At 67.0% G+C, this 55,875-nt stretch carries 55 protein-coding genes and 1 riboswitch (1 of these 56 running past the window's edge); of the genes, 23 read left to right on the top strand and 32 right to left on the bottom strand.

What is annotated here, in order from left to right; translation table 11 throughout:
- Positions 1–84: 84 nt before the first annotated feature.
- On the bottom strand, positions 85–450 hold the full coding sequence (locus ODR01_RS12185) for a hypothetical protein (protein WP_316977935.1): 366 nt from the start codon (positions 448–450) through the stop codon (positions 85–87).
- Positions 451–600: 150 nt separating this feature from the next.
- Positions 601–1,248 carry an alpha/beta hydrolase gene (locus tag ODR01_RS12180; protein WP_316977934.1) on the bottom strand — a complete coding sequence of 216 codons (648 nt, stop codon included), beginning with the start codon at positions 1,246–1,248 and terminating at the stop codon, positions 601–603.
- Positions 1,249–1,476: 228 nt separating this feature from the next.
- On the opposite strand from ODR01_RS12180, the gene cysE reads away from it, so the two are divergent.
- Genes cysE through ODR01_RS12155 form a run of 5 tightly spaced genes read left to right on the top strand, consistent with a single transcriptional unit; the run spans position 1,477 to position 5,437 of the window.
- Complete coding sequence (gene cysE, locus ODR01_RS12175) at positions 1,477–2,259, top strand: serine O-acetyltransferase (protein ID WP_316977933.1); 783 nt, start codon at positions 1,477–1,479, stop codon at positions 2,257–2,259.
- A gap of 30 nt (positions 2,260–2,289) precedes the next feature.
- The gene (locus ODR01_RS12170) at positions 2,290–2,760 is read left to right on the top strand and encodes an Rrf2 family transcriptional regulator (RefSeq protein WP_316977932.1); all 471 of its coding nucleotides are present in this window, start codon (positions 2,290–2,292) and stop codon (positions 2,758–2,760) included.
- A gap of 21 nt (positions 2,761–2,781) precedes the next feature.
- Entirely contained in the window at positions 2,782–3,912 is a 1,131-nt protein-coding gene (locus ODR01_RS12165) for a cysteine desulfurase family protein (RefSeq protein ID WP_316977931.1), read from the top strand.
- Positions 3,909–5,105 (top strand): IscS subfamily cysteine desulfurase, encoded by a 1,197-nt coding sequence (locus ODR01_RS12160; protein WP_316977930.1) that lies wholly within the window; start codon positions 3,909–3,911, stop codon positions 5,103–5,105. The genes ODR01_RS12165 and ODR01_RS12160 overlap by 4 nt, the downstream gene beginning before the upstream one ends.
- A complete protein-coding gene (locus ODR01_RS12155; RefSeq protein ID WP_316977929.1) occupies positions 5,105–5,437 on the top strand; it encodes a ferredoxin family 2Fe-2S iron-sulfur cluster binding protein in 333 nt (110 codons plus the stop codon). Before ODR01_RS12160 ends, ODR01_RS12155 begins: the two co-directional genes overlap by 1 nt.
- A gap of 173 nt (positions 5,438–5,610) precedes the next feature.
- On the opposite strand, the gene rquA is transcribed toward ODR01_RS12155, so the two are convergent.
- The 3 genes from rquA to ODR01_RS12140 form a co-directional block, all read right to left on the bottom strand.
- On the bottom strand, positions 5,611–6,351 hold the full coding sequence (gene rquA / locus ODR01_RS12150) for a rhodoquinone biosynthesis methyltransferase RquA (RefSeq protein WP_316977928.1): 741 nt from the start codon (positions 6,349–6,351) through the stop codon (positions 5,611–5,613).
- Between the two features lie 234 nt (positions 6,352–6,585).
- Entirely contained in the window at positions 6,586–7,293 is a 708-nt protein-coding gene (locus ODR01_RS12145; RefSeq protein WP_316977927.1) for a glutamine amidotransferase, read from the bottom strand.
- On the bottom strand, positions 7,290–8,063 hold the full coding sequence (locus ODR01_RS12140; RefSeq protein WP_316977926.1) for an NAD(P)-binding domain-containing protein: 774 nt from the start codon (positions 8,061–8,063) through the stop codon (positions 7,290–7,292). Before ODR01_RS12140 ends, ODR01_RS12145 begins: the two co-directional genes overlap by 4 nt.
- A gap of 164 nt (positions 8,064–8,227) precedes the next feature.
- Positions 8,228–8,461, top strand: a riboswitch (cobalamin riboswitch).
- 207 nt (positions 8,462–8,668) lie between these two features.
- On the opposite strand from ODR01_RS12140, the gene metE reads away from it, so the two are divergent.
- The 3 genes from metE to ODR01_RS12125 all read left to right on the top strand — a co-directional run bounded on the left by metE (position 8,669) and on the right by ODR01_RS12125 (position 12,827).
- Positions 8,669–10,966: a 5-methyltetrahydropteroyltriglutamate--homocysteine S-methyltransferase gene (gene metE, locus ODR01_RS12135; RefSeq protein WP_316977925.1), complete on the top strand. Its 2,298-nt coding sequence runs from the start codon at positions 8,669–8,671 to the stop codon at positions 10,964–10,966.
- 138 nt (positions 10,967–11,104) lie between these two features.
- Entirely contained in the window at positions 11,105–12,019 is a 915-nt protein-coding gene (locus ODR01_RS12130) for a PepSY-associated TM helix domain-containing protein (protein WP_316977924.1), read from the top strand.
- A 112-nt stretch (positions 12,020–12,131) separates the two neighbouring features.
- A complete protein-coding gene (locus tag ODR01_RS12125) occupies positions 12,132–12,827 on the top strand; it encodes an antibiotic biosynthesis monooxygenase family protein (protein WP_316977923.1) in 696 nt (231 codons plus the stop codon).
- A 40-nt stretch (positions 12,828–12,867) separates the two neighbouring features.
- Here ODR01_RS12125 and ODR01_RS12120 read toward each other — a convergent pair whose 3' ends face one another.
- From ODR01_RS12120 to ODR01_RS12110, 3 genes are read right to left on the bottom strand one after another with little or no spacing between them, the layout of a single operon-like run.
- Complete coding sequence (locus ODR01_RS12120; protein WP_316977922.1) at positions 12,868–13,689, bottom strand: substrate-binding domain-containing protein; 822 nt, start codon at positions 13,687–13,689, stop codon at positions 12,868–12,870.
- A gap of 32 nt (positions 13,690–13,721) precedes the next feature.
- Positions 13,722–14,447 carry an ATP-binding cassette domain-containing protein gene (locus ODR01_RS12115; RefSeq protein ID WP_316977921.1) on the bottom strand — a complete coding sequence of 242 codons (726 nt, stop codon included), beginning with the start codon at positions 14,445–14,447 and terminating at the stop codon, positions 13,722–13,724.
- 1 nt (position 14,448) lies between these two features.
- Positions 14,449–15,156: an ABC transporter permease gene (locus ODR01_RS12110; RefSeq protein ID WP_316977920.1), complete on the bottom strand. Its 708-nt coding sequence runs from the start codon at positions 15,154–15,156 to the stop codon at positions 14,449–14,451.
- Positions 15,157–15,324: 168 nt separating this feature from the next.
- Between ODR01_RS12110 and mobA the strand changes: the two genes are divergently transcribed.
- Both mobA and ODR01_RS12100 read left to right on the top strand, forming a co-directional pair.
- A complete protein-coding gene (mobA, locus tag ODR01_RS12105) occupies positions 15,325–15,963 on the top strand; it encodes a molybdenum cofactor guanylyltransferase MobA (RefSeq protein WP_316977919.1) in 639 nt (212 codons plus the stop codon).
- A 144-nt stretch (positions 15,964–16,107) separates the two neighbouring features.
- Positions 16,108–17,586 carry an alanine/glycine:cation symporter family protein gene (locus tag ODR01_RS12100; RefSeq protein ID WP_316977918.1) on the top strand — a complete coding sequence of 493 codons (1,479 nt, stop codon included), beginning with the start codon at positions 16,108–16,110 and terminating at the stop codon, positions 17,584–17,586.
- 215 nt (positions 17,587–17,801) lie between these two features.
- Here ODR01_RS12100 and ODR01_RS12095 read toward each other — a convergent pair whose 3' ends face one another.
- Positions 17,802–19,037, bottom strand: a complete 1,236-nt coding sequence (locus ODR01_RS12095; protein WP_316977917.1) for a DUF2478 domain-containing protein — start codon at positions 19,035–19,037, stop codon at positions 17,802–17,804.
- Between the two features lie 133 nt (positions 19,038–19,170).
- Here ODR01_RS12095 and ODR01_RS12090 point away from each other — a divergent pair, with 133 nt between their 5' ends.
- From ODR01_RS12090 to ODR01_RS12080, 3 genes are read left to right on the top strand one after another with little or no spacing between them, the layout of a single operon-like run.
- Positions 19,171–19,539 carry a hypothetical protein gene (locus tag ODR01_RS12090; protein ID WP_316977916.1) on the top strand — a complete coding sequence of 123 codons (369 nt, stop codon included), beginning with the start codon at positions 19,171–19,173 and terminating at the stop codon, positions 19,537–19,539.
- A 45-nt stretch (positions 19,540–19,584) separates the two neighbouring features.
- The gene (locus ODR01_RS12085) at positions 19,585–20,238 is read left to right on the top strand and encodes a histidine phosphotransferase family protein (RefSeq protein WP_316977915.1); all 654 of its coding nucleotides are present in this window, start codon (positions 19,585–19,587) and stop codon (positions 20,236–20,238) included.
- 10 nt (positions 20,239–20,248) lie between these two features.
- Positions 20,249–21,097, top strand: a complete 849-nt coding sequence (locus ODR01_RS12080) for a hypothetical protein (RefSeq protein WP_316977914.1) — start codon at positions 20,249–20,251, stop codon at positions 21,095–21,097.
- A 21-nt stretch (positions 21,098–21,118) separates the two neighbouring features.
- On the opposite strand, the gene ODR01_RS12075 is transcribed toward ODR01_RS12080, so the two are convergent.
- Positions 21,119–21,544: a hypothetical protein gene (locus ODR01_RS12075; RefSeq protein WP_316977913.1), complete on the bottom strand. Its 426-nt coding sequence runs from the start codon at positions 21,542–21,544 to the stop codon at positions 21,119–21,121.
- Positions 21,545–21,644: 100 nt separating this feature from the next.
- A complete protein-coding gene (ctrA, locus tag ODR01_RS12070; RefSeq protein WP_316977912.1) occupies positions 21,645–22,349 on the bottom strand; it encodes a response regulator transcription factor CtrA in 705 nt (234 codons plus the stop codon).
- 292 nt (positions 22,350–22,641) lie between these two features.
- On the opposite strand from ctrA, the gene fliI reads away from it, so the two are divergent.
- Complete coding sequence (gene fliI / locus ODR01_RS12065) at positions 22,642–24,003, top strand: flagellar protein export ATPase FliI (protein ID WP_316977911.1); 1,362 nt, start codon at positions 22,642–22,644, stop codon at positions 24,001–24,003.
- A gap of 14 nt (positions 24,004–24,017) precedes the next feature.
- On the top strand, positions 24,018–24,446 hold the full coding sequence (locus ODR01_RS12060; protein WP_316977910.1) for a flagellar FliJ family protein: 429 nt from the start codon (positions 24,018–24,020) through the stop codon (positions 24,444–24,446).
- 74 nt (positions 24,447–24,520) lie between these two features.
- Here the strand turns inward: ODR01_RS12060 and ODR01_RS12055 are convergent, their stop codons facing one another.
- The 14 genes from ODR01_RS12055 to ODR01_RS11990 all read right to left on the bottom strand — a co-directional run bounded on the left by ODR01_RS12055 (position 24,521) and on the right by ODR01_RS11990 (position 41,273).
- On the bottom strand, positions 24,521–24,910 hold the full coding sequence (locus ODR01_RS12055) for a hypothetical protein (RefSeq protein WP_316977909.1): 390 nt from the start codon (positions 24,908–24,910) through the stop codon (positions 24,521–24,523).
- Between the two features lie 53 nt (positions 24,911–24,963).
- Entirely contained in the window at positions 24,964–26,646 is a 1,683-nt protein-coding gene (locus tag ODR01_RS12050) for a hypothetical protein (protein ID WP_316977908.1), read from the bottom strand.
- A 25-nt stretch (positions 26,647–26,671) separates the two neighbouring features.
- Entirely contained in the window at positions 26,672–27,460 is a 789-nt protein-coding gene (locus ODR01_RS12045) for a MinD/ParA family protein (RefSeq protein WP_316977907.1), read from the bottom strand.
- Positions 27,461–27,526: 66 nt separating this feature from the next.
- On the bottom strand, positions 27,527–29,650 hold the full coding sequence (gene flhA / locus ODR01_RS12040) for a flagellar biosynthesis protein FlhA (protein ID WP_316977906.1): 2,124 nt from the start codon (positions 29,648–29,650) through the stop codon (positions 27,527–27,529).
- A gap of 28 nt (positions 29,651–29,678) precedes the next feature.
- Positions 29,679–31,043: a sigma-54-dependent transcriptional regulator gene (locus ODR01_RS12035; RefSeq protein ID WP_316977905.1), complete on the bottom strand. Its 1,365-nt coding sequence runs from the start codon at positions 31,041–31,043 to the stop codon at positions 29,679–29,681.
- 23 nt (positions 31,044–31,066) lie between these two features.
- Positions 31,067–31,882, bottom strand: coding sequence for a motility protein A (locus ODR01_RS12030; RefSeq protein WP_316977904.1), 816 nt, complete (start codon positions 31,880–31,882; stop codon positions 31,067–31,069).
- 11 nt (positions 31,883–31,893) lie between these two features.
- Positions 31,894–32,241: a flagellar motor switch protein FliN gene (gene fliN / locus ODR01_RS12025; protein ID WP_316977903.1), complete on the bottom strand. Its 348-nt coding sequence runs from the start codon at positions 32,239–32,241 to the stop codon at positions 31,894–31,896.
- A gap of 16 nt (positions 32,242–32,257) precedes the next feature.
- Positions 32,258–32,986 (bottom strand): FliH/SctL family protein, encoded by a 729-nt coding sequence (locus tag ODR01_RS12020; RefSeq protein WP_316977902.1) that lies wholly within the window; start codon positions 32,984–32,986, stop codon positions 32,258–32,260.
- 3 nt (positions 32,987–32,989) lie between these two features.
- Positions 32,990–34,009 (bottom strand): flagellar motor switch protein FliG, encoded by a 1,020-nt coding sequence (gene fliG / locus ODR01_RS12015; protein ID WP_316977901.1) that lies wholly within the window; start codon positions 34,007–34,009, stop codon positions 32,990–32,992.
- A gap of 12 nt (positions 34,010–34,021) precedes the next feature.
- Complete coding sequence (gene fliF / locus ODR01_RS12010) at positions 34,022–35,653, bottom strand: flagellar basal-body MS-ring/collar protein FliF (RefSeq protein ID WP_316977900.1); 1,632 nt, start codon at positions 35,651–35,653, stop codon at positions 34,022–34,024.
- Between the two features lie 136 nt (positions 35,654–35,789).
- Entirely contained in the window at positions 35,790–36,086 is a 297-nt protein-coding gene (gene sciP / locus ODR01_RS12005) for a CtrA inhibitor SciP (RefSeq protein ID WP_316977899.1), read from the bottom strand.
- 489 nt (positions 36,087–36,575) lie between these two features.
- Positions 36,576–38,681 carry a flagellar hook-basal body complex protein gene (locus ODR01_RS12000; RefSeq protein ID WP_316977898.1) on the bottom strand — a complete coding sequence of 702 codons (2,106 nt, stop codon included), beginning with the start codon at positions 38,679–38,681 and terminating at the stop codon, positions 36,576–36,578.
- Between the two features lie 82 nt (positions 38,682–38,763).
- Positions 38,764–39,450 carry a flagellar hook assembly protein FlgD gene (locus ODR01_RS11995; protein ID WP_316977897.1) on the bottom strand — a complete coding sequence of 229 codons (687 nt, stop codon included), beginning with the start codon at positions 39,448–39,450 and terminating at the stop codon, positions 38,764–38,766.
- A gap of 11 nt (positions 39,451–39,461) precedes the next feature.
- The gene (locus ODR01_RS11990; RefSeq protein WP_316977896.1) at positions 39,462–41,273 is read right to left on the bottom strand and encodes a flagellar hook-length control protein FliK; all 1,812 of its coding nucleotides are present in this window, start codon (positions 41,271–41,273) and stop codon (positions 39,462–39,464) included.
- Between ODR01_RS11990 and ODR01_RS11985 the strand changes: the two genes are divergently transcribed.
- From ODR01_RS11985 to ODR01_RS11975, 3 genes are all read left to right on the top strand, one after another.
- Positions 41,273–41,497 (top strand): hypothetical protein, encoded by a 225-nt coding sequence (locus ODR01_RS11985; RefSeq protein ID WP_316977895.1) that lies wholly within the window; start codon positions 41,273–41,275, stop codon positions 41,495–41,497. The two genes, ODR01_RS11990 and ODR01_RS11985, sit on opposite strands and share 1 nt — an antisense overlap.
- A gap of 36 nt (positions 41,498–41,533) precedes the next feature.
- Positions 41,534–42,505 carry a hypothetical protein gene (locus tag ODR01_RS11980; RefSeq protein WP_316977894.1) on the top strand — a complete coding sequence of 324 codons (972 nt, stop codon included), beginning with the start codon at positions 41,534–41,536 and terminating at the stop codon, positions 42,503–42,505.
- Positions 42,506–42,600: 95 nt separating this feature from the next.
- Entirely contained in the window at positions 42,601–43,245 is a 645-nt protein-coding gene (locus ODR01_RS11975) for a LysE family translocator (protein ID WP_316977893.1), read from the top strand.
- A gap of 201 nt (positions 43,246–43,446) precedes the next feature.
- Here ODR01_RS11975 and ODR01_RS11970 read toward each other — a convergent pair whose 3' ends face one another.
- Positions 43,447–44,196 carry a GntR family transcriptional regulator gene (locus tag ODR01_RS11970; RefSeq protein WP_316977892.1) on the bottom strand — a complete coding sequence of 250 codons (750 nt, stop codon included), beginning with the start codon at positions 44,194–44,196 and terminating at the stop codon, positions 43,447–43,449.
- 646 nt (positions 44,197–44,842) lie between these two features.
- Here ODR01_RS11970 and ODR01_RS11965 point away from each other — a divergent pair.
- A complete protein-coding gene (locus ODR01_RS11965) occupies positions 44,843–46,162 on the top strand; it encodes an MFS transporter (protein ID WP_316977891.1) in 1,320 nt (439 codons plus the stop codon).
- 104 nt (positions 46,163–46,266) lie between these two features.
- Positions 46,267–47,469: a M24 family metallopeptidase gene (locus tag ODR01_RS11960; protein WP_316977890.1), complete on the top strand. Its 1,203-nt coding sequence runs from the start codon at positions 46,267–46,269 to the stop codon at positions 47,467–47,469.
- Positions 47,470–47,916: 447 nt separating this feature from the next.
- Here the strand turns inward: ODR01_RS11960 and ODR01_RS11955 are convergent, their stop codons facing one another.
- The 6 genes from ODR01_RS11955 to ODR01_RS11930 form a co-directional block, all read right to left on the bottom strand.
- The gene (locus ODR01_RS11955) at positions 47,917–48,264 is read right to left on the bottom strand and encodes a YdbL family protein (RefSeq protein ID WP_316977889.1); all 348 of its coding nucleotides are present in this window, start codon (positions 48,262–48,264) and stop codon (positions 47,917–47,919) included.
- A gap of 10 nt (positions 48,265–48,274) precedes the next feature.
- Positions 48,275–48,529: a YnbE family lipoprotein gene (locus tag ODR01_RS11950; RefSeq protein ID WP_316978060.1), complete on the bottom strand. Its 255-nt coding sequence runs from the start codon at positions 48,527–48,529 to the stop codon at positions 48,275–48,277.
- A gap of 5 nt (positions 48,530–48,534) precedes the next feature.
- Positions 48,535–50,823: an intermembrane phospholipid transport protein YdbH family protein gene (locus ODR01_RS11945; RefSeq protein ID WP_316977888.1), complete on the bottom strand. Its 2,289-nt coding sequence runs from the start codon at positions 50,821–50,823 to the stop codon at positions 48,535–48,537.
- A 61-nt stretch (positions 50,824–50,884) separates the two neighbouring features.
- On the bottom strand, positions 50,885–52,513 hold the full coding sequence (gene groL, locus ODR01_RS11940; RefSeq protein WP_316977887.1) for a chaperonin GroEL: 1,629 nt from the start codon (positions 52,511–52,513) through the stop codon (positions 50,885–50,887).
- A 65-nt stretch (positions 52,514–52,578) separates the two neighbouring features.
- On the bottom strand, positions 52,579–53,064 hold the full coding sequence (locus tag ODR01_RS11935; RefSeq protein ID WP_316977886.1) for a hypothetical protein: 486 nt from the start codon (positions 53,062–53,064) through the stop codon (positions 52,579–52,581).
- 377 nt (positions 53,065–53,441) lie between these two features.
- Positions 53,442–53,738, bottom strand: a complete 297-nt coding sequence (locus ODR01_RS11930) for a hypothetical protein (RefSeq protein ID WP_316977885.1) — start codon at positions 53,736–53,738, stop codon at positions 53,442–53,444.
- A 321-nt stretch (positions 53,739–54,059) separates the two neighbouring features.
- On the opposite strand from ODR01_RS11930, the gene ODR01_RS11925 reads away from it, so the two are divergent.
- The 3 genes from ODR01_RS11925 to ODR01_RS11915 all read left to right on the top strand — a co-directional run.
- Positions 54,060–54,272 (top strand): cold-shock protein, encoded by a 213-nt coding sequence (locus ODR01_RS11925; protein WP_316977884.1) that lies wholly within the window; start codon positions 54,060–54,062, stop codon positions 54,270–54,272.
- 223 nt (positions 54,273–54,495) lie between these two features.
- Positions 54,496–54,642 (top strand): hypothetical protein, encoded by a 147-nt coding sequence (locus ODR01_RS11920; RefSeq protein ID WP_316977883.1) that lies wholly within the window; start codon positions 54,496–54,498, stop codon positions 54,640–54,642.
- A 171-nt stretch (positions 54,643–54,813) separates the two neighbouring features.
- Positions 54,814–55,875: the 5' portion of a nucleotidyltransferase family protein gene (locus ODR01_RS11915; protein WP_316977882.1), read on the top strand. The gene runs 42 nt beyond the window's last position; only the first 1,062 of its 1,104 coding nucleotides appear in the window; its start codon is at positions 54,814–54,816; its stop codon lies off the right edge, out of view.

Below are 55,875 nucleotides of genomic sequence, written 5' to 3'. Positions count from 1 at the left end.
TTGTTCAACTAGATCGAAACTGTGGAAAATCGCCGGGCGGCATTTAGCACAATCGTCCGGGGCGTACAACGGCGGCGGGTTCGGCTATACCCCGGCGGACGGGCCCTGACGGGGTTTGCGGCTGAGCATCGCCAGCATGAGCAGGGCGATGACGATGAAGCCGATGGCGCCGGCCACGTACAGATGCAGCGCTTCGTCGGCGGGCGGGGCCAGCAGCAGGTTCCGCCGCTCCGCCTCGACGGCGTCTTGCGCAGAGCGAGGTTCCGCCTGTCTGAGCAGGGCGTTGACCGGCTTGCCCGTCGTCGAGAACTGCTCGGCGGGCGGCATCGGAACGGAGGCCATCTCCAGGCGCACGTCGGAAGACGGCTGAAGGGCGGCGTAAGCCGGCGATTCGGCGGCCAGCATCGCGACGGCCAGGGCGGCCGTCATCTGCATTGTGAATGGGGTCATGATCGTGGGGTCGCGTTTTTTTTTGCTTATGAAGTTGAAAGCCAACGCATTATGGCGCAACCGAATCGGGAAATACATGAAAATCGGTCGCCTCCGGCGCGGAAATCGTCGGCGTCGGCGCGAAGGATTTGGTGGGAGACGAGGTCGCGATCAAGCGGTTTCCGTCAACGCCTTGTCGAGGTAGCTTTCGATATGCCCGTTGAGCTCGTCGAGGTGGCCGCCGAAGAAGTGGTCGGCCCCGTCGATGACGCGATAGTCGATCTTGATGTTCTTCTGGTTCGACAGCTTGTGGGCCAGTTTGTCGACCGAGGCGACGGGAATGATGTCGTCGACGTTGCCATGGACGATCATGCCTGACGACGGGCAGGGTGCCAGGAACGAGAAGTCGTGTATGCTGGCCGGCGGCGAAATGGCGATGAACCCGGAAATCTCGGGCCGGCGCATCATCAGCTGCATGCCGATCCAGGCGCCGAACGAATAGCCGCCGATCCAGCAGCCGGCGGCGTTGGGGTTGTGCCCCTGCATCCAGTCGAGCGCGGCGGCGGCGTCGCTGAGTTCGCCCTGCCCGTTGTCGAACTCGGCTTGCGAGCGGCCGACCCCGCGGAAGTTGAACCGCAGGGCGGAAAACCCACGCCGCACGAACGCCTGGTACATGCCGTAGACCAGCCTGTTGTTCATGGTCCCCCCGTGCTGCGGGTGGGGATGAAGCAACAGCGCGATCGGCGCATTGGTGCTTTTCGAGTGATGGTAACGGCCTTCGAGCCGGCCATCGGGGCCATTCAGGGTGACTTCAGGCATCGTCCTTCGCGAACGTTATCCCTAGCGGATTTCGAAAAATTCATGATGGTGAAAGGCAGGGAATCCCCGCAATTCACCAGACTGTCCGCCGACAAATCTTGATTAAATTTGTCGGATTTCCTATATAACCGGTGGTTTTGTGGGGGATTGACCCAGTAACACTGTCCCCAAAATTGAAACATCGTCGGTCGGACCACCGGAAAGCGCGCGTAGGATATAGAAGAGTCCATGTTTTTCAAGAGGCTTCGCAGCGACATCGACGCCATCATGGAACGCGATCCGGCGGCGCGCTCCCGGGCCGAGGTGGTGTTGTGCTATCCGGGCTTCCAGGCTCTGCTCATTTATCGCCTCGCCCACGGGCTGTGGTGCCGCGATTGGCTGCTGGCTGGCCGCTTCGTTTCCCATATCGGGAGGATCCTGACCAATATCGAAATCCATCCCGGGGCTTTCATTGGCAATCGCCTGGTCATCGACCATGGCTCGGGCGTGGTCATCGGCGAAACCTCGGTGATCGGCGATGACGTGACGCTCTATCAGGGCGTGACGCTGGGCGGCACCTCGCCGGCCGTCGACTCCCGCTCCCAGGCCAACCAGAAACGCCATCCGACGCTCGAAGACGGCGTCATCATTGGCTCGGGGGCCCAGGTTCTGGGGCCGATCGTCATCGGGGAAGGTGCCAGGGTCGGCGCCAACGCCGTGGTGACACGCGACATTCCGCGCGGCGTGACCGCCGCCGGCATTCCGGCCCGGGTCATCATGCCGCGCGACAAGCAGAAGGCCAAAGCCAAGGAATTCGTGGCCTACGGGACGCCGGTCGACGAACTGTTCGACCCGGTCCTTCGCAACATCGACACCATGCGTGGCCAGATGGGCCGGCTGGCCGAAAAGATCGAGGAATTGGAAGAGCGCCTTAGCGCCTATGAAGGTGCCGGGGCTGCCGTGAAAGGGTCGGATGACGATGACGAAGAATCGAAAGTCGTGGCGCGCGGCGGCAGCCGCGATGTCGCTTGAGGACGAACGGCGAACCAGGGGGACAGCGCGGTGAGACTAAGCACAAAAGGACGATACGCGGTGATGGCGATGGTCGACCTGGCCAGCCATAGCGGGGGTAAACCGGTGGCGCTGGCGGATATCGCCGACCGCCAGGAAATCTCGCTATCCTACCTCGAGCAGCTTTTCGGCAAGCTGCGCAAGGGCGGGCTGGTGAAAAGCGTGCGCGGCCCGGGGGGCGGCTATCTGCTGGCCCGCGAAGCCGGCGAAACGCGGGTTTCCGACATCATCATGGCGGTCGACGAACTGATCAAGGCGACCCGCTGTACGCCCGGCTCGCCGTCCGGCTGCCATCTCAACAAAAGCCGCTGCATGACCCACGACCTGTGGGAGGAGCTGGGCAACCAGATCTACCTGTACCTCAGTTCCGTCACCGTTTCCGACATCGTCGAGCGGCGCGTGCTGGGCAGCAGCGGCCTGATCTTCCAGGAATTGGAACAGAGCAGCGTCGCCGCCCGCTAGGCCCGGTTCCGGCAGGCGCTCATGAAGCCCATGAAGCCCCCGGTCTATCTCGATCACAACGCCACCACCCCCGTCCGGCCCGAGGCGGCCGAGGCGGTGGCGGCCGCGCTTTCGACGGTGGGCAACCCGTCCTCGGTCCATGCCTTTGGACGGGCGGCGCGCCGCCTGTTGGAAGAGGCCCGCGAAGCGGTCGCCGCGCTGGCCGGCGCGCCGGCCGCCGGCGTCGTCTTCACCGGCTGCGGTACCGAGGCCAATACCCTGGCGCTTTTGGGATGCAGCCGCCCGGCGGTCGTGGTGTCGGCCGTCGAGCACGATTCGGTCATCGGCGCCGCGCCGTCCGCCGCCGTGGTTCCGGTCGACGTCGACGGCCTGGTGGACCTCGACCACTTGGCGACGATGCTGGTGGGCATCGGGGAACTGGCGGTCGTTTCGGTGATGCTGGCCAACAACGAAACCGGGGTCATCCAGCCGGTGGCGCGGGTGGCCGAAATCGCCCGCCGGCACGGTGCCCTGGTCCATTGCGACGCCGTCCAGGCGGCCGGCCGCCTGCCTCTCGACATGAAATCGCTCGGCGTTCACATGATGACGCTGTCGGCCCACAAGATCGGCGGCCCACAGGGCATCGGCGCGCTTCTCGTCGAAGAGGGGGTTTCCATCGAGCCCCTGCTGAGGGGCGGCGGCCAGGAAGGCCGGCGGCGGGCCGGCACCCAGAACCTGCCCGGCGCCGCCGGATTTGGTGCCGCCGCGCGGGTGGCCATGGCCCAATTGGCGGCGGGCGGCGTGCCGGCCGCTTGGCGCGACCGCCTGGAAGCCGCCTTGAAAGGCGTCGAGCCCGATCTCAGGATCTTCGGCGAAGGGGCGCCCCGGCTGGCCAACACCAGCTGCCTGGCCGCTCCCGGCATGCCGAGCGAGACGCAGGTGATGGCGCTCGACCTGGCGGGGATCGCCGTCAGCGCCGGGGCCGCCTGTTCGTCGGGCAAGGTAGGGCCCAGCCGCGTGCTTACCGCCATGGGCGGCGGCGAGCTGGCGAATGCCGCCATCCGGGTCAGTTTCGGCTGGACCAGCCGGGACGCCGATGTCGACGCCTTCGTGGCGGCCTGGACGGCCCTGCGCGCCCGCATCCGGGGCCGCAGCGGGGCGGCCGTGTCATGAGCAAGCCCGCCACCGCCGCCGTCGGCGTCGCCCCGCAGCGGCGCCCGGTCTATCTGGACTATCAGGCGACGACGCCGACCGATCCCCGGGTGGTCGCCGAAATGCTGCCCTTCTTCACCGAGAAATTCGGCAATCCTCATTCCGAAGGGCACGCCTTCGGGCGGGAGGCCGAGGAGGCGGTGGAAACCGCCCGCCGCCAGGTCGCCGACCTGATCGGCGCCGAGGCGCGCGAGATCGTCTTCACTTCGGGGGCCACCGAGTCCAACAACCTGGCGCTGAAGGGCCTGGCCGGCTTTTACGGCGAGGGCAGGGACCACATCGTCACCGTGGCGACCGAGCACAAATGCGTGCTGGAAACCGTGCGCCAGCTTGAACGCGAGGGCTTTTCCGCCACCTTCCTGCCGGTGGCCGCCGACGGCCTGATCGATCCGGCGGCAGTGGCGGCGACTCTTACCGGGCGTACCCTGGCGGTTTCGGTCATGGCCGCCAACAACGAGATCGGGGTCGTCCAGCCGCTCGCCGAGATCGGGCGCATCTGTCGCGAGCGCCAGGTCTTCTTCCATACCGACGCCGCCCAGGCGGCGGGCGAAATTCCGCTTAACGTCGGCGCCATGAACGTCGATCTGATGAGCCTGACTGCGCACAAGATGTACGGGCCGATGGGCATCGGCGCCCTTTACGTGCGCCGCCGGCCGCGGGTGCGCTTGGCGCCCCAGATGTCGGGCGGCGGGCAGGAGCGCGGCATGCGCTCGGGCACCCTGCCGGCGCCGCTGTGCGTCGGCTTCGGCGCCGCCTGCTCGCTCGCCGCCGCCGGCATGGAGGCCGAGAGCCGCAGGCTCGGCCGTCTGCGCGATCGCTTCCTCGACCGGCTGCGCGCGCGGCTGGACGGCGTCTCGGTCAACGGCAGCCTGACGGCGCGCCTGCCCGGCAACCTCAATCTCGGCTTCGCCGGCATCGGCGGCGAAAACCCGATCGGGCGATTGCCCGACCTCGCGCTTTCCACCGGCTCGGCCTGCACGTCGGCCTCCCTCGAACCCTCCCACGTGCTCACGGCCATCGGGGTCGAGGAGCCGCTGATCCGTACCGCCATCCGCTTCAGCGTCGGGCGCACCACCACCGAGGAGGAGGTGGACTACGCGGCCGGCCGCGTCGCCGAGGAGGTCGAGGCGCTGAGACGGCGGAGCCCCGCGTGATGCCGACCATGACCTTCGTGCTGCCGGATGGAAGCCGCCGGCCCGTCAAGGCCGCCGAGGGTCGGTCGATCCTCGAAATCGCCCATGCCGTCGGCATCGCCATCGAGGGCGCCTGCGACGGCTCGATGGCCTGTTCCACCTGCCACGTCATCGTCGATCGGGCGTGGTGGCCCCGCCTGCCGCCGGCGGCGGAGGAGGAGTTGGACATGCTGGATTTCGCGGTGGGGGCGACGGCAACTTCTCGGCTGGGCTGCCAGGTGCGCCTGACCGGCGACCTCGACGGTCTCGTGGTGAGGCTGCCGGCGGAAGTGCGCAACGCCCTGCTGGGTTAGTCTTTTACGATCAATTGAAGCACGCGGCACACCCCCTCCCCAACTCTCCCCCATCAAGGGGGATGGGAGAAGAGAGCGAGGTGGTACGGAAACATCCCTCCCCCCTTTGTGGGGGAGGGTAGGGAGGGGGGGCTGGCTTCCGGCGCGAAGCGCTTCCGTTGGAGCCGCCACCGTCAGGTACGGCGGCGGACGACGACTTTCTGGTAGATCCCGCCGAAGTATTTCCGCTTGTCCCACGACCAGGAGTCGCCATCCGATGCGAAGACCGAAATGGCGTGGCGCCACAGAGACAGCGCGAACGGTTCCAGGCAGGTGTTGACCACCTGCAAAAGATAGCGCAGCGGATGCAGCCGGTGGGGGTTGCCGTAGTCGACGAACACCGCCTTGCCGCCCGGCGCCACGCTGTTCAGCAGGGCGTCGACGATGGCGCGTTTCTTGCCGTCGGGCACCTCGTGCAGCAGGAAGAAGCAGAGCACCACGTCATAGGGGCCGCCGCCCGGCGCCGCGGCGTCGGCGTGGCGCACGTTGACGTGCGCCAAGTGGCCGATCTTGCGCCGGCAATGTTCGACCTGGATGGGCGCCACGTCGATGACGTCGAGGCTGCCGTGCGGGCCCACCCGCTCGGCCAGCCGCTTGACGAAATCGCCGTAGACATGGGCGGCCATCAGCACCTTCTGGCCGGGCTGGATTTCCTTGAGCGCGCCGCGCATGAGCCGCCGGGCGTTGCCGAACAGCAGAACGTCGACGACGATGGACCGGTCGAGCAGCTCGACGTTGGTCGGGGCCAGATAGGCCCAGGTGTACACCTCACTCAGATAAGCGGGCACGGCAACACCCTGGCTGGTGGATCGGTTGGGAATATCGACGAAGGTGTCGGAACGCGGGATATCTTTGGCCGCAACGGGGAAATTCACGCGGATCTCCATTCTTCTTGTTGGGCTTCTGTTTGGACCACCGTTGGCTCGGGGCCGCTTCCGAAAACCACCGGGGCGAACGGGGCGTGGTGATGTCCCGCGGCGGAAAAAACACTCGTCCATCCTCCCTGGATGGGCTGAACATTTCGTTAATCCACATAGCATGAACGGGGGCCGGCGCAAACCCCTATGGAAGCATGGGTATTATGCCGCCCGGTTATGCCTGTCCGGCCCTTAAAGGCCGGCGTCGTTCAACCATCGGCCGAAAATCGCCCCGGCCCGCGTGGCCAGCCCTGCCGCGAAGCGCTGGCTGTCGGTCCTGAGCGCGCCCACCGAAACTCCCGGCGTCGCCGCGATCTCGGCGGTATGGCCGACGTACCAGCTTTCCAGCCCCGCCGCCGTCGCCTCCACGTGGAACTGCAGGGCCAGGGCGTGGGCTCCCAGGCTGAAGGCCTGGTTGCGGCAGGCATCCGTTTCCGCCAGATGGACGGCGCCGGCCGGCAGGTCGAAGGTGTCGCCGTGCCAGTGCAAAACCTTAGCCTCCGCCTCGGCCAACGGCGCCAGACAGGATTGCCGCCCGGCCCCGGTCAGGCGAACGGGCGCCCAGCCGATCTCCTTCAGCCCTGAGGGAAAGACCCGGGCGCCGAGCGCGCGGGCCATCAACTGGCAACCCAGACAGATGCCCAGCGTCGGACGGCCCGCCGCCAGCCGGCGGGCGATCAGTTGGATCTCCGGCTCCAGGAAGGGATAGTCGGCGGTGTCGTAGACGCCGATGGGGCCGCCCAGGACCACCAGCAGGTCGGCGTCCACGGTATCCAGCGCGGCGAAATCGGCGGTCGGCGCCTCGGCGTAGGTAACGCCGAACCGGCGCCCAAGCAGCACGGGCTCCAGGCTGCCCAGGTCCTCGAACGCCACGTGGCGGAGGATGAGCGCCCGTTTCATGACGGCCTCTTGTAACGGGCCAGGATGGCGTCGAGCGCGCCATCGATGGGATCGAAACCGCCGCCTTCGCTCATCATGCGCAGGATCTGCTCGTTCATGCCGCCGGGCGTCGAGACCTCGTTGATGAGGGCGGGAAAGCCGTGCCTCTCGGCCTTGTCGGCATCGGTGGCGATGGTCTGGGCGATGGCGGTGGTGAAGCGGATGGCGGCCTTGGGTTCCACACCCTCCCTGGCCAGCCAGTCGGCGACCCGTCCCAGGAAGGCGAATTGCGAGGCGGCGATGGCGGTCACCGTGCACAAGGCGTCGAACTGGTGCTCGTCGTCGACCGGAACGACGTTGCCGATCCGCCCCAGCAGGGCGACGGCTTCGGCGTCGGAGGGATACACGGCGATGGGCCCGGTATGGCGGGCCACCGTCGGCTGCGGCACGGCGCGCACGATGCGCCCGGCCGGCTTGACCAGCCGCGCAAGGGTGGCGAGGGGGATGGCGGCGGCCAGGCTGATGACCTTGTGGTCGGGGCGGAAGCTGAGTGGCGAAATCACGGGTTCAACCTGCGGCGGACGCACCGCGATGAAGACCCAGTCGCTGCCGTCGATGACCGCCTGGTTGTCGGGGGCGACCTCGACTTGGGCAAATTCGGCGGCCAGCGCCGCCGCCTTCTCGGCATTGCGGGGCGAGATCAGCACCCGTTCGGGGGCCGGCGCGGCCGTGCACAATCCCCTGACCGTCGCCGCGGCGATGTTGCCGGTGCCGATGAAGCCGATGTGCATGAACGCCTCCCCCAATGCAGTCGCCGCGATCGATCATCGGCGCACATTAAGGTTGCGACGGACCCAATTCAACCGCTGCCGGCCGCATCGTCGGTTCGCAATTGAGAGTGAAAATCACATAAAGATATCTTTATATGAAGATTGACAAAGCGGGCTGATTTCGGATTAACTGAGGCCGTCGTGGTTCTCCGGGTTCTTTCGGGAATTTGGAGTGAAGAGGGAATTCGGTGCGCCGTCCGGTCCGCTCGTTGGATCGCATGGCAAAGCCGGGGCTGCCCCCGCAACTGTAAGCGGCGAGCCGCTGTCGAGACGTGTCACTGGCGCCATAAGGTGCCGGGAAGGCCAGACAGCGACGTTGACCCGTAAGCCAGGAAACCTGCCGCGACCTGTGAACGTCCTCGGGCGGGGTGTCCCGGTTGGCCGCTTGCGAAAGATGGCCCGGCGCCATCTGGGTGTCCTGCATGCGTCCGCTCGGTCCATGCCCCCATTGATGATGGGGTATTGAGACGATGTCGCCCTCTTCCCGGCGTGCCGAATCCGGTTCCCCGCCCGCTCACCCAGCTTCGCGTCCGATGTCGGGCGCGTGAACGCGAAAGGCAACGTCCATGTCCATCGTTACCAGCACCCTGGGGTTTCCGCGCATCGGCCCCCGCCGCGAACTGAAGACAGCCCTTGAAAGCCACTGGGCCGGAAAGAGCGGCGCCCGGGCGCTCCTCGATGACGCCGCCGGCTTGCGGGCGGCGGCCTGGGCGCGCCAGCTGGGAACGGGTGTCACCCACATCCCCAGCAACGACTTCTCGCTCTATGACCATGTGTTGGACACCAGCGTCATGCTCGGCGTCATTCCCTCCCTCTACGAATGGTGCGGCGGGCCGGTTTCGCCCGAGATCTATTTCGCGATGGCGCGCGGGACGCGCGGCCGGGCCGGCGGCGATCTTCCGGCCCTGGAGATGACCAAATGGTTCGACACCAACTACCACTACATGGTCCCGGAGTTCGCGCGCGGTCAGGCCTTCGCGCTGGCGTCGACCAAGGCGATCGACGAGTTTCTGGAGGCGAAGGCACTGGGCATCCATACGCGGCCAGTCCTGCTCGGCCCGGTCACCTATCTGCTGCTCGGCAAGAGCAAGGACGAAGGGCCCGACCCGCTTTCCTTGCTGCCCGGCCTGCTGCCGGTCTATGCCGAGGTGCTGAAGTGCCTCGCCGGGGCGGGGGCCGAGTGGGTACAGATCGACGAGCCATGCCTGGTACTCGATCTGGCCGACGCCCAGCGGGATGCCCTGGCCCATGCCTACAAGGTTCTGGCGGCGGCGGCGCCAGACCTGAAGCTTCTGCTCACCACCTATTTTGGTGGACTGGGCGACAATCTTGATACCGCGCTCGGGCTTCCCGTGGCCGGCCTTCATCTCGACCTGGTGCGGGCGCCCGCCCAGCTCGACGATGTCCTCTCCCGGGCGCCGGCCGGTCTCGTCCTGTCGCTCGGCGTCGTCGACGGCCGCAACGTCTGGCGGGCCAATCTGCCGGCAATCCTCGATCGCATCGAGCCCGTTGCCGCGCGACTGGGCACCGATCGCCTGATGGTCGGTCCGTCCTGCTCGCTGCTGCACGTGCCGATCGACCTCGACCTCGAAACCGCTCTCGATCCCGATCTCAGAAGCTGGCTGGCCTTCGCGGTTCAGAAAGTGGGCGAGATCGCGATCCTCGGGCGCGCCATCGACCGGGGGCGCAACGCGGTGGCCGACGAACTGGAGGCCTCGGCCGCGGCGGCGATGACGCGCCAGGCCTCGTCCAAAATCCACGACCGAAAGGTCAAGGCGCGCCTCGATGCGGTGACGCCGGACATGACGCGCCGCCAGAAGCCCTTTCCCGCTCGCCGGCCGCTGCAACGGGATCGCCTGGCATTGCCGGCCTTCCCGACCACGACGATCGGCTCCTTCCCGCAGACCGAGGAGGTGCGCAAGGCCAGGGCCGCCCATGCCAAGGGGACGCTCGGCGATTCCGACTACCGGGCCTTTCTGCGCAAGGAGACCGAGACGGCGGTGCGCTGGCAGGAAGACGTCGGCATCGACGTCCTCGTCCATGGCGAATTCGAGCGCAACGACATGGTGCAGTATTTCGGCGAACAGCTTTCCGGTTACGCCTTCACCCGGCACGGCTGGGTGCAGAGCTATGGATCGCGCTATGTCCGCCCGCCGATCATCTTCGGCGACGTCTCGCGGCCGCGGCCGATGACCGTGGAATGGTCGGCCTATGCGCAATCGCTGACGGCCAAGCCCATGAAGGGCATGCTGACCGGGCCGGTCACCATGCTGCAATGGTCGTTCGTGCGCGACGACCAGCCCCGCGAGCGGACCTGCCGCCAGATCGCCCTGGCGTTGCGTGACGAGGTGATCGACATCGAGAAGGCCGGCATCCCTATCGTTCAGATCGACGAGCCCGCCATCCGCGAGGGGCTGCCGCTGCGCCGCGCCGATTGGCGGGCCTATCTCGACTGGGCGGTGGCGTGTTTCCGCCTTACGGCGTGCGGCGTCGCCGATGCCACCCAGATCCACACCCACATGTGCTACTCGGAGTTCAACGACATCATCGATTCCATCGGCGCCATGGACGCCGACGTCATTTCCATCGAGACCGCGCGCTCGAAGATGGAGCTTTTGGAGGCGTTCGCGACCTACCGCTACCCGAACGACATCGGGCCGGGCGTCTACGACATCCACACCCCGCGCTGTCCGTCTATCGACGAGATGACAGCTTTGCTCGCCAAGGCCGCCGAGCGTCTGGCGCCCGATCAGATCTGGGTCAATCCCGACTGCGGCCTGAAAACCCGCAAGTGGGAGGAAGTCCGTCCCGCCCTGGTCAACATGGTCGAGGCGGCGCGCCGGATGAGGCTTGCTTCGCGGTAAGCTCCGAGCAGGGCGACGGCTTCGGCGTCGGAGGGGGTAGTCCGTCGGATACATTCGGTTACAAACCGGACATCATCCGGAAACGAATGAAAGCTATTCCTATCTCGACGCGACCCCAAGTCCTTGGGAGGGAGACTCATGAAGGCGTGGTTCTTGAAGCTTCATCGTTGGCTGGCGCTCATCTTCACGGCCCCGCTGGCCGTGGTGATCGTCACCGGGCTGGTTCTGTCGTTCGAGCCGTGGCTGGTGACCGGCGCCATCGTGCCGGACTCGCTCTCCGCCGAACGGGTTCAGACCCTTCTGGCCCAGCACGATCCCAACGGCCAGGCGCGCGCTCTCGTCTATCGCAGCTATGACGGCACGCTGACGATGGGCGCCGGGCGCAGCGGCGGCGTCACGGTCGATGCCGCCAGCGGCGAGGCCAAGCCCGGGCCCTCGACGCTGGCCGCCGTCATGGGCACCATGCGCGGCCTGCACGAGCGGCTGCTCATCGATGCCGGCTGGCTGGTCATCGCTTCGACGGCGGCGATGCTCGTCCTCGTCCTCCTCGGCGGGCTGATGGGGTGGCCGCGCTTCGCCAATACGCTCGGCGGCTGGCACAAGGCGATGGCCTGGGGGTTGCTGCCGCTCACCGTGCTCTCGCCCCTGACCGCGCTCTTGATGGCGGCGGGCGTCACCTTCGCGACGCCGCCGGCGGCTCCCGCGGCCCAGGGTGCGCCGCTCAAGCTGGCCCAGGCCGTCGACATCGTCGGTCGCGACCACGATCTTTCCTCGCTGGTTTGGCTGCGGCCGCAGGGCGGTCGCGTCATGGCCCGCCTGGTCGAGGACGGCGAGTACCGCCTCTATGCGGTGACGCCGCAGGGCATCCAGCCGATGGAGCGCAACTGGCCGCGCCTGTGGCACGAAGGAAACTTCGCGGGCGCGTGGTCGGCGGCGATGAACGTCATCCTCTCGGTGGTCATGACCGGCCTGCTCGCCACGGGCGCCTGGATCTGGCTGCGCCGCCAGTTCCGACGGCGCGCCCGCCGCCCGCTGCCGACCGCCCCGGCATGACCCGCCGCGCCGTCTCTTCGTTCCCGCCGCCGTCACGTCTCGACTCCGGGGTCCGCGTTCCCCACATCTCCGGCAAGGGTCTGGACGTCGGCGGTCAACGGGGAGGTGGGGCATGTTCGCGGTTGTCTTCGAAGTCAGGCCCAAGCCTGAGCGCCGGGAGGAATATCTGGCGCTCGCCCGCTTCCTGAAGCCTCGGCTGGAGGTCGTCGACGGCTTCATCGACAACGAGCGTTTCGCCAGCCGGCGGCGTCCCGGCCTGGTGCTTTCCCTCTCCACCTGGCGGGACGAGAAGGCGCTGATCCGCTGGCGTACCCAGTCCGACCACCACGCCGTGCAGGAAAAGGGCCGCTTCGAGGTCTTCGAGGACTATCGCCTGCGGGTCGGCGAAGTGACCACCGACACCGCGCCCCCGGTCGGCCACGCCGTGTGCCCGACGCGGGCCGACGAGACCGAGACGGGCGAGGCCCGGGCCCTCTCGCTCACCGAGGTGGCTCTCGCCGGCCCGCCGCCGGCCGATGGCGATGCCGAGGCGGCCGGCCTGGCGGCGCGCCTCGGGCTCGACCCCGGCCGGGCCGGGCTGATCGGCCACGACGTGTTCGAGAGCATCTATTCCCCCGGCCGGATCCTGCTGCTCGCCCTGTGGCGCGATGCCGAGGCAGCCGGCGGCTGGACGCCCGCCGAGGCCGCCGACTGTACCCCGCTGCGCCACCGGCGGGTGTGCGTCATCCGCGATTACGGCATGATGGACCGCCGCGAAGCCCCCCAGTTCTATCCGCCCGTCAACGCCTGGGCGGTCACGCCACCTTAGATCTCGCGCGACGGAGCCTCGGCCTGAGCGCCCGCAGGGCCTACTTGGCGTCGGGAATGAACAGCGATTCGCCGCCGATCTTATAGCCGGCGATGGCCTGCTGGCCATCCTTGCCGACGATCCAATCGATGAAGGCCTGGCCCAGGTCGGCCTTCGCATGCGGGAACTTCTTGGGGTTGACCAGGATGATGCCGTAGGGATTGAACAGCTTCTTGTCGCCCTCGACCGCCACCGCCAGATCGGCGCGGTTCTTGAAGCTGAGCCAGGTGCCGCGGTCGGACAGCGCATAGGCGTTCATGGCCGCCGCCGTGTTCAGGGTCGCCCCCATGCCCGAGCCGGTTTCCCGGTACCAGGTGCCCGACGCCGCCTTGACGTCGATGGCGCCTTCCTTCCACAAGGAAAGCTCCATCTTGTGGGTGCCGCTGTCGTCGGCCCGCGAGGCGAAGGGCGCCTTGGCGGCGGCGATCTTCTTCAACGCGCCGACCACGTCCTTGCTGCCCATGACCTTGGCCGGGTCGCTCTTGGGGCCGACCACGACGTAGTCGTTGTACATGACGTCGTAGCGCTTCACGCCGAAGCCGTCGGCGACGAATTTGTCCTCGGACGGCCGGTGATGGACGAACAGCACGTCGGCGTCGCCCTTCTCGCCGATCTTGATGGCCTGGCCGGTGCCGACCGCCACCACGCGCACCTGGATGCCGGTCTTTTGCTGGAAGATCGGCAGGATGTGGTCGAACAGGCCCGAGGCCTGCGTCGAGGTGGTCGAGGCGACGGTGATGAACTTCTCCTGCGCCGCGGCCGGGCCCATGCCCAGCGCCGCGGCGAGGACGAGGGCGAAAAGCCCGTGGATCGATCGAGTCATGGTGTCTCCCCTTTCTGTCTTTTCAAATCCGCTCACCACAGCAGCTCGCCCTGAATGAAGGCGCGGCTGAGGGGGCTTTGCGGGTGCTCGAAGAAATCGGCGGTGGGCGCCCGCTCGACGATCCTTCCCTTGTGAAGAAGGATGATCTCGTCGCCGAGCCGGCGGGCCTGGCCCAGGTCGTGGGTGGTCATGACGATTTTGGTGCCGCCGGCGTTAATTGCCTCGATGATGGCCTCCACGGCCCGGGTGGCCGCCGGGTCGAGGCTGGCGGTCGGCTCGTCCAGCCACAGCACCTGCGGCTCCAGCGCCCAGGCCCGCGCCAGGGCCAGACGCTGCTGCTCGCCGAAGGACAGCACGCGGGCTGGCCGCCCGGCGACGTCGGCCAGGCCGGTCTTGGCCAGCGCCGCCGCGATCCTCTCCCGGCGCTGATCCTTCGGGATACGGCGCAGCTTGAGCGCGAATTCGACGTTGGCGGCCGCCGAGCGGCGCAGCATGACCGGGCGCTGGAACACCATGGCCTGCTGGCGGGAAGCTGCCGGGCCGGCGCCGTCGCTCCAGCGGATGGTGCCGGCAGTGGGCGTCAGCAGCCCGTGGCACAGGCGCAGAAGCAGGCTCTTGCCGGCGCCGTTCGGCCCGACGATGACCGTGCGCGGCCCGGCCTCCAGGGCAAACGTGAGATTGTCGAGCAGGCGGGCGGCCCCGGCCGTATAGGTCAGGCCCTCGACGGCCAGGGGCAGGATGGCGGGGGCTTTCTCCATGTCAGCCGGCATGGGTGCGGCGGGCGGATTCGCGCAGCACGAAAGCCGCCCCGGTGATGCCGACGGAAAGGACGATCAGAATGAGGCCGAGCCCGAGGGCTAGCGCCAGGTCGCCCTTGCTGACCTCGAGCGCGATGGCGGTGGTCATGACGCGCGTCACGTGGTCGATGTTGCCGCCCACGATCATCACCGCGCCGACCTCGGCGCTGGCCCGGCCGAAGCCGGCCAGCACGGCGGTGAACAGCGAGAACCGGCCGTCCCACAGCAGCGCCCGCACCGCCTGGCGCGGGCCGGCCCCCAGCGAGCGCAGCTGCTCGGAATATTCCTCCCACAGATCCTCGATCACCTGGCGCGCCAGCGAGGCGATGATCGGTGTGATGAGGACGACCTGGGCGGCGATCATGGCCGTCGGCGTGAACAGCAGGCCCAGCACGCCGAACGGCCCGGCCCTGGACAGCATCAGATAGACGATCAGCCCGACCACCACCGGCGGCAGGCCCATCAGGGCGTTGAGCACGACCACCACGGCGCCGCGCCCCGGGAAGCGGAACAGCGCCACGGCGGCGCCCAGCGGCAGGCTGATGACAGCGGCGATGAAAACTGCGCTCAGGCTGACCCGGAGCGACAGCCCGACGATCTCGACCAAGCCGGCATCGAGGGTGGCGATCAACGAGATGGCGGCGGCGAAGGCGGCTCCAAAGTCGGTCATCGCGGGCCCGGGTGTGACGAGGGAATATGCTTGCGCTTCATATAACCGCGTATTTCCGTAAGAAAAAACAGAAAACATACATCGAATGCAGGGTGGGGCGCCGAACCGCCAACCCCTCGCCATCGTCATGCCCTTGCGGCCGGGTGGTCCTCCGGGGATAGTGGGCGGATGGTGGTATCGGGAACATCAGCGCCGGCCGGGAACGTCGCCGGCCTCATCCTGGCCGGCGGCCGCGGCCGGCGGATGGGCAGCATCGACAAGCCGTTCGCCCCGTTGGGCGGCCGGCGGATGATCGAACACGTCATCGGGCGGGCCGGGCGGCAGGTCGGTCCCCTTGCGATCAGCGCGGCGGGCGACGCAGCGCGCTTTGGCGTCTTCGGCCTGCCGGTCCTGGCCGATCCGGTCGGGCTGGAAGCTTATTCCGGGCCGCTGGCCGGCATCCTGGCCGGCCTTGAGTGGGCGGCGGCGCGGGCGGCACCCGGCGCCGAGGCGCTGGCGGTCTTTCCCACCGACACCCCCTTTTTTCCCGAGGATTTCGTCGAACGCGCCCGGGCAGCGCTCGCCGATGGCGCCGAGGTGGCGATGGCGGCCTCGGGCGGCCGGCTGCATCCGACGGCGGCGGTGTGGAGCGCCGGCCTGGGCGACCGATTGCGCCGGCTCCTCGTCGAGGAGGGCCTCCGGCGGGCCGACCGCGTGGCAGACCATTTCCGCGCGGCCCGCGTCGACTACGCGGCGCAGCCCTTCGATCCCTTCTTCAACATCAACACGCCGGAAGACCTGGCCGCCGCCGAGCGCCTATTTCGGTGACAGATGGAGTGATTGGGGCTCCCGGTCCGAAGAAGGTGGCTGCCAACCATCTTTTTTGCCAGGGAAAGTCGAATCCAATTGGGGTTTCCCGCCTTTTTAAGTACGATTTCCATCCTCACACAACCGGATGTCGGCGAGGGGACCATGGCATACCTGGAATCGTTCTTCGGCGTGATCGGCGACCTGACCTGGGGATGGTCGCTCGTGCCCATCCTCGTCATCCTGGGCATCTTCATCACCGCCCTGACCGGCTTTGTGCAATTCGAATACTTCGGACGCATGTTCCGGGTGCTGTCTCCCAAGAGCCAGACGGGCGATCCGAACGCCATCTCGGCCCGCGCCGCGCTCCTGGTGTCGGTCGGCGGCCGGGTCGGCGGCGGTAACATCGCCGGCGTTGCGGTGGCGATCACCCTCGGCGGGCCCGGGGCCGTCTTCTGGATGTGGATGATCGCCCTGCTCGGCATGGCGACCAGCCTCGTCGAATGCTCGCTGGCGCAGATCTACAAGCGGCGGCAGCCGGACGGCCTGTTTCGCGGCGGGCCGGCCAGCGCGATCATCCACGGGCTCGGCCAGGAGTACCGGTGGCTGGCCGTTCTCTACGCGGTCTGCCTGATCGCCGCCTTCTCTATCGGCTTCAATGCCTTCCAGGGGAACACCGTGGCCGGTGCGGCGCAGGACAGCCTGGGCATCGATCGCATCTGGACGGCCGGGCTGCTCACGATCCTCGCCGGGTTCGTCGTCTTCGGCGGCATTCGTCGCATCGCACTGGCCTCCGACGTGGTGGTGCCGGTCATGGCCGTCGCCTACATCCTGATGGCGATCGTCATCATCGTGATCAACATCGGGTCCGTCCCGGGCGTCCTGCTGACGATCGTCTCGAATGCCTTCGGCCTCGAGGAAGCGGTCGGCGGCGGCATGGGGGCGGCCATCATGCACGGCATGCGCCGTGGGCTGTTCTCGAACGAGGCCGGTCTCGGCTCGGCACCGAACGTCGCGGCGACGGCGGACGTGCGCCATCCCATCAGCCAGGGCATCACGCAGTCGTTCTCGGTGTTCATCGACACCATCCTCATCTGCTCCTGCACGGCTTTCATCATCCTGCTTGGGGACGTCTACGTACCCGGCCAGGAAGAGATCGACGGCGTCGTCCTGACCCAGCAGTCGCTGGTGTCGCATCTGGGCGACTGGACCCAGTATTTCCTGACCTTCATCATCCTGCTCTTCGCGTTCAGTTCGATCATCTACAACTACTATCTCGGCGAGAACGCCCTGGCGGTCTTTACGGACAACCCGGCCGCGCTGCTGGTCCTGCGCCTCCTGGTGATGGCGATCGTCTTCGTCGGCGGCGTGGCGCCGGGGGCGACAGCGGTGTTCTTCTTCTCCGACCCGATGATGGGCATCCTGGCCCTCGTCAACCTCATCGCGATCATGATGCTGCTGCCGACCTGCCTGAGGGTCCTGCGCGACTTCCGCCGCCAGCTGAAGGAAGGGGTGCAGCGGCCGGTCTTCAACCCGCGGGACTTTCCCGACCTGAACATCGACCACACGGCCTGGGTGGGCGCGAAGCCGACGGAAACATCGGGACGAGTCGGAAGTCCCGGAGGTGCCGCGGAGGCGGTTTAGCGGTATCTTTCGGCGCGGAAACGCCGGACCGGGTTCGCGTGCTTGCGGCGACGGATCGCTTCGCGGCTTTCGGCCTGCCGGTGGGGAATTTCGGGGACAGGGGAATTTCGGGGACACCAGGAATTTCGGGGACACCATACTTAATTCATAAGATGGTGTGCCGGCGTCATCACAGGCGACAGTGAATTAAGTATGGTGTCCCCGAAATTAAGAAGTTAGGAGGGGTCGCTCAGCATGGCCATGCGGGCGTAGGCCTTGAGGGTTCTGACCGAGCCGCCCTCGGCGACCGCGCGGGCGGCGCCCTTGGGATCGGTCACCACCATGCCGGCCAGCGTGTCGAGGCCATAGGCGTGAAGGCGGGGCGTCAGCGGCGTGCTGGGGCCGACCAGCGCGATGCGGGCATGGGGCGCGGTGGCGATCAGGCCGGGCAGGCTGTGGTTGACGAGCGTCGAGGCGGTCGCCACCACCCGCTCGCTTTCCGGCACCAGCCAGCCGGCCGCCACGTCCGGGTATTCGCCGTCCCTCGGCTGGCGCTCGATGACGCGCGCCCCGGGCAGGCGCTCCGCCAGGTCGGGGAAGCGGCCGATCACCGTCAGCGGCGCCTCGCCGGCCACGGCATCGAGGCCGTTTCCCGTCGGCGCCGTCAGGTCGTAGCGGTTGTAGAAGGCGTTGATGGCGGCAAGCCCGATGGCGGCTTCCACCGGCTCCCAGGAATGGACCTTGGCGGCCAGTTCGCGCAGCGGCCGGCCGGCGAGGTGGGCGGCGTCCGCCACCCGGCGGCTGCCTGCGCTGCCGCGGTCCGGCGTCTGCGCCAGGCCGCAGCCATGCGGGCCTTCGACCAGGACCCAATTGAAGCCGACCACCACATGGCGCGCGTTGCCGCGCCCGACCCCCAGTTCGAGATCGCGATAGAGCCGGTGCGGCCCCCACCAGCGCCACAGGGCTTTCCGCTCGGCCGCGACCAACTGGGCCAGCCCGCCGGTCAGACGGGTCCAGTGTTCCAGCGCCTCGGCCGAGACCAGGGTGAGAGTGGGGATGCCTTCGGCCATCGCCCCCAGGATCTCGTCCAACAGCCCCTCGCCGTCGGTTTCCTGGCGGCTGAACTTCTCGATGACGATGAGGTCCATGCCGGCGGCCACCGCGCGCCTGACCGCACCGGTCGCCTCGGCCAGGGCGGCGGTGTCGAAGCCGCAGACGCTTTCCTTGGCGCGGTCGCCCTTATAGGTGGCCAGCGTTACCGTGCGGCCGGTATCGATCTCGGTGGCGACGATCTTGCGCTTGAAGCCGTCGGGTCCGCGAAACGTGCGCTGCACCAAACCGCCGACCCGCCAGCCGCGGGCCGCCAGTTCGGCCGCGAAGTCGGCCAGCAGCGGCGCCTCGCGCGTCGCCGCCGTATAAACGACCCCGGCCGGGGAAAGGCGCGGGGGAAGGGAGGCATCCCGCATCGACATGCCTTCCTTCATCGTCCTTTTTGCCGAAAGCCGCAAGATCCAACCCTCTCCGTCGGCGGGGCGGAGAGGGTGACAGGCGCATGGCGGGCCGTTATGCTCTCAAGCCATGGTTCGACTGCCCGGGGAGGGGTGAATGGCCGAGGATGACGACAGGGACGACGGCGGCGAAACCCCGCAGGACGTCGTCCACCAGTTGCAGACGACCGGCTTCTTCGAGCAGATCCGCGACCTCGACGCCAACATCAAGAAGATCGTCGGCGATCTCGAAACGCTGGGCACGCTTGCCACCGAGCGGCTGCAAGAGACCGAGAACCTGGCCGCCCACCTGCTGGCGGTGGAAGCCATCCTGGCCGTCATCCTCAAGACCCATCCGGTCGATCCCGAGGCGGTGCGGTCCGCCATCAAGCAGATGACCGCCGATCTGACCGGCGATCCCGACGGCAGCTTGGCGGTGCGCAGCGTGGTCGACGCCCTGCTGTCGGGCGTCAAGCCGAAGAAATAGGGACGGCCGGGGTTTCGGGGGAGATCCGGCGGGGGGACGGGGAGCATGTTGATCGATTTGCGGGTCGCCCAGCTTCTGTGCTCGCGGGTCTGTCACGACCTGATCGGCCCGGTGGGCGCGGTCAGTTCGGGCATCGAGCTGATGGGCGAGGACAGCTCCATGGCCGACGACGCCATGGCGCTGATCGTGCGCAGCAGCGCCCAGGCCTCGCGCCGCCTGGCCTTCTTCCGCATCGCCTTCGGCCTGGGCGGCGCCACCGGCCCGCGCGCCGTGGCCGAGGCGCGCGAGCTGGCGGCGGCGCTGTTCGACAAGGGCCGCGCCGAGCTCGACTGGCCCACCGAAACCACCCGCTGCGCCGAGGGCACGATCGCGCCGCTGGCCGTCAAGCTGCTGCTCAACCTGGTGCTGCTCGGCACCGACTGTCTGCCGCGCGGCGGCGCCGTGGCGGTGCGCGCCGCGCCGCTGGTGGAAGGGGTCGGCATCGCCGTGACCGCCGCCGGCGAAGGGGCCCGGCTGCGCGACGGAGTCGCCGACGCCATGGCCGCCGATCCGGCGCCGGACGCCCTTTCCGCCCACACCGTCGGCGCCGCCTTCGCCCAGAGTTTGGCCAGGGCGCTGGGCACCGCGATCGAGGCCTCGGAGCACGCGGGCGAGGTGCGCTTCGCCGCCTTGCTGCCGTTTGCCGAACCCGGGACCTAGGGGCGGCGCCATGGCGAAGCGCGACGACACCGGCATGGACGGGCTGCTTCGCGAGGCGCTGTTCGAGGCCCGCGACACCCTGGAAGAGGCTGACGCCTGGGGGGAAGAGTTGTTCGGCGATCCCGCCGACCCCGATTCGCGCACCCGCCTCATCGACGTCGTGCATACGGTGAAGGAGGCCTGCGACCTGCTGCCGCTGCCCCGGCTGGAAGCGATGGCCGAGGCGGCGACCGAGGCGGCCGACGCGCTGCACGAGAAGCACGCGGTGCCGACCCCGGCGGCGATGACGGCCATTCTTTCGGCCATCGGGCGGATGCGCGACATCCTGGATCGGGTGGAAGCCGAGGGCGCCGAGCCCACCGGCGACGACGCGGCGCTGATCGGGGCGCTTTCGGCCATCGCCGGCCACGCACCGCCCGTAGGGGCGCAACGGGCCGCACCCGAGGCCGAGGCGGCCGTCGCCGGGGTCGTCCCGGACGAAGGGGGCGGCGGCGATGAGGCCACGCCGACCGGCGAGCCAAGCCGCCGCTACGTCGTCTTCCGCACCGCGAACGGCGGGCCGAAGGCGCTCGACGCCGCCCATGTGGTGTGGATGGACGTCATCGACGCCGTTGCCGACGGCCCCGACGGCGGCGCCGAGGCGCGTGTGCAGGGCCGAACCCTGCCGCTGGCGGCGCTGGACGGCGAAATCCCCGCCGCCGGCCGGCTGCCGGTTTCCCGGCCCGTCATCGTGCTGAAATGGGGCGACCGCCGCCTGGCGCTGCTGGTCGAAGACGTCCTGACGCTCACCCCCGACCCCGCCGCCGCCCTGCCGAGGCCCGCCGAGATCGTGGCGGTGGAGCGGCTGTTCGGGGCGTAGGGGCCTCTATCCCCGCACTTGTCAGCGCGCCGCGGTTCCGGGGGGCACTCTCGTCTTCAAGAGCGAATCCATCTTGGCGAAGAGATTGCGGGAGAAATGCGATTCCGCATTCAGTTGGAAGATTTGTGCCCGTCTTTGGTAGACGACGCGGACTGTTGTCGGCGGTGCCTCCGAACGCACCACGAGAATCCGCCCAACCTCTCCCCAACTCATGCCATGGGGCGCCCGGGCAACCATGACGATATGACCTTCCGGCACGTCTTCGACCAGCGACGGCTTCAGGCTGTTCAACCACAGCGCATCCACCACGGTCTGCTTCACCATTTCGTAGGGGGCGTTGAACTGGCGCTCGATGCCTTCCTTCAACGCCACCTTCTCCACCGTGTCCGCGTTGGCACAGCCAAGAAGGCCGAGGGCCAGGGCGACGACAAACCCGATCCGTCTCATGGGGTTCTCCTTCGGTTGCACCGAAGGATATGCCCGTATTGCGAGCGCTGAAAAGAGATTTCCGGCCGGGATGGCGCGTCCGCCCATCCCCGGGGCGGCCTTACGCCTTGGCGGCCGGCGTGTCCGCCGCGTGCGGGTCGCGCAGCACGTAGCCGCGGCCCCACACGGTTTCGATGTAGTTGGCGCCGTCGGTGGCGGCGGCCAGCTTTTTGCGCAGCTTGCAGATGAAGACGTCGATGATCTTGAGCTCGGGCTCGTCCATGCCGCCGTAGAGGTGGTTCAGGAACATGTCCTTGGTCAGCGTCGTGCCCTTGCGCAGGCTCAGGAGCTCCAGGATGCCGTATTCCTTGCCGGTCAGATGGACCGGGCGGCCGTCGACGTCCACCGTGTGGGCGTCGAGGTTGACCGACAGCCGGCCGGTGCGGATGACCGAGGCGGAATGCCCCTTGGAGCGGCGCACGATGGCCTGGATTCGCGCCAGAAGTTCGTCCTTGTTGAAGGGCTTGGTCAGGTAGTCGTCGGCGCCGATGCCGAGGCCCTTGACCTTCATGTCCGATTCGGCCAGGCCCGAGAGGATGAGGACCGGCGTGTGGACGCGGGCGTTGCGCAGCCGGCGCAGCACCTCCAGCCCGTCCATGTCGGGCAGCATGAGATCGAGGATGATGAGGTCGTAGTCGTAAAGCTTGCCGATTTCCAGTCCGTCTTCGCCCAGGTCGGTGGCGTCCACCACCATGTCCACCGACTGCAGCATCAGGGTGACGCTTTCCGCCGTCGCCGGATCGTCCTCGACCAACAGAATCCGCATGACCACCTTCGCCCTGACAGGCGCCCCCGTTAACGATTATTAACGAAGTTTAACCATAGGAGGGGGAAATGTCACTCAGGAAGAAAAAAAGGCGTGGATGGCCGTGACAAGCACGGCCATGACGTTGAGGAGATGGGCAATCATCCCTCTCGTCCCTCCTTTTTATCGTCATGCCCGCACTTGTCGCGGGCATCCACGTCTTAGCCTTGCCTTTCCCGCTTTACCAAACCTTAAAGGGTGGTGGCCATACTCGGGCGGCGGGACGTTTTCCGCGGTGGGCAAGGGCCGGGGCGTGGCGGTACTTTTCGACAACATCGTCAGGGAGATCGGGCGGCTGCCCGACCATCGCATCTTCGGGCGGGTGACCAACGTGGTCGGCCTGTTGATCGAGGTCGGCGGCGTCGAGGGGCATCTCTCGGTGGGCGACCACTGCGAGGTGATCGGCCGCGGCGATCGCCGGCTGATCTGCGAGGTGGTGGGCTTTCGCGCCGGCCAGGCGCTGCTGATGCCGTTCGGCCCGCTGGAAGGCGTCGGCGCCGGCTGCCGGGCCGAGATCGGCGTCACCCAGCCGGCCATCTATCCGGGACCCGAATGGCTGGGCCGGGTGGTCAACGGCTTCGGCGAGCCGGTCGACGGCAAGGGGCCGCTGCAATCGGGCCCCCTCGCCTATCCCATCCGCAACCGGCCGCCGTCGGCCCATTCGCGCCAGCGGGTCGGCGCCAAGATCGATCTGGGCGTGCGCGCCATCAACACCTTCCTCACCTGCTGCCGCGGGCAGCGCATGGGCATCTTTTCGGGCTCCGGCGTCGGCAAGTCGACGCTGCTTTCCATGATGGCCCGCCACACCGAGGCCCAGGTCAGCGTCATCGGCCTGATCGGCGAGCGCGGCCGCGAGGCCCGCGAATTCATCGAGGACGACCTCGGTCCCGAAGGCATGGCGCGCAGTGTCGTCGTCGTCGCCACCTCCGACGAGCCGCCGCTGATGCGCCGCCAGGCCGCCTATGTGACGATGGCGGTCTCCGAGTATTTCCGCAATCAGAACCAGGACGTGCTGTGCCTGATGGACAGCGTGACCCGCTTCGCCATGGCCCAGCGCGAAATCAGCCTGTCGGCCGGCGAACCGCCGGCCAGCAAGGGCTACACCCCGTCGGTCTTCGCCGAACTGCCGAGCCTCTTGGAGCGGGCCGGGCCGGGCCAGGCCGGCCAGGGCTCGATCAGCGGCCTTTTCACCGTGCTGGTCGAGGGCGACGACCACAACGAACCGATCTCGGACGCCGTGCGCGGCATCCTCGACGGCCATATCGTGCTCGACCGCTCGATCGCCGAGCGCGGGCGCTATCCGCCGGTCAACGTGCTGCGCAGCGTGTCCCGAACCATGCCGGCCTGCAACAGCGAGGCCGAAAACGCCGTCGTCGCCCGGGCCCGCCAGCTTCTCGCCACCTACGAGGACATGGCCGAACTGATCCGGCTTGGCGCCTACCGCCAGGGCAGCGACGCCGGGGTGGACGAGGCCATCCGCTACTATCCGGCGATCGAGGCCTTCCTGGCCCAGGCCAAGCGCGACCGCACCGACTTGGCTGCCGGCTACGCCGGGCTGGCCGAGATCCTCGGCATGCCCGCCCCGGCGGCGGGCGCGGCGCCGACCGGCCGGTGACGGGGGGCTGAGGCGTGGCCAAGCACCTGAAGAACCTGATCCGCCTCAATGACTGGCAGGTCGAGGAAAAGCAGCGGGCCCTGGGCGACCTTTTGAACGCCGTGGCGGCGCTGGAGGCCAAGCGGCGCCAGCTTGAGGAAGAACTGGTGCGCGAGCGCAAGGCGGCCGCCGAGGCACCCAGCGAGATCGGCATCTATTACGGCAATTTCGCCAAGGCGGCGCTGGTCCGGCGCCGCGCGCTGGAGCAGGCCATCGCCGAGGGCGAGGCCGAGGTGGCGGCGGCCCGCGACCGCCTGCGCGAAGCCTATCGCGAGCTCAAGAAATACGAAGTCGCCCAGGCCCAGCGCGACGCCCGCGAAGCGGCCGAACGCGACCACCGCGAACAGCTCTTCCTCGACGAAATCGGCATCCAGGCCTTCGTCCGGAAGGGCAAGCGCGCCTGACCCCCCTTCCCTGTCCCCCCCCCCACGAGGGGGGAGGGTTGGGAGGGGGTGATCGCTTGTCTCCGAGAGTTGGCTCAGAACCGTTTCAATCGCGACAGCAGGGCGGGGTTGTCCCATTTGGGCTGGCGGTCTTCCAGCAGCACCGTGTACTGGGGGTCATCGCTTTCGGCCGACACCAGCACCTGCAGCCAGCGCGGCACCACCTCGTCGCTGACGTCTTCGAGGATGGCGACGCCGATGGCCTCGACCGAGGCCAGCGGGACGTCATCCAGGGCCTTGAGATAGGCCAAGAACGACGGCGGCGGCACGATCCATTTGTCGGGGACGTAGCGCAGCAGGATCGACAGCGGCGCCGGGTGGACGGCGTGGGAAACGCCGCCGCCCAGGCTGACGACGTAATCGAGCGCCTGGCTTCCCGGCCGGGGGATGGCGTGAAGCAGGGCGCGCCTGTCCTTGATGTCCATCGATCGCTGTCCTTGCTCGGCCGCTCCCGCTTCAGGATAGCGCATAACGCCGGTCAGGCGAACACCCCGCGGCCCCCTGGGGCATCGCTTTCCGGCGCCGCCTCGATGAAGTTGGGAGGAGCCGACTGGAAGACCAGGCCGCCGGCGACGCCGGTCGTCGCGTTGGCCTCTTCGAAAATGGCGCGGATGTCGTTCTGCATGGCGGGCGCCAGCGGCCGCTCGCTGCGCACGATAAGATCGAGGCGCTTCCTGTCGTCGCGCACCAGGCCGTCCAGTTGCAGCCGGCCAAGGCGGCTCAGCTCGACGTCGAGGATGAAGCGCAGGCCCTTGGGCGCCGCCTCGTCCTCTTCCCCGTCGCCGCCGTGGGGGCGCAGGAACAGGCGCAACTGGTCTATCTCCGAGCCGGTGAAGAAGGGAACCAGCGCGATCCGCCAGTCGCCGGCCACCGGCTCGCGGGCCAGCGTGGCGATGCCGCGGAATTCCTCGCCCAGGCGGCCCAGCAGTTCGGGTCGTTCGCGCTTGAGCAGGCGGGCCGCGCCGGGGGTGAGCCAGTCGCCGAGGTCGCCGCCGCGCAGGGCGGCAAGAAAGAACAACACGTCGGCCGTCATTTTGGCGTTGGCCTGCGGCAGCACGCTGGAAACCAGGTCGTGGGCGACGGCCGGGCGCAACGCCTGCAAGGCCTGGAGGGCTTCGTCCATGGCCGGCCAGGCGCGGGCCCGAAACAGGGCGGGGGCGGGCAGCGGCGAAGGCGGCTCGGCTTGGCCGGGGACGGGGGGAAGCGGTGGCTTTTCGACCTCGAGCGTCACCATGGCGCCGCGCGGCAGCGGCGTGCCGGTGGCCAGCGCCAGGAGGCCGACCGGGGTTTGCACGATGGGCTGTCCGGCCGTGGTATGGCCGGTGACGAGGGCTGTCATCGTCTGGCCGACGGCCGGCAGGGCCGGGGCCGCCGGAGGAAGGGCGGCCGGCGGTGTCCCCTCGGCGGCGGGCGGCTGGAAGGCGATGACGCGCAGCGCCATGTGCATCCCGGAAACGAGGCCGACCGGGCCGGCCGGGCCGGGCGGCCCGGCGGTTGGCGCCGGCGTCGCGCCACCTGCCGGCGAAGGGGCGGGCGTGAAGGCGGGGATTGGTCCTGAAGCCGGCCCCGGCCCTGGCACCGGCGCACCGAAGACGGGGGCAGTACCGGGAAATGACGACGGGCCGACGGGAGCCATGCCGGCCGCGGCCGACAGCGGCGGGGCGACGGGAACGGGCGTGGCAAGAAAAGACGCGGCCGGCCGCAGCAGGGTGGCGGTCAGCGAGGCGCCGATCAGGCCGCGCGGCAGCGTGGGAGCGGCGATGACGCCCGCGGAGGGGGCGAGGGGGTTGGCCGGGGCCGCCAGCGCCGGGCCGGCACCCGACGCGGCCGGCAGCGGGGCGCGCAGGACCGGTGGCGGCGGCCTGCCGTTGACGGCGGCGACCTGGAGTTGCAGCGGCGCGGCCAGGTTTTGCAGCAGCAGGGTGAGGCGCGCCCCATCGGCCAGCGGCAGCGTCGTCTGGATTTGCAAGGTGCCAAAGGCGGTCTCGACGCGTACCGCGATGGCGGTGCCCTCGGCCACCACGGTTCCCTCGAAACGGGCGCCGGGGGCCAGGGCGAGGAGATCGGCCGGCGGACTGGCCACCGTGATGATGGGCAGCGCCCGGGGCGGCGCGGTCGGCGGCATCGGCGGCGGCGGGGCCGGCGGCGGGATGGTGGTCATCGGCGCCTGACTTCCGGCGGCGGCGCTAGGCCAGCAGCCGTTCGGCGATGGCCTTGACGTCCCCGGCGGCCTCGCAGTTGGGATAGCGCGTCAACAGCGGCGACTGGTTGCGGATGGCCTCGCGGATGCAGGAATCGTTGCGGATGATGCCGGTCAGCGGCGGCGAGATCTTGAGGAAACCCTCGCAGGCCTTGAGCAGCGTGTTGTAGGTGCGCTCGCCGCCGCGGATCGAGCCCGCCATGTTGATGATGATGCGGATGTCCATCGCCGGCTGTTCCATGTGGGTGACCTTGATGAAGGCGTAGGCGTCGGTCAGCGAGGCGGGGTCGTCGGTGGCGATGACGAGGCAGGAATTCACGCTGTGAGTCAGTTGGCGGACGGTGCGCTCCAGCCCGGCGCCCAAGTCGACGATGACCTTGTCGTAGGCGCCGCCGAGGAGGGTCAGGTCCTCGCCCAGGGCGCGCAGGCGGCTCAGCGGAATGTTGGCCAGACTGCCCGAGCCCGAGCGTCCGGCGATGATGTCGAAGCCGCCCTCCTCGAAAGGCACCACCGCCTGGTTCAAGGTCAGCCGCCCGGCGATGACGCCGCCGAGGTCGCGTTTGGGCATCAGGCCCAACTGGATGTCGAGATTGGCCAGCCCGAGGTCGCCGTCGAACAGCAGCGTCTTGACGTCGCGCTTGGCCATGGCGTGGGCCAGCGAGATGGCGAACCAGGTCTTGCCGACCCCGCCCTTGCCCGAGGCGACCGCGAGCATGTTCCTGCCGTTGCTTTGGGGCATGGCGACGGCCGTCGAGGCGGCGGGCGCGGCGGTCATGGCGCTGCCTCGCGGCGGAGGGGGGAGGCGGCTTGGGGTCGGAAAGCGTGCATTGGGGGGTCTTTCCTAGATCTGCCCGACGGTCTTGATCCGGGCCTTCGGGTGGATTTCGTTCTGCGAGATGACGGTGGTCGACGGCCGGAACCGCTCGACGATGGAACGCACGTAGGGGCGGATCGACGGGCTGGTCAGCAGGGCCGGCGTCTCGCCCATCATGGCCTGGCGTTCGAAGGTGCGGCGCAGCGAGCCGATGAATTCCTGGAGCCGGCTGGGGGCCATCGACAGCTGCCGCTCGTCGCCGGTGCCGGCCAGCGATTCGGCGAACGCCTGCTCCCACTCGGGCGACAGGGTGACCAGCGGAATGATGCCCTGCTCGTTGGCGTTCATGTCGCTGATCTGGCGGGCGAGGCGCGCCCGCACATGCTCGGTGATCATCATGACGTTGCGGGTGTGCCCGCAGGCCTCCGAGATGGCCTCCAGGATGGTCGACAGGTCGCGCACCGAGATGCGTTCGCCCAACAGGTTCTGCAGCACGCGCTGGACGCCGCCGACCGAAATCTGGCTGGGGATCATGTCGGCGACCAGTTTCTGGTGCTCCTTGTCCAATTCGTCCATCAGCTTCTGGGTCTCGGAGTGCGACAGCAGCTCGGACATGTTGTCCTTGATCACCTCGGTCAGATGGGTGGTGATCACGGTCGCCGGGTCGACCACGGTATAGCCGCGGAACAGCGCCTCCTCGCGGTTGGCCTCGTCGATCCACATGGCGGCCAGCCCGAAGGTTGGCTCCTTGGTCTTCTCGCCGGGCAGCGTGATCTCTTCGCCGCGCGGGTCCATCACCAGCAGCATGTTGGGCCGAAGGTCGCCGCGTCCTGTCTCGATCTCCTTGACGCGGATGACGTAGGAGTTGGCCGGCAGTTGCATGTTATCCTGGATGCGCACGCTGGGCATGATGAATCCGATGTCGGACGCCATCTGCCGGCGCAGGGCCTTGATCTGGTCGGTCAGCCGCTGGCCCTCGCGCGGGTTGTTGATCATCGTGAGCAACCCATAGCCGAGCTCGAGCCGAAGCAGGTCTATGCGCAACGCGTTGGCGATCGGTTCCTCGGCCGTCGGCGGGGCGTCCAGCCGTTCGCGCTCGGTGCGGGCCTCGGTCTCGGCGGTGACGCGGTTGGCCAGGCGCGACATGTTCCAGGCGATGCCGCCGATGATGGCGGCCAGCAGCATGAAGGGCACGAACGGGATGCCCGGCAGCGCCCCCAGTGCGGCCAGCAGGAAGGCGCTCAGGCCCAGCGCGCGGGGCTGCCCGCCCAGCTGGCCGAACACCGCCTTCTCGGTGGCCCCGGTGATACCCGCCTTGGTCACCACCATGCCGGCGGCGGTCGAGACGATGAGGGCAGGGATCTGGGTGACCAGGCCGTCGCCGACGGTGAGGCGCGTATAGGTGTCGGCCGCCTGGGCGAAGGACAGGTCCTTCTGGGCGACGCCGATGATCATGCCGGCGATGATGTTGATGAAGGTGATGAGCAGGCCGGCGACGATGTCGCCGCGCACGAACTTGGCGGCGCCGTCCATGGAGCCGAAGAAGGTGCTTTCGTCCTCCAGGTCCTTGCGCCGCTTCTTGGCCATGTCTTCGTCGATGAGGCCGGACGACAGGTCGGCGTCGATGGCCATCTGCTTGCCCGGCATGGCGTCCAGGGTGAAGCGGGCCGACACCTCGGCGATGCGGCTGGCGCCCTTGGTGATGACGACGAAGTTCACGATCAGCAGGATCGAGAAGACGATGATGCCGATGACGAAATTGCCGCCCATGACGAAGCCGCCGAAGGCCTGGATGACCTTGCCGGCGGCCTGCGGGCCGATATGGCCGTCGGCCAGGATCAGGCGGGTCGAGGCCAGGTTGAGCGACAGGCGCATCATCGTCGCCAGCAGCAGCACGGTCGGAAAGGTGCTGAACTCGAGCGGCTTCTCGATGAACAGCGCGGTCATCAGGATGAGCACCGCGAAGGTGATCGAGAAGGCCAGACCGACGTCCAGCAGCCAGTCGGGCAACGGCAGGATCAGCACCACCAGGATGGTGACGACGCCCATGGCCATGGCCAGGTCGCTGCGCCGCGAGGCCGCGATCAGCCATTTCCTGGCACCGTTCGTCCCGGTGCCGATGGCTGGGGTGTTGGTGGTGACGTCGGCCATCGAGGCTCCTAACCGTCAGGTCGCCCGGCTAGGCGAGCGAACGCTCGCCGTCGCCCGGCAGGGGGACGGCGAATCCTTCTTCGGTATATTGCTTCAGCTTGTTTCTGAGCGTGCGGATCGAGATGCCGAGGATGGTCGCCGCGTGGGTGCGGTTGCCCAGGCAATGGCCCAGGGTGTCGATGATCAGTGCGCGCTCGACGTCGGACACCGTGCGGCCGACCAGGCCGAAGGTCGTGGCGCTGCCGCCGGCGGCCGCCGGTTGGGTCCCGTGGTCGGACGCCCCGGGGACGCGTTCGCGCACGGTCAGCCCGAAGGCCTCGGGCTCGATCTCCGTCCCGCTCGACAGCAGCACGGCCCGATGCACGGTGTTTTCCAGTTCCCGCACGTTGCCCGGCCAGTCGTAGCCGGCGAGCAGCCGCATGGCCTCCTCGGAAATCGGCAGCGGCCGCAGGCCGTTGGTCTCGGCGTATTTCTTGACGAAGTGGCGGGCGAGGACCGGGATGTCCTGGGGCCGTTCGCGGAGCGAAGGCAGCGCCAGGTTGACGACGTTGAGGCGGAAGTACAGGTCGCCGCGGAAGTGGCCGGACGCCACTTCCTTCTCGAGGTCGCGGTTGCTGGTGGCCAGGATGCGCACGTCGACCGGCACCGGCTTCGCGCCGCCGACGCGGTCGATCTCGCGTTCCTGGACGGCACGCAGCAGCTTGGCCTGCATGCGCGGCTCCATCTCGCTGACTTCGTCGAGCAGCAGGGTGCCGCCGTTGGCTTCCTCGAACTTGCCGATGCGCCGGGCGACGGCGCCGGTGAAGGCGCCCTTCTCGTGGCCGAACAGCTCGGATTCCAGCAGGTTTTCCGGAATCGCCGCGCAGTTCACGGCGACGAAGCGGTTGGCCCGGCGCCGACTCTTGGCGTGGATGTATTTCGCCATCAGCTCCTTGCCGGTGCCCGACGCCCCGGTGATCAGGATGCTGGCTTCGCTGTTGGCCACCTGGCTGGCCAGCTTGAGGACCGCTGCCATGCTGGGGTCGGCATGGATGAGGGCCTGGCTCTCCTCGACCACCGCCGTCAGGATGGCCGCGATCAGTTCGGCATCGGGCGGCAGCGGCACGTATTCCTTGGCCCCGGCCTTGATGGCGCGCACCGCGGCATCGGCGTCGGTGCTGGTGCCGCAGGCGACGACCGGCACCGTCATCCGTTCGCTTTGCAGCGCCGTGACGAGATCGGCGACGCTCAGGCTGACGTCGATCATCACCAGGTCCACGCCCTGGCCCGAGCGCAGGACCTGCATGCCGCGCTCGACGTCGCTGGCCTGGAACACCTTGGCGCCGCGCGAGATGGCGATCTGGCTGGCGGCGCCGATCTGGCCGTCCAATGAACCGATGATGAGAAGCTGCATTCTTGTGTGCTCCGGACCGCGTTCTAATCGAAATACTGAACCCGCTTGATCGGTGGCAGAACGCTGTTCAACAGCATTTCCAGCCGGCGCGGGTTTTCCTGGCGGCCGATCGAGGCGACGCCCATGGCGTAGACGTTGCTGACCAGCGTTTCCTCGGCCGAGTTGCGTTCCAGCTTGGCGGCCAGGGGTGAAAAAACCATGGTGGCGAGAACCGCTCCGTAGAAGGTCGTCAGCAGGGCGACCGCCATGCTGGGGCCGATGGTCGAGGGGTCGTCGAGGCTGCCCAGCATCTGAACCAGGCCGATCAGCGTGCCGATGAGACCCATGGCGGGGGCGAATTCCGCCGCCTTGCGCAGCACGCCCGCGCTCTTGGCGTGGCGATGGAGGGTCGCCTGCATGTCCCGGCGCATGATCATCTCGACCTCCTCGGCCGGGGTGCCGTCGACGACCATCGAGATGCCCTTGTGCAGGAATGGCTCGTTTTTGAGCGATTCGAGGACGCTCTGGAGCGACAGCACACCCTGGCGCCTGGCCATTTCGGCCACCTTCAGCACGGCGATCGCGGCTTCCGAGGGGTCGCGGTCGGAGCGGAAGATGGCCTTGGAGAGAATGCCCGCGGTACGCGTCACCTCGGGCAGGGAAAAGCACATGGTGGTGACGGCGAAGGTGCCGCCGAAGACGATGAGCACGCCCGGCAGATTGACGAAGCTGGCCGGGTGGCCGCCGAGAAGGATGGCGGCACCGATCAGGCCGAACCCGCAGGCCAGGCCGACGACCGTCGCGGTGTCCATGGCCGACTTGCCACGCCCCGCCCCGTTGCCGGCCCGGATATCCGCCATCGCGTCCATCCTCATGCCCGGTCGGTCTTGACGATTTCCGTCATGGTGACGCCCAGACGATCCTCGACCACCACCACCTCGCCGCGCGCCACCAGGCGGTTGTTGACGTAGATGTCGATGGCTTCGCCGACCTTGCGGTCCAGTTCGACCACCGCGCCGCGACCCAGCTTGAGGAGCTGGCTTACCTGCATGGTGGCCTTGCCCAGCACGGCCGAAACCTGCACCGGAATGTCGTAAACCGCTTCGAGTTCCTGGGACCCGTGCGGCGCATCGGGAAAGCCGTCCCCGAGGTCGGGCGTCACGCCCCCCTTGTCCCCGTTTCCGAGGTCGGCCAGTTCCAGATCCCGATCTTCAGCCATATGTCCGTCTCCTCAATCAGTTCCCGTCGGGTGTTTCGTCGACGGGTTCGTTCCTGCCCTCGGCGATTGCCGGGTCGGCGACATCGGCGATGCTGCCGGACCCGCCCGTGTTGCGTTGGATGATCCGATCCATCTCGTCCAGAATGGCGGCGGCCTGGCGTTCGGCGCCGCCCTGGCTCCATTCGATCTTGCAGTCCCCGGGCGCGATGCCGGCTTCGCCGATGACGGCGACGGCGCCTGCGTACCCCTTGGTTCCGGCAAGGACCGTAAGCTTTTCGTCGAGCGCGCTCGTCAGGCCGTCGTTGACCCGGAAGACGACCCGGGGCTCCGTGCGCAGGCGGTCGAGCACGACGCCCGCCAAGTGCTCGATCTCGCCCAAGGCGTTGTCCTCGGCCAGGCGGGGCAGGGTCTTGCGGGCCAGCGCCCGGATGACCGTCATGCCGTCGTGTTGCAAGGCTTCGGCCGCCTGCCGCTGGGCCGCGAACAGATCGGGCAGGCCGCCCTCGATGCGGGCCAGGGTCTCGGCGATCTGCCGCTCGACGGCGGCCGATGCCTCGACGATGCCTTCCCGCTTGCCGGCGGCGAAACCCTCGCTGCGGGCGATCGCCACGTCCTCCTCGCTGAAGACCGGCGGCGGCGGCGCCTCGGGGGCGGGCGCGGCCGGCTCTTCGGCCTTGTTGGCCGGCGGCGCCGGCTCCCTCGGGGCGAAGTCGGTATCGAAGAGAAATTTGCGGATGGCGGCCATGCGCTAGTACACCAACTCGTCTTCTTCGCCGGTGCCGGAAATGGCGATCTCGCCGGACTCGGCCAGCTGCTTGGCGACCGCCACGATCGCCGCCTGCGCTTCGTCGACGTCGCGCAGCCGCACCGCGCCCATCGCCTCCATGTCCTCGCGCATCATCTTGCCGGCGCGCTCCGACATGTTGGCGAAGAACAGGTCCTTGACCTCGTCGGAAGCGCCCTTCAGCGACATCGCCAGCTGATCCTTCTCGACCTGGCGGAGCAGGGTCTGGATGCCGGTGGCGTCGACCCGGATCAGATCGTCGAAGGTGAACATCAACTGCTTGATGCGCTCGGCGGACTCGCGGTTGCGCTCTTCCAGGGCCGTCATGAAACGGTTCTCGGCGGAGCGGTCGAGGTTGTTGAAGATGTCGGCCATCATCTCGTGCGAGTCGCGGCGCGACGTGCGGGCCAGGTTGGTCATGAACTCGGTGCGCAACGTCTTCTCGACGTGATCCAGCACGTCCTTCTGCACCGCCTCCATGCGCAGCATGCGCATGATGACTTCCATGGCGAAATTCTCGGGCAGTACGGAAAGGACCCGCGCCGCGTGGTCGGGCCGGATCTTCGACAGCACGACGGCGACGGTCTGCGGATACTCGTTCTTGAAATAATTGGCCAGCACCGCCTCGTTGACGTTGCCCAGCTTGTCCCACATGGTGCGTCCGGCGGGGCCCCGGATTTCCTCCATGATCTGCGAGACCCGGTCGCCCGGCAGGGTTTTCATCAGCAGCCGCTCGGTGCTGTCGTAGGAACCGATCAGCGAACCCGAGCTCGACAACTGATCGGCGAATTCGACGAACAGCCTCTCGATGATGGCGGCGTTGACGGTGCCCAGGTTGGCCATCGTTTGCGACAGCTCGCGGATTTCCTCGTCGTCCATCATCTCGAAAAGTTTTGCCGAATGGTCCTCGCCCAACGCCAGCATGAAGATGGCGGCCTTCTGGGGACCCGTCAGCGTCCGAAAGTCTTCCTTGACCCGTGCCACGTGACGTTCCCCTTAGGTTTCTTGATAAATCCACGCCCGGACGATGGCCAATGCCTCGCTCGGGTGCTTGTCGACGATCTCGCCTACCTTTTTCACGGACGACGCCTTTACTCGCCCTTCCACACGGTCGATGTCGATGAGCTCCTCGAAATCGTCCTGATCCGGCGCCTCGCTCGGCCCGGCCAGGGCGGGGGCCGGCATGCTTTCATTGGCCAGCAGGCGGCCCTCGGCGGGCGCTGCGGAGGCGACCGGCAGGGCTTCGAAGGCCCGCGTCAGCAGCGGCCGCACCACCAGCAGGATGACCAGGATGGCGACGATGCTGAGGACCAGGATCTCGGCCATCCGCAGCATGTCCTGCTTGTTGAGGCCGAGGAACAGAACCAGCGGCGCCTCAACCGGTGTGTCCGGCTCGGCGAATTGCATGTTGATGACTTCCAGCGTATCGCCGCGCGCGGCATTGAAGCCGATGGCGCTGCGCACGAGGTTGGCCAGCTGGGTCATCTCCTGCTCGGGGCGGGGGGTGTAGGCCCGTTGCCCCTGGCCGTTGGGGGCATAGACGCCGTCGACCAGAACCGCCACCGACAGGCGGTTGACGGAGCCGATCTCCTTGACGTGGTTCACCACCTTTTTCGAGATCTCGTAGTTGACGGTTTCCTCGGTCCGGCTTTCCGCCGACGTGGCCGAAGCCCCGCCGCCGATCTGGTTGGGGTCCGGCAGGTTGTTGGCCACCGTCACCGACTGCGGATCGGCTTCGCGGCTGCTCGAGTTTTCCTCGACCGTCTGGGTGGAGCGCACCACCTGCCCGTCGGGATTGTACTGCTCCTCGCTGGTGCTGATGCGGTCGAAATCCATGTCGGCGCGCACCTCGGCCCGTACCCGGCCGAAGCCGACGGCGCGCTCCAGCAGCTCTTCGACGGTCCGGGCCATGCGGTTCTCGTAGGTCCGCTTGCGCTCCTCGGTCTTGACCGCCGCCGTGGCGGGATCGTTCAGGTCTTCGAAGCCGCCGGCCAGCAGGCTGCCCTTGTCGTCGATGATGGAAATGCGGTTGGGGGTCAGCTTCGGCACCGCGGCGGCGACCAAGTGCTGGATCGCCGTCACCTGCCCGCGGTCGAGCCGGGAGATGCCCTTCATCTTGAGCACGATGGACGCGCTGGGTTCCTGCTTTTCGCGGCTGAACAGTTCGCGGCGCGGCATGACCAGATGGACGCGCGCCGAGCGGACCGATTCGATGGCCCCGATGGTGCGGGCCAGTTCGCCTTCCAGCGCCCGCACCAGGTTGATGTTCTGGACGAAGTCGGTCGAGCCCAGGGAATCGGCGGAGTCGAACAATTCATAGCCGACGGTGCCGCCGCTCGGCAGCCCCTGCTGGGCCATGGTCAGGCGCATCCGCGAAACCTGATCGGCCGGTACGTGAACTTCGGTGCCGTTCTTCCTCAGCTCGTAGGGAACGGACTGGGCGTCCAACTGAGCTGCGATGCGGGTCGCGTCGTTGGTGTCGAGGTCGCCGTATAGAAGCGCCATCTGCGGGCTGGCCAGGCGCGTCGACAGAAAGATGAAGAAGGCGATGAGGCCGAAGACGACGCCGCCCATGATGGACAGGCGCATCGGGCCCAGATTGCGGAGGGTTTGCAGAAGGGTTTCCACGAAATTTCCTCGCCTAAAACGACTTCTCGCCGCCATGACCGTCGGCGGGTCGGCCCATGGGGCCAGCGTTGGCAGACTAAGGGGGGGATCGTGAAAGAGTCGTTAACAGTGGGCAAAAGTTGCCTACCGCCAGCCCTCAGGCCGGGGAGCGGCCTCTCGCATGCCGTGTGGCGTCGGGGCCTTGCCGGCCGTCCGCGTCGCACAGGCGTTCCCACGACAGGAACTCCTCGATGGAAAGCGCGTAGCGCCGGCAGGCTTCGTCGAGCGAGATGAGCCCGGCACGCACGCCGGCGACGACGTCGGCCTTGCGGCGGCGGACCCAGCGCCCGGTATCGGGGGGCGGCAGGTCGTCCAAGGTCAGCGTCCGGGCGGCCGGCGCCGCAGGGGAGGGGACTGGGCGCAAGGAACGGGGGGTGGCCAGGGCCTGGTTCATCGTCGGCCTTCTTGCGTTGGATTATACGAGGATGCGTTGAAGGAAAGAGTAACCCGCCCACCTTAACGAATTCCTAGCGCGGGCTTGTCGGCGCATCCCGGTCCTCCGATAGAACTGGATACCCCGGACTTCGCCGGGGTATGACGAATCAGGGAAGGCTGCTTCACTTGCCGTCATTACCCGGCTCCGTCCGGGCAATCCAGGCCTCGTTCCGGCGAATAAGGATTGGGCTCCGAAGGGGGCGGAAAACCCCTTCGGAGCCCTGGGCTTGGGACAGTGGGTTTGGGAAACCCGTTGTCTTGCCACGGTCCGGCCCGATGTTGGGATGCCGGGGGACGGTTGGGTGCCGGTCCCGGAATCCCGGGCTTGGGACAGTGGACTTGCGGAAACTTCTGGCGTCTTCCTTTCCTGGCTGGGTGGCTCCGGGGGCAGTGGGCACCGGCCCCGGAGCCTGGGTTTGGGACAGTTGGGACTTGCGGAAAAAAGGGGTTACTTGATCCTCGTCAGTTCATCGAGCATCTCGTCGGCGGTGCGGATGATCTTGGTGCTGGCCGAATAGGCGCGCTGCACGACGATCATCTTGGTGAACTCCTCGCCGATGTCGACGGTGGAGGCCTCGAGCGCGCCCTGGGTGACGGCGCCGGCGGGGCCACTGTCGGCGACGCGCAGCGTGTAGTCGCCCGACGCCTCGGTGGCGTTCCAGATGTTGCCGGTGCGGGCCTCGAGCGCGTTGGGGTTGACGAAGGTGGCGATCGGAACCTTGAAGATGTTGCGGGTCTCGCCGTTGTCGAACAGCGCGGTGACCAGGCCCTCGGGCGAGATGGTGACGCCGGCGAAGGTGCCGAAGCGTGAACCGTTCTGCTGGATGAAGACCGGGGTGAAGGAAGCGCCGAACTGGGTCATGCCGTCGGCCTCGCCCAGGGTACCGAAGTCCATGGCGATGCGCGGGCTGTTGCCCAGCGCCCCGTTCATATCGGCGGCGCCGCTGGCGAAGCCCAGGATCTCCAGCGATCCGACATTGACCGATTCCGGCAGGCCGTCGACGTCGAAGTGAAGGCCGTAGAGGGTATTCACGTCGATCGCGGCGACGTTGGTGAAGGTGCCGCCATCGGGGGGTGTGGGCGCGGTCGCGATGCCGGAAGCGTCGACCGAATAGCTGCCGCTGGGCAGCGACGACAAGACCAGGGTATTGTTGGCGGCGCTGTTGTCGTTTCGGCGGATGCGCACCCGGTTGCCCGACATCTGTGGATCGTTGAGTTCGATGGTGTTTTCAAGGTCGGCGAGGTCGTCAGCCACCGAAGCGTTGCCCGTGATATTCCATCGCTTCAGCGTCGCTGTTTCGACGACGCTGGCGTCATCGTCAGCCTCGTATGTGATGCCGTTGATGACGATGGTTTCGCCGTCGGCAACCTGGGCGCTGAAGGTGAGTTGCGTATTGTCGGCGTAGGCCGCATTCTGCTTCAGCACGTTGAAGGCCGAGGTTTGTTTGGTGACCGGGTTGCCGTCGACATCCAACAGACCGACCGGGTTCACCGAGATGGCGTCGGTGCCGTTCTCGTGGAAGAGCAGCGCGGTCGGGGAGTTGGGGCTCAGCGTCACCCGCTCATAGCCGACGTCGAAGTCGGTATCGGTGGCCTGGATGGTTGTCAGCAGCCGGGCGACGTCATCGGACAGCGTGGTGGCGGTGGCAATGTTGACGGCCGTGTTGCCGGCGGTGATGGTTGCGTCGGTGTCGAACTCGTAGGTGGTGCCGTCGATGGTGATCGTCGCGCCGTCGGCCGGGCGGTCGGTGAATTCCAACAGGCCCTTGCTGTCGTAAACCAGCGGCGTCAGCGGCGTGCTGTCGTAAAGGGTCATCACTGTGGTGCCCGAGGGCGGCACGATGTCGACGTCCCACTGGTTGGCGCGTCCCGAGCGCATGTAGGAGACGCTGAAGGTGCCGGCGTTGCCCAGCGTGTCGAAGAACTGCACGTCGGTCTTCTGGAAGCCGTCCTGGGCGGTGGCGAGCACCGGGTCGTAGGTGCTGGCGTTGGCCGGCAGGTTGGCGCCGATGGCGATCGTGGTGGTTGCCGCCGCGGTGCCGCCGACCCGGCTGAGGTTGATGGTCTGCAGGAAGTCGGTCGAGACGATGTTCTGGTTGGGGATCGGGTTGGTGATGGGGTCGACCGCCTGCACGACGCCGGCGGCATCCGTCGGCCAGCCCTGCAGGTAATAGCCCGAGGTGTTCTTGAGATAACCCTCGTCGTCCATGATGAACGAGCCGGCCCGGGTATAGAGGAACTGATCCGTGTTGGTCGGCCGCGCCGCCTCGTTGACGACGAAGAATCCCTGGCCCGAGATGGCGATGTCGGTCTGCGAGGTGGAAGCCTGCAACAGGCCCTGCACCTCGGTCCGCTGGCGGGGCTTGGACTGCACGCCGCCGGCCGAATAGAAGGTCGCCGACACCTGCTTGGTCACCAGCGTCTGGAAATTGACGTCGGTGTTCTTGTAGCCGATGGTGCTGACGTTGGTAATGTTGTCCGACACCGCACCCATGGCGCTGCTCTGGGCCGTGAGGCCAGACACGCCGGAAAACATTGCACCGAACAAACTCATTTCATCACTCCTTCGGCTTTGCGGTCGTCCCGCGTAGCGAATTCATCTCATCTGGCGGACGATGCCGTCCGCCGGCGATTCCTTACTGCGTGGTCGTTGCGGTCTTGGTCTCGTTGACCGACAGCACGGCGGCCATCGGCACCGCGACGTCGTCCATATAGAGGACGACCTGGCCGCTCTCGGCGCCGGCCCCGGTGACGCGCCCAAAGACGGTCTGCGACACCTCCAGCGTCTTGCCGGTGTTGTCGACGGCGGACACCACCGCGGTATAGACGCCGTCCGGAAGCTGGTTGCCCTGCTCGTCCTTGCCGTCCCAGTCGTGGACGTGATAGCCGCTCTCGGTCTTGCCGGTCAGGGTGGCGACGGTCTTGCCGTCTTCGTCCTTGATGGTGATCGTCGTCGACTTGGAGTTCTGGCCGATCGCGTAGGAGAACTTGGCCTCGCCCTCATCCAGATTCATGACGTTGCCCTTGGCCTCGATCGTGGTCCCCAGATAGCCGACCATGGAAGCCACCTGCGTGGTCTGTTGCAGGGTGATCAGGTCTTCCAGATGGGCGTTGCCGTAGATCTGCTGCTCGACGCTGGCGAACTGCACCAGCTGCGAGGTGAACTCGGTGGCGTCCATCGGCTCCAGCGGGTCCTGGTGCTTCAACTGCGTGACCAGCAGGTTGAGGAACTTGTTCAGGTCGTCGTTGAGCTTGTCTTTCGCCTGGCCTGATTGGCCGGTGGAGGCGGCGTCGGTTCCGGAAATGCCCGAGAGAATAGCCATGATCTCGTTTCCTATGCGCGGATGTCGATCCGTCCGTCGGGACGGATGCCACCCGGATAATCGATCCAGGCCGGGGTTTCGGCGGTGGTTTCATCGGCGGCGAGGGTCTCCTGGCCGGAACGGCCGCCGGTTACCTGCCGGTCGCCCTCCTGGCCCTGGCCCTGCTGTCCGCGCAGGCTGAAGTTGAGGCTGCCGGTGTCGGTCTGAAGCCCGGCCTGCTGAAGGGCGCGTTCCAGTTCGCGGGCGTCCTTCTGCAGCATGTCCAGCGTTTCCTTGGAATCGGCCGTTACCGTCGCCGAGACCCGGCCGTCGGTGACTTCGAGGCGGACATCCACGCGGCCCAGGTGTTCGGGGCGCAACTGGATGTTGATGCGATCGACGCCGTCCTTGACGGCCTTGGAAATCTGCACCGAGACCTGATCGACGGCGGCCTGCTGCGCCACCGTGAAGCGCGGCTGGCTGGCGGCCTGGGCTTGCGTGGCATGCGAAGCGGAAGCGGTGTGGAGCGCGGCCTGCGCGCCGCTGCCGGCCAGGCTCTCGCCGCCGCCCGAGGAGGTCTGCATGCCGGCGGAGGCGGTTGGGCCAGCCGCCTGCACGATGGTCTTGGCGGCATCGGCGGCGACCGAGGCGCCCGTCGCGCGGGCCATCTGGGCCTCGGCCTGCTGGTTCTGGGCGGCCAGGGGGCTGGCCTCGGTGCCGGCCAGGGCGGCCTGGACGGTGGCGTTGAGCGGCGCGGCCTGGGCGGCCGGTGCCGTCGCCGGGGCGGCCGACGTGGCGGGCTCGGCAGTGGCGGCGATGATCGGCGCGCTCAGGGTGGCGGCGGGCTGGGAAACCAGCTGCGCCGACGGTTCGGCGACGGCGGTGCGAACGGCGATGAGGTTGCCGCTGCCGGTGAGGCGCGACAGCGCGGCGGCCTGCTGGACCTTGAGGTCGGCGGCGTTCAGGTGGGTGTCGCCGGCCGTCTGGGCCTCGCCCTCCGGGGCGTCGGCGGCGTTGGCGCCGGCAAGGATGGCTTGCGGGGTGGCCGGGGCCGTCGTGGCGGCGGTGGCGGCCGGGACGGTGGCGGCGGTGGCAGCGGCCAGCTTGGCATCGGCGGCCGCGTTGCCCTGGCCGGCGGCGATCACTGCCACGGACAGGTCGTCGACGGCCGAAACCGTGTCGGCGGCGGCGGATGCGGGGTCGGCGCCGGTCGCCGGGCTTTGCGCGAATAGCTGGGTCGCCAGCACGCTGGCAACGAAATCGGCGGGGGCGGAGACGGGCGCCGCCTCGGTGGGCACGGCCGCCGGATCGACGGCGGCGACGGCTTCATCCTGCGGCGCGGCCGGATCGACGGGGGCCGCGGCTTCGCCGGTGGCCGCCGTGTCGGGGGCGGCTTCCGCCGGTTCGGCCGGACGTTCTGCGCCATCCGTGGGCCTGGCGGAGGCGTCTTCTTCCGGGGCGGCCGACGCGGGCGTTTTCGCCCGGCCGGCCTTTTCGGAAGCTGCGGATTCCTCCGCCGGCTTCGTATCGTTTTTGCGGGTCCGCTGCCCGGCTTCGCGCTCGCGGCTCGTCCTCTCGGCGGAGGCCGTCGTCGCCTCGTCGCGGCGTTCGGAGCGCGACTCCCGGGGACGCTCGGCCGCTTCGGCGTCGCGGGCGGCCGCCCGGGTCTCGGCCTTGGTCTGGGACGTCAGGCTGCCGGCGTCGCTTTGCATGCGCACGCTGGCATTGCGCAGCATATCGCTGAACGTGGCGATGAGCCCCTGGACGGCGTCGCCCGTGGTGGCGTCGTGCGAAAGGGATTCGCCTTTCTGGGGGGTCTTCGACGGAACGGCAAAAACGTTCATTGCGATACCTGTTCGTGCAAAATCGGTCGGGCTTCTCCGAGCAAACACTGGGCCAACCGGAAAAATTCCGGCAAGTCGTTGAAAAACAATCCAGTTTTTGCGGGTCCCCAATCCGGGGGCGGGCCGTCGCCGCTGCCGCCCGGCAGAAAATGACCAGCGCCGAGCGGCACGAAATGCCGACCGGCGGTGCGGCGGGCATGGGCAAGCGACGGGCGCGCTGCTAGGATGCCGGCGCCTTTTCAAGCAGCCGGGCCCCGATCATGAAACAGTCGAGCGAGCGCGCCATCGTCACCCTGGCCATCGGCGACGGCTACGTCGCCAATTTCGTGCGCCACACGCGCCCGAACTGGGAGCGCTACTGCCGCAGGCACGGCTACGACCTGATCCTGCTGACCGAGCCGATCGACGCCAAGCGCGACCCGGCGGGCAAGTCGATCCACTGGCAGAAGCTTCTGATCGGCATGATTCCGCAGCTGCGCGAGTACCGGCAGCTGGCCTGGATGGACGGCGACATCCTGATCAACGACCGCCTCGCCCCCTGCCTGTTCTCGCAGGTCAAGGGCGGCGGCATCGGGGTGGTCGACGGCTCGGACAGCTTCTATCGGGCCGACGACATCTTTAATCTCCACGCGCGCTACCTGATCCTCAACCACTTCTCGGACCGCAAGCGGGGAGCCGCTCCCGAGGGCGTGGAGAAGGTGACCGTCACCGATGGCGATCTCGCCGAATACTATCGCTTCTTCGGTTTCCCCGAGCCGGCCGGGCGGATGATCAACACCGGCGTCCTGGTCTTTTCGCCGGCCGCCCACGGCGATTTCCTGGCCGAGGTGTATCTCAAGTACGAGCGCGACTACATGGACCTGGAGCAGACGCCGCTGTCCTACGAATTGCAGGTCAGCGGCCGGGCCGAATACATCGATCCGCGCTTCAACGTGACGTGGTCGTCGGTTGCTGCCGAGCACTATCCGTTCCTGTTCAACGAGGACCTCGTCCCCGACCACGCGGCGCTGCTGCGCCTGTGTGTCAACGCCGCCTTCCGCAACGCCTATTTCCTGCATTTTGCGGCCAGCGCCAGGAACCCCATCGTCAAGGGCGCCTTCGAGATGATCGACCACGAGGCCGACAACGTGGTCGCGCTGACCTTCCCCGAGCAGTGGGCGAGGCGGGACGAGTACATGGAGCTTTGCCCGCTCAAGGGCCTCGACAGCACCGGCCGCGGCATCCTTTTCTAGGGGGCGAACCGCCGCGCTTGCGCCCTTGCCGCCGCCGGGGGCCCCTTCCCACATGGAGAAGACAGGGATTTCGCTTGGGGAGGCGCCGCTAAGCCATGGCCACCTTTCTCGCTTTCATCGGCGTTTCGATCGTCGTCATCGTCACGCCCGGCCCCGACACCGCCATCACCATCCGCAACACGCTCTTGGGCGGGCGGACGGCGGGCGTCTTCACGGCGGCCGGCATCGCCGCCGGCCAGACGATCTGGGCCATCGCGACGAGCGCCGGCGTGGTGGCCCTGCTGGTCGCCTCCGAACCGCTGTTTCTCGCCGTGAAGTACGCCGGCGCCGCCTATCTGGTGTTCCTGGGCCTCCAGGCGCTCAGGGCCGCCCTCCGCCCGGCACCGGCCGGCGCCCCCGGTCCGGGCGCCGCGCGCGAGACCCGGCCGGCCCGCCGCCTTGCGCCTGCCGCCGCCTTCGCCCAGGGGGTGGTGAGCGACCTCGGCAATCCCAAGATGGCGGTCTTCTTCGCCAGCCTGCTGCCGCAGTTCGTGCCGGGGGGCGTCGCCACCTTCGCGGCGCTCATGGCCCTGGGCGCCGTCTTCGCCGCCATGACCTTTTGCTGGCTCGCCCTTTACGCCGCCGTCATCGCCAGGGCCGGAGACTTCCTGCGCCGCGCCGCCATCCGGCGGGCCATCGAGGGCATCACCGGCACCGTGCTGGTGGCCCTGGGCCTCCGGCTGGCCGCCGAGCAGCGCTAGACCGCAATTACCCACAAAAAAACCGGACCCACGAGGGGCCCGGCGAGTTTTACAGGGAGGCTTCACGTCTGGGGGACGCGGGAGCCGGTCAGGGACCGGACCCCAGTCCAGGCATCGCGCCTGAACAGAATGATATTTACTCGCACCACGCAAAAATGTGCAGCGTCGATGGAACCGGCGGCTCCGGGATGCGCTCCGGCCCTAGATATGAGAGGGGGGAAACGGCCCCTGGGGAAGCGCCGCAAAGGTCCGTTGCAAGCCCCTGACCGCCGCGACCTTGTCTCCAGAGACAATGGCCGTTACCACCTCCACGTGGCCTTCGACAATACGATGCCATTCATCCCAGTCGGTGAGGCTCATGGTCATCAGGGTAATGCAGGGCCCGATCATGTATTCCAGCACCCGGATGAGGTGATAGTTCCGCGAAAGCGCCCAAATCGTCCGATGGATATTGACATCGGCATCCACTAGGTCGGCGGCTTGGTGATTCCGTTCCGCCTCCACCATCCTGTCGACCAGGATTTGCAGTTCCGGTGCGCCCTCTTCGCCGATGTTTTCCGTCGCCAGTTCGACGGCGCGCGTTTCCAACACCAGCCGCACGTCGTAAAGCTGCTCGACGCTTTCGCGGCTTAGCCCGGCGACATACGTCCCCTTTCCCTGGGTGATGGTGACCAGCCCTTCCCGGGCCAGCAATTGAAAAGCGTAGCGTAACGGACCGCGGCTGGTCCCAATCTGCTTCGCCAAGATATCCTCGACCAGCCGGGTTCCGTGGGGAAGTTCCCCATTCAGAATCTTCCGCCGCAGGAGATCGGCCGCCTTGTCACCGAGGAGCGTGCCCCGGTTCACCTGTTCGGAAACGGCCAGTTCCGGCCGGGGGCTCCCTCCCTCATTCTGCATGGGAAAGCCAGCAAGACTCCCCCTCCCGAAAAAAACATCGTCCCGCCTGTTCATGCCGAGCGTCTCGCTCCTCTTTCTCATCGTCGTTCGATGCCCGTCGTCGGTTAACGAATGACGGACCAACGCTATAAATATCCGCCGCGGCAGGTCAAGGCAATGCCCCACGCCGGCAAATTCCAGCGTCTTCGGCCAGATACAGCGGGTTTAAAGGGAAAATGAGAGGCCCTTGAACGTGCCGCATATTTATGCATAATTCAGCGTAGTTAACCGTTAACGGAAAACCGTTAACGAAAAATAGCTCCCTTTTTTCCGGGAAGGCGATATGTGCTTCGACAAGCAAGGGCATCCGAAGTCCCGGGAGGTGCCGCCTGGGCCGCGGCGATTGGGTTTTGTCACATTGCCGTGGCGTGGCCACACCTCGGTTTCCGCCGAGGGAATATCCGGAACGGACCATGCGGAGTCGGACGGGGCTGGCGGCCCCAAGGGGGGTGGAATGATCTTGGCAGTGAGAGATTTGTGTCGGGAGCAAAGAGAATCCTGGCGCCGGATCGTCATCGCACCGTCCGATCCGAGGAGCGCCCCGGCCGACGCCTCCCTCGTTGCCGCAACCGGAATCGGACACACGGCAAGTGCCGGCCCTTCATCAGATTGATCAGGCGCCGGTTACGACAGGGTACGTCTGAAGAAAGGAAACAGGGCAATGTCCATTTGTGAGGAAGCCACCGCCGTCGAACGGTCGGCGATGAAGAAAATCAGACAGCGGTTGTATCTCTACCTTGCTGCCGGCTCTTTTTTCACTTTTCTCGACCGAGCCAACATCAGCTTTGCTCAGCTGGAAATGGGCCGGGATCTGGGCCTTTCGGCAACCGCATTCGGTTTCGCCGCCGGCATCTTCTTCGTCGGCTACACCTTCCTTGAAATCCCGTCGAACATCCTGTTGGAGAAGATCGGCACCCGAAAATGGATGACGCCTCTCTTTTTCTTGTGGGGCATCACCACCGTCCTTACCGGCTTCACCCAGAACGACTACCAGTTGTTCGTCCTGCGTTTCATGCTGGGTGTCTTCGAGGCCGGAGCGTTCCCGGGCATGGTTCTGATGATCAACTACTGGTTCCGCAGCAACTCTATGGGCGCCGCGACGTCCGTCCTCCTGCTTGGCGGGGGAATCGCCTCTGCCCTGGGGGCACCGTTCGCCGGCTGGATGCTCGGCCTCGACATGATGGGGCTGCCCGGCTGGCGGTGGCTCTTCCTGCTCGAAGGAGCCGTAACCTGCGTTTGGGCGGTCTTCACACTGACCTTCATCGCCGACGGGCCGGAAACAGCCGGTTGGCTTTCGAGAGCCGAAAAGGAGTGGCTGGCGGGAGTGCTGGCCGAAGATCGGGCAGCCAACGTCGGCCCCGCCCACTCCATCACCGTTTGGGCGGCAGTGGTGCAGCCCAAGATCCTGCTGTTCCTGTTGGGCTACACGCTGTTCGGCTTCTGCTACTGGATGATGCTCTTTTTCATGCCCACCCTCATCAAGGCGGTCGGGCAGGCTCTGGACAACCAAGTGATCGGTTGGCTGGCGTTCATCCCCAACCTGCTGGGAATGCTTGTGCTCCTGTATTGGGGACGTCATGCCGACGCCCACAATGAGCGGCATTGGCACATCGTCGTCCCTCTCGTCTTGGCGATCGTAGGCTTTGCTTGCTTCCCGGCCGCGACGACACCCCTGGTAGCGGTCATCGCCATCTGCGCCGTCGTCATGGGCCTGAACGGCTTCCAGGTGAACTTTTGGCCGGCGGCCAACATGCTGGTGGGGAGGAAGGCCGTCGCCGCTTCGACGGCCATCATCAACATGGGCGCGGGAATCGGCGGGTTCGTCGGTCCCTACTATCTGGGCTGGAGCAAGGACATGACCGGCAGCTTCACTTTTGGAATGGTGAGCTGCGTTGCCGCGCTATTCGTGAACCTGGTGATCATGCACGTCTTTTTCACAAGACGGAAAGCGGCCCTCTCGCAGATCAAACCGGCGAAGTGAACCGCCCGGACAGTTCAGTTCCGGGTGCGGCTCGGCTGCCTTTCCCAAGCGCGGGGGCAACGCCGGAACGCCGCGAAACCAAGGATGAAAAAAAGGAGGAAGAAATGGCAAAAGACTTCAGCGAGGTGCTCCGGCAGCCGATTTCCGCGGCCGAGTTGGAAAGACGCTGGGCCTTGGCACGCGCGGCCATGAAGGCGGAAGACATCGACTGCCTGGTCATGCAGAGCGACAACACCTACCTGGGCATGTACGTTCGGTGGTTCACCGACATTTTCGTGGAAGTCGGGTATCCGTGGACCGTCATCTTCGATGCCAGGGACGGCATGACGACGATCGGCCACGGCGCCGAGGTCGACACGCTTCGCGTCACGCCGGACGACATCCCGTCGTCCTTCGGCACCAAGCGCCGGATCACGGCTCCCTATTTCATGTCCTGCCATTACCTGGGAACCATGGATGCGGCCGCCGCCGTCCGCGACCTCAAGGATCGCAAGACCAAGAAGGTCGGCGTCGTCGGAAAGGCGGTGATGGGCGCCGCCTTTTACGAGCATCTACTGACGAATCTGCCCGGCGTCGAAATCGTTGATGCCACCGATATGATCGATCGCATCCAGGTGGTGAAAAGCGCGGAGGAGATCGGCTTGATCCGTAAGACGGCCCGGATCGAGGACGAAGCCATGGCCGAGATCTTGAACTTCGTCAGGCCGGGGATGGCGGAGTACGAAATCCGCGCGGAGTTGTTTCGCATCCTGACCAACAAGGGAAGCGAGATGCAGTGGATCATGATCGGTTCGGCGCCGGCCGGTCAGCCGGGCGGAATGGTCAAGTACGCCCACTACCACAATCGCATCCTGCGGCCTGGCGACCAGATGACCCTATTGATCGAAGTCAACGGCCCGGGAGGCTACTACTGCGAACTCGGCCGTACGATCTGTCTCGGCAGCATGGCCGACGAAACGGCGCAGGCTTGGGAGGTCGGCCGGGGCGCCCAAAAAGCCACCGTGGCGAAGCTCGTCCCGGGAGCAAAGCCGGCGGAAGTTCTAAAGACGTACAATGAGTACATCATGGCCCATGGGGAACCCCGGGAAGCCAGGGCCTTTTCACACGGCCAGGGATACAATCTGGTGGAACGGCCGCTGATCCGCGACGACGAACCAATGGTGTTGCAGGCCAACATGAACCTGTCGTGTCATCCCAACGCTACGGCCGGCAACAAGGCGTGGGTGAACTTCTGCGACAACTTCCTCATCACGGACCATGGGGCGGAACGTCTCCACAAGACTCTTCAGGAAATCTTCGTCGTCTGAGATTCTGGAACCTGCCGGAAGGGGCGCCCGTCGTGCGGGGCATGAGCGACAACCAACCTCATCCTCCGTCCCCGCGATCGATCCCAAGCGCGGATAGCCCTTTTCGGCGGGATTTCGTTCTTGATACCACAAGGTCGCCCTCTCGGGGGCCAGCCTGCTAGACCGCAATTACCCACAAAAAAAACCGGACCCACAAGGGGCCCGGCGAGTTTTACAGGGAGGCTTCACGTCTGGGAGACGCGGGAGCCGGTCATGGACCGGACCCCAGTCCAGGCATCGCGCCTGAACAGAATGATATTTACTCGCACCACGCAAAAATGTGCAGCGTCGATTGTGCAGGGCAGCTATGCAATTTCTGCAAGGCCGGCCGATATTGACGGAAACCGAGTTAAGTCCCGGGCCTGACCGAAGACCAGTCGCGCCATCTCACCGCGCGTCGGCGGGGGGTCACTTGCGCAGGTAACTGCCGTCGGGCTTCCTGAAATAGGTGCCGGCCGGGGCCTTGCCCGCCACCTCCTGGGCATAGATCTTTCCGACTTCCTCCGCCGGCACGCCCTGGCTTTGCGCCCGCTGCCGATAGATCTCGAGCCGTTTGGCGTTGACCTCCTTGACCAGGCGCTCGGCGTCGGGGGAGGCCTGGTTGGCCCGCACCTCCACCAGCCCGTCATAACGCTCGGCAATGATCCCCTGGGCCCGATACTCGTCCAGCGAAGCGGCGCCGGCGTGCGGAACCGCGAAGACAAGCACCCATGCCGAAAAGAGTGCACCCAATACCAATCTTGCCGCGCCAGCCATGTTCATTCCTCTAAAAAATGTCATCGTTCTTGCGGATATCGTCTGCCGCCTGCCTCTCCAGCTTGACGCGCACCTCGGCGTCGACCTTCACGTTCAGATTAATGGTGATCGGCTCCGAAGGCGGCTGGACACGGATGGTCGGCTCGCAGGCCGCGAGCATGACGAGGGCAAGCAGCGCCACGCCCCACGTGGGCCGTGGCGCGCCTTGAGCAAGGGTCGAAACAGACTGCATCTGGATTGCCATGATCAAAAGGTTATGGAGCACGTGTTTCAAGGGGTCTCGCCGAGACTGCCACGGAACAGGTTGGACCCCAAGCGTCTTCCCTCGCGGACGGCGGCCAGGATCTTCTCAAGGTCGCCGCTGAAAGAGATGTTGAAACGGAAAGGATGGCCGTTCTTTACGGCCGGATTGTGTCCCTCCAGGGCCACCTTGAGCGACAGCGAGCCGTCGGCCGGACGCTCGATGGTCGCCAGCAGGGTCGAATAATGAAAATCCTCCAGCGTTTGCACCATGAGCGCGACGGACTCGCCCTGTTTCGCCATCGCGTCGCGCGACGACCCCCAGTCGACCTTGAGGATCCCTCCGCCCTGCGCCCGCACGATTCCCGATTCGATGGCCACCCCGGCGGCGGAAAAAGTTACCGGGATAATGCCGGCGAGGGTGCCGGTCCCGGACATCCCCTCCATCGCGTAGTCGCCAAGCAGACGGTCCAGGGAAAGATCCCGGATCGCGATCTGAAAGGCGTGGGTTGACTGGGCGGGGTCGAAACGCGCCCCTTCGACGACGACCGTGCCCTCAGCGATCCGGCCTTCGGCACGGTCGATCACGACCGCCGTTCCCGCCTCCGTCGGTTCGAGGCGGAAGCTGAGCGACGGCTGCTCCAAAGGCACCCCGGACACGATGCGGCCTGCCGATATCGCCTGCGGCCCCGCGGTGCGGGGCGGGAACAACCCGTCCAGCCGGATGGTCCCGTTCAGCTTCTCGATGACGCCCTCGGCGGTCTCCAGCGTCACGTCGTGAAACCCGACGGCGGCCGAGCCCTGGAGCGGCGCCGCCGGCGCGAAAGCCAGCGTGCCCGACATCTCGATTGCGCCCTCCGCCTGCGTCACCATGGCAAAGGCCGAGCCGAGCGCCGCCGGCTGAAGCGCGTCCGGCTGGAATTGCAACGTGGCGGGGCCAAGGGCGACGTTCCCCCGGGCCTCGGTTCCGAGGCAGCGCGCCTGCAGGGGGATGCGCACGCCGCCGTCCGGCGAAGCGAGCGAGCCCTCGAGCCGCAGCGTCTCGTCCTCGCGGGTGATGCGCGCATTGAGATTGAGCGGCGCGAGCCGGCCGGACACCGTCGAAACGGTCGCCGACAGATGAGCCGGCTCGCCTCCGGATTCGAAGGGAAACGGCATGGCGGCCTCGATCGAGGCGGCCAGGATGTCGCGGCCGGGCATGCGGAAGCTGCCGTCCCGCAGACGCAGTTGACCGGCGATCGGGCCCCCGGGCGCCCATATCCCTTCCGCCAGCAGCGTCGCATCGACCCGGTTCTCCGTCAGGCGCCCGGATATCGTCGCCGTCGCCCGGGATGGGTCGGCGCCGGGGCCGGCCGGCTGGGCGGCTTCGAGGGTGAAATCCGCTTCCGCCACCGTCCGCGGCATCTCAGGCGGCAGACCGCGTACCGTCAGCGCCGCCGGCTCCTCCATACTGAGGACAAGGACGCCGCCACCGGTGCGCGCCGTGAACGACGCGCCGGCATCGACGGAAGCCGCGTAAGGGGGCAGTGCCGCCCCCCGCACCTTCAGGTCGACGACGAGCGAGCCATCGCTTGCCAGCAGGCCGGCGACGACAGGCCCTTCGAGGGAGGGCACCGGCAGGTTGCCGGAGAGCGAGAGTTGCAGGGTACCGCCCCGCGGCCGCGGCTCCAGGCCTTCCGGCCAGGGAAGGCGAGCGAGATCGGCGCTTGCATAACCTTGAATCTGGATCGTGGGATGCTCGACGAGGGGCGTGGCCCAGGCGGTCACGGCGGCCTGGCCAAACTCGCCGTCAGCCCGTCCTTCGAACGACGCCCGGACGGGAGAACCGGCAAGATCGAGGCTGCCGCGGAAGGTTAGCGTGACCTCGCCGATCCTGGCGGTGCGAAAGACGATCTGGGCATCGGCCAGATCCACCGTCGGGCCGGGCGCGGCCATGCCGTCGTCATCGCGTCCGCCGCCGGACGGCAGGAAACGTTTCAGGCGCGCCAGCGCCTCCGGGTCCCGACCATCGACGACGGCGCGCAAACCCTCGATCCGAACCGCGCGCAGCCGCAGGCCGGCAAGCTCGGCCATGCGATAGCTGATCTCGATGCGCTCGATGGCGGGAAGTCCGGGGCCCAGCGCCAGATTGTCGATGACCGCGTGGTCGGGGCCGATACGGGAAACCGAAACGGACGCTTCCGGAAAACCTTGCGCGGCCAGATAGGCGCCGGCGGCGCGCTCGGCCAACGGCACCCGCAGGGCCACGGCGATGGCGAAGAGCGCGCCCGTCGCCATCGTAATGCCGATCAGCCACCGTATTCCGCGCCCGACCTTCATCGTTTCACAGTCCAAGCCCGTTTCGACAGCGCGCCGTCAGCTTAGACCATTACCGAAGGTTTCAGAAATCCCCGTCATCCATGCCGCCGCCCGGCATGGCCCGCGTGTCCTTCACCACCTTCTCGGCGACCATCGCCTCGGTGGTGATGAGCAGGCCGGCGATGGAGGCGGCGCCCTGCAACGCCAGGCGCACGACCTTGGCCGGGTCGATGATGCCGGCCTTCAGCATGTCGACATAGGTGCCCGATTGGGCGTCGAAGCCGCGACGGTCGTCGCCCTTCTCCAGGAGCTTGCCGACGATGACGGAGCCATCGGCCCCGCTGTTCGCCAAAATCTGCTTGGCCGGCGTCTGCAGCGCGCGGCGCACGATATCGATGCCGACCTTCTGGTCGTCGTTGCCGGGCTTGAGCCCGCCCAGCCGGTTGCTGGCATAAAGCAGGGTGACGCCTCCGCCGGCGACGATGCCCTCCTCGACCGCCGCGCGGGTCGCATGCACCGCGTCCTCGACGCGATCCTTGCGCTCCTTGACTTCGACTTCGCTCGCCCCGCCGACGCGGATGATGGCGATTCCTCCGGCCAGCTTGGCTACGCGCTCCTTGAGTTTCTCCTTGTCGTAGTCCGAGGTCGACTCCTCGATCTGGGCGCGGATCTGCTTGCAGCGGCTCTGGATGGCCGACTTCTTGCCGCCGCCGTCGATGATGGTGGTGTTTTCCTTGTCGATGAGCACCTTCTTGGCCCGGCCCAGCATGTCGAGCGTCACGCTCTCGAACTTGATGCCGAGGTCCTCGGTGATGACCTGGCCGCCGGTCAGGATGGCGATATCCTCGATCATGGCTTTGCGCCTGTCGCCGAAGCCCGGGGTCTTGACCGCCGCGACCTTGAGCCCGCCGCGCAGCTTGTTGACGACCAGGGTGGCCAGCGCCTCGCCTTCGATGTCCTCGGCCACGATGAGCAGCGGCCGGCCGCTCTTGGCCACGGCCTCAAGCAGGGGGACGAGGGCCTGGACGCCGGGCAGCTTCGCCTCGTGCAGAAGGATGTAGGGGTCTTCGAGTTCGGCGACCATCTTCTCGGCGTCGGTGATGAAGTAGGGCGAGATGTAGCCGCGGTCGAAGCGCATGCCGTCGACGATGTCGAGTTCGGTCTCCAGGGATTTAGCCTCCTCGACCGTGATCACCCCTTCGTTGCCGACCTTGCGCATGGCGTTCGCGATCATCTCGCCGATCTCGGAATCGTCGTTGGCCGAGATGGTCCCCACCTGGGCGATCTCGGCGTTGGTCGAGACCTTTCGAGAGACCCTCCCGACGTCGGCGACCACCGCTTCCACGGCCAAGTCGATGCCGCGCTTCAGATCCATCGGGTTCATGCCGGCGACCACCGCCTTCATTCCCTCGTGCACGATGGCCTGGGCCAGCACCGTCGCCGTGGTCGTCCCGTCGCCGGCCATATCGTTGGTCTGGTTGGCGACCTTCTTTACCATTTGGGCGCCCATGTTCTCGAAACGGTCGGCCAGTTCGATCTCGTTGGCGACCGTCACCCCGTCCTTGGAGATGCGAGGCGCGCCGTAGGATCTGGCGAGGACGACGTTGCGCCCCTTGGGGCCGAGCGTCACCTTCACCGCGTTCGCGAGCAGATCGACGCCGCGCAGCATACGGTCGCGCGCGTCGCTGCCAAACCTGACTTCCTTGGCCATGGGGTGTCTCCGTTGGTACTAGATTTCAAGACGTTCCGGCCGCCCGCGTCGGGAAAAGCGCGGCTTTACGGGCCGGATCGCGATTGGGGCGGAACGCTGCCGGAGATCGGCGCCGAAGGGTTGTCACCCTCCGCCGGCGATCGGCGGGTTTCCATGAAGGTGTGGGCGACCAGCACCAGGACCATGAGGATCACGAAAAGCAGGGTCCGCGATTTGGTCGTCGTGGCGTCCTTGCGTCCTGCTGCGGACGGCTCCGTGCCGGAGCCGACCCAGCGCGGCAAAAGCGCGACCAGGCGGGCGGCGATCGTTGCCGGGTTGGGCCTGGACGATGGCCCTTCCGGGATTTTCGCGATCAACGCGGCCAGGTCCTGGGTCGCCGTCTTGACCGGCAGGCGGGCCAGTTTGGCTGCCTCCCGCCAGGGATCGACGTTCAGCCGCGCCAGCGCCGACAGGACGCTGAGCAGCATGCCGTTGCGGTCCTCGCCGATCGGCGCGAACAGGAAGTCGTCGAATTCGCGCCCGAAGGGAGAGGTCGAGGAAGCGCCGGTCATGTCATGCCGGCGTCGTTGGCGGATGCGCCATGCGTGAAATCAAATTCCTCGGCGGCGAAATCCTTGAATGACATGTAATGTCCATTTCATTATGGCGTCAATGATCTGACACAGATAAAGATATGGACCAATCGCCCATTCAAACAATGGACGACACGGTTTATATTTTACAATCATAGATGTAATTTAAAATACTTGAAAATTAAGACCTGGAAAAGCGGCAAGCCACCTATAAATTTCCTTATCCTGAGCAGCCGGCGGAGCCGGCGTGTCGAAGGATCCACCGCCGCCTGAGGCCTATCCTTCGACGGGCTCAGGATGGACTTTTTTGTGAAACCTCGCCCTGAGGAGGCCCGCAGGCCGTCTCGCCTGCCCGGCTAGCCCGGCAGCAGGTTCGCGATCAGAGTGACGGCGGCGACGATGGCGATGGCGACCAGCAGCCATACCCGCCCGGCTATCGCCCTTCCTCTCTGTCTCTTGTTCGCGGCATCGACGCGCGAGCGCTCCTGGCCGGCCTCGGCATGCCGCTCCCTCCGCCCGCCTTCCGCCTCGGCAAGGGTGCGTTTCCACGGGCGGATGATGAGGCTGCCATCCAGCCGGCGCCGGATCTCGGCGGGCGAGAGTTTCGCCAGGGCGTTCTTGAACCTCGCCACCTCGTTCGGATCGACCGCCATGGACTGATTGATCCTGTTCGCTTTGACGGTACCGCGCCGTCCGTGCAAGAAGTGTATCACATCCCCGGCGGCGGGACGTGTGATGGCTGGCGCACGCTCGTTTTGGTTGTCCGATGCGGCGCCGGTCGCGGACGGCAAATGTCAGCGTCCTTGCTTTATGCACCGCCGTGCCCCATATCAAGGGGGTCGATGGACGGCCGGATGACTTGGCTTGGCGCCGATGGTTCGGTGCGACGCTGATACTCTTCTTTCCCGAAAATGCAAAATCGACGGCCCGCGGTTGCGGGCTCGCACCACCTTTGTTTGTGAAAGAGTTTCCTTATGACGACGGGAACCGTGAAATGGTTTAATGCCCAAAAGGGTTTTGGCTTCATCGCGCCGGACGACGGCGGCAATGACGCCTTCGTCCACATCAGCGCCGTGGAGCGCGCCGGTCTTTCCGACCTGCGCGAGGGCCAGAAGCTGAGTTTCGACCTCGTTTCCGATCAGAAGAGCGGCAAGATGGCGGCCGACAACCTGAAGGATCTGGCCTGATTGCGGCGCCGGCGGCCGTGGAACTCCGCGACCCCGCCGGCGGCATGCATCGCCCCACCCCGGTCGACCACGGATGAACTGGCGGCGGGGGAACGGCGGTGCGGCGGCAATCGGTCTGACGAGGCGCCTGGCGCCTTGTGGCCCCGCGCCTCATCGAGGCCGCGGGGTCTTTCTTTTCCTGCCGGCCGCAGCGGGCGGTTCGAGGTGAACAGAGGAGAGCATCATGAGCAAGGGACAGCAGCGCAGCAATCGGGAAGTCAAGAAGCCGAAGAAGAAGAAGGAACCGGCGGCGGCGCCGAGCGTGTTCGGCAAGGGCCTGTCGGCTTCGGCCGCCCCGCCCAAGAAGAAGGGGTGGGGCGCGAAGGCATGACGGCTTTTGCCGTACGGGGCGCCGGGGTGGCGTTCCGGCCGCGCATCGGGGCCTCATCGGCGGGCCTCACGCCACAACGCCCTTGACGGGTTCCTCCCGGGGATTCACTACTTGTGGCGCGGGCGCGGCCAATGGGGGCGCGCCGAGGTCGGCCGGGAAAGCCGGGTTGCCATGAGTGGTCCGCCAATTCAACCGCTGGAAACGGTGCTCGCCCGCTTCGCCGTGCGCCCCGACGCCCCCATGCGCGAGGCGCTTAGGGTCATCGAGGCCAACGGCGAGGGCGTCGCCCTGGTCATCGACGACGACCGATGGCTTACCGGCATCGTCACCGACGGCGACATCCGCCGCGCCATCCTGGACAACCGCGACGTCACCACCACCCCGGTCGCCGACTTCCTCGGCCACAAGCCCGGCAAGGTATGGAAAAAGCCCCTCACGGCGCCGGCCGGTCTGGCCGAGGCCGATCTGGTCCGCTTGATGGCGGTCCGCCTGGTCCGCCACCTGCCGCTGGTCGACGAAGACGGCCGGGTGGCGGGGCTGGCCCTGCTCGAAGACCTCTCCAAACCCGTCGAATATCCGATGCACGCCGTCGTCATGGCGGGAGGCTTCGGTTCGCGCATGCGGCCGCTGACCGAGGAAATCCCCAAGCCACTGCTGGAGGTCGGCCACAAGCCGGTGATCGAGCACATCGTCGGCCAACTGCGCCAGGCCGGCGTGCGCACGGTGTCCGTCACCACCCACTTCCATGCCGAAAAGATCCGCCAGCACCTGGGCGACGGCAGCGAGTTCGGCATCGACGTCACCTACGCCCACGAGGAGACGCCGCTCGGCACCGCCGGCGCGCTGGCGGGGCTGAAGGGCGGCAAGGAGCCCCTGCTGGTCATCAACGGCGATATCCTGACCGCCGTCGACTTCCGGGCCATGCACCATTTCCATCGCGACCAGAAGGCCGACATCACGGTCGGCGTACGCCGTTACGAGGTGAAGGTGCCCTTCGGGGTGCTGGAGGTGGAGGATGCAGCGGTGCGCAAGCTGGTCGAGAAGCCCTCCTATTCGCTGTTCATCAACGCCGGCATCTATCTGCTGGAACCGGCCATGCTCGACTTCATTCCCACCGACCGGCGTTTCGACATGACCGACCTCATCCAGCGCCGCCTTGACGACGGCGGGCGGGTGACCAGCTTCCCCATTCACGAATACTGGATCGACATCGGCCAATTGCAGGATTACATG

This window comes from Shumkonia mesophila (assembly GCF_026163695.1).
GTDB classification, from domain to species: Bacteria; Pseudomonadota; Alphaproteobacteria; order Rhodospirillales; family Shumkoniaceae; genus Shumkonia; species Shumkonia mesophila.
This window is presented reverse-complemented; position numbering and strand designations above follow the sequence as displayed.

Coding starts and splice junctions, on each gene's coding strand:
- ODR01_RS12185 (WP_316977935.1), bottom strand. CDS start 450: ATGACCCCATTCACAATGCAGATGACGGCCGCCCTGGCCGTCGCGATG.
- ODR01_RS12180 (WP_316977934.1), bottom strand. CDS start 1,248: ATGCCTGAAGTCACCCTGAATGGCCCCGATGGCCGGCTCGAAGGCCGT.
- cysE (WP_316977933.1), top strand. CDS start 1,477: ATGTTTTTCAAGAGGCTTCGCAGCGACATCGACGCCATCATGGAACGC.
- ODR01_RS12165 (WP_316977931.1), top strand. CDS start 2,782: ATGAAGCCCATGAAGCCCCCGGTCTATCTCGATCACAACGCCACCACC.
- ODR01_RS12160 (WP_316977930.1), top strand. CDS start 3,909: ATGAGCAAGCCCGCCACCGCCGCCGTCGGCGTCGCCCCGCAGCGGCGC.
- ODR01_RS12155 (WP_316977929.1), top strand. CDS start 5,105: ATGCCGACCATGACCTTCGTGCTGCCGGATGGAAGCCGCCGGCCCGTC.
- ODR01_RS12145 (WP_316977927.1), bottom strand. CDS start 7,293: ATGAAACGGGCGCTCATCCTCCGCCACGTGGCGTTCGAGGACCTGGGC.
- ODR01_RS12140 (WP_316977926.1), bottom strand. CDS start 8,063: ATGCACATCGGCTTCATCGGCACCGGCAACATCGCCGCGGCGACGGTC.
- metE (WP_316977925.1), top strand. CDS start 8,669: ATGTCCATCGTTACCAGCACCCTGGGGTTTCCGCGCATCGGCCCCCGC.
- ODR01_RS12130 (WP_316977924.1), top strand. CDS start 11,105: ATGAAGGCGTGGTTCTTGAAGCTTCATCGTTGGCTGGCGCTCATCTTC.
- ODR01_RS12125 (WP_316977923.1), top strand. CDS start 12,132: ATGTTCGCGGTTGTCTTCGAAGTCAGGCCCAAGCCTGAGCGCCGGGAG.
- ODR01_RS12120 (WP_316977922.1), bottom strand. CDS start 13,689: ATGACTCGATCGATCCACGGGCTTTTCGCCCTCGTCCTCGCCGCGGCG.
- ODR01_RS12115 (WP_316977921.1), bottom strand. CDS start 14,447: ATGGAGAAAGCCCCCGCCATCCTGCCCCTGGCCGTCGAGGGCCTGACC.
- ODR01_RS12110 (WP_316977920.1), bottom strand. CDS start 15,156: ATGACCGACTTTGGAGCCGCCTTCGCCGCCGCCATCTCGTTGATCGCC.
- mobA (WP_316977919.1), top strand. CDS start 15,325: ATGGTGGTATCGGGAACATCAGCGCCGGCCGGGAACGTCGCCGGCCTC.
- ODR01_RS12100 (WP_316977918.1), top strand. CDS start 16,108: ATGGCATACCTGGAATCGTTCTTCGGCGTGATCGGCGACCTGACCTGG.
- ODR01_RS12095 (WP_316977917.1), bottom strand. CDS start 19,037: ATGTCGATGCGGGATGCCTCCCTTCCCCCGCGCCTTTCCCCGGCCGGG.
- ODR01_RS12090 (WP_316977916.1), top strand. CDS start 19,171: ATGGCCGAGGATGACGACAGGGACGACGGCGGCGAAACCCCGCAGGAC.
- ODR01_RS12085 (WP_316977915.1), top strand. CDS start 19,585: ATGTTGATCGATTTGCGGGTCGCCCAGCTTCTGTGCTCGCGGGTCTGT.
- ODR01_RS12080 (WP_316977914.1), top strand. CDS start 20,249: ATGGCGAAGCGCGACGACACCGGCATGGACGGGCTGCTTCGCGAGGCG.
- ODR01_RS12075 (WP_316977913.1), bottom strand. CDS start 21,544: ATGAGACGGATCGGGTTTGTCGTCGCCCTGGCCCTCGGCCTTCTTGGC.
- ctrA (WP_316977912.1), bottom strand. CDS start 22,349: ATGCGGATTCTGTTGGTCGAGGACGATCCGGCGACGGCGGAAAGCGTC.
- ODR01_RS12055 (WP_316977909.1), bottom strand. CDS start 24,910: ATGGACATCAAGGACAGGCGCGCCCTGCTTCACGCCATCCCCCGGCCG.
- ODR01_RS12050 (WP_316977908.1), bottom strand. CDS start 26,646: ATGACCACCATCCCGCCGCCGGCCCCGCCGCCGCCGATGCCGCCGACC.
- ODR01_RS12045 (WP_316977907.1), bottom strand. CDS start 27,460: ATGACCGCCGCGCCCGCCGCCTCGACGGCCGTCGCCATGCCCCAAAGC.
- flhA (WP_316977906.1), bottom strand. CDS start 29,650: ATGGCCGACGTCACCACCAACACCCCAGCCATCGGCACCGGGACGAAC.
- ODR01_RS12035 (WP_316977905.1), bottom strand. CDS start 31,043: ATGCAGCTTCTCATCATCGGTTCATTGGACGGCCAGATCGGCGCCGCC.
- ODR01_RS12030 (WP_316977904.1), bottom strand. CDS start 31,882: ATGGCGGATATCCGGGCCGGCAACGGGGCGGGGCGTGGCAAGTCGGCC.
- fliN (WP_316977903.1), bottom strand. CDS start 32,241: ATGGCTGAAGATCGGGATCTGGAACTGGCCGACCTCGGAAACGGGGAC.
- ODR01_RS12020 (WP_316977902.1), bottom strand. CDS start 32,986: ATGGCCGCCATCCGCAAATTTCTCTTCGATACCGACTTCGCCCCGAGG.
- sciP (WP_316977899.1), bottom strand. CDS start 36,086: ATGAACCAGGCCCTGGCCACCCCCCGTTCCTTGCGCCCAGTCCCCTCC.
- ODR01_RS12000 (WP_316977898.1), bottom strand. CDS start 38,681: ATGAGTTTGTTCGGTGCAATGTTTTCCGGCGTGTCTGGCCTCACGGCC.
- ODR01_RS11995 (WP_316977897.1), bottom strand. CDS start 39,450: ATGGCTATTCTCTCGGGCATTTCCGGAACCGACGCCGCCTCCACCGGC.
- ODR01_RS11990 (WP_316977896.1), bottom strand. CDS start 41,273: ATGAACGTTTTTGCCGTTCCGTCGAAGACCCCCCAGAAAGGCGAATCC.
- ODR01_RS11980 (WP_316977894.1), top strand. CDS start 41,534: ATGAAACAGTCGAGCGAGCGCGCCATCGTCACCCTGGCCATCGGCGAC.
- ODR01_RS11975 (WP_316977893.1), top strand. CDS start 42,601: ATGGCCACCTTTCTCGCTTTCATCGGCGTTTCGATCGTCGTCATCGTC.
- ODR01_RS11970 (WP_316977892.1), bottom strand. CDS start 44,196: ATGAACAGGCGGGACGATGTTTTTTTCGGGAGGGGGAGTCTTGCTGGC.
- ODR01_RS11965 (WP_316977891.1), top strand. CDS start 44,843: ATGTCCATTTGTGAGGAAGCCACCGCCGTCGAACGGTCGGCGATGAAG.
- ODR01_RS11960 (WP_316977890.1), top strand. CDS start 46,267: ATGGCAAAAGACTTCAGCGAGGTGCTCCGGCAGCCGATTTCCGCGGCC.
- ODR01_RS11955 (WP_316977889.1), bottom strand. CDS start 48,264: ATGGCTGGCGCGGCAAGATTGGTATTGGGTGCACTCTTTTCGGCATGG.
- ODR01_RS11945 (WP_316977888.1), bottom strand. CDS start 50,823: ATGAAGGTCGGGCGCGGAATACGGTGGCTGATCGGCATTACGATGGCG.
- groL (WP_316977887.1), bottom strand. CDS start 52,513: ATGGCCAAGGAAGTCAGGTTTGGCAGCGACGCGCGCGACCGTATGCTG.
- ODR01_RS11935 (WP_316977886.1), bottom strand. CDS start 53,064: ATGACCGGCGCTTCCTCGACCTCTCCCTTCGGGCGCGAATTCGACGAC.
- ODR01_RS11930 (WP_316977885.1), bottom strand. CDS start 53,738: ATGGCGGTCGATCCGAACGAGGTGGCGAGGTTCAAGAACGCCCTGGCG.
- ODR01_RS11925 (WP_316977884.1), top strand. CDS start 54,060: ATGACGACGGGAACCGTGAAATGGTTTAATGCCCAAAAGGGTTTTGGC.
- ODR01_RS11920 (WP_316977883.1), top strand. CDS start 54,496: ATGAGCAAGGGACAGCAGCGCAGCAATCGGGAAGTCAAGAAGCCGAAG.